Origin of the sequence: Pseudomonas sp. CP-1 (assembly GCF_021213715.1) — a bacterium.
GTDB classification, from domain to species: domain Bacteria; phylum Pseudomonadota; class Gammaproteobacteria; order Pseudomonadales; family Pseudomonadaceae; genus Pseudomonas; species Pseudomonas aeruginosa.
The window spans coordinates 55,096-110,680 of record NZ_JAJQKY010000008.1 but is presented as its reverse complement, the minus strand read 5'-3'; the positions used below and the strand labels follow the sequence as shown (position 1 = coordinate 110,680).

Here is a 55,585-nt window from a genome sequence, read left to right as displayed (position 1 = left end):
CTCGGTCAGCCGACGGATGCCATCGAGGCCTTGCTCGGCTACGTGGATGGGCCGGAGCTGGTGCATCGCGACAATCTGGTTCTGGTCTGAGGAGAGGGCGAATGCGCAAGCTCGCGGGGTTGCTGGGTGGTCTGCTGCTGTTGCCGGCGCTTGCCGGGGCGGAGGAGATCGGCGAGGTTTCCACGGTGTTCAAGTGGGTCGGGCCGAACGACAAGATTGTCGTCGAGGCTTTCGACGATCCCAAGGTGCAGGGTGTGACCTGCTATCTGTCGCGCGCCAAGACCGGTGGGGTCAAGGGCGGCCTGGGGCTGGCGGAGGATCGCGCCGAGGCGTCGATCGCCTGTCGCCAGGTGGGGCCGATCCAGTTCAGTGGCGAACTCAAGGATGGCGAAGAGGTGTTCAAGCAGCGCACTTCGCTGGTGTTCAAAAGCATGCAGGTGGTGCGCTTCTTCGATCGCAAGCGCAATGCCTTGGTCTATCTGGTCTACAGCGACCGGGTGATCGAAGGTAGTCCGCAGAACGCGGTGACGGCGATTCCCCTCATGCCCTGGCCGACCGCTCGCTGAGGCGAGCGAGTCGCGGGCAATAAAAAACCGGCCATTGGCCGGTTTTTTATTCGAGCAAGGCGTGCCTTAGGCGGCAGCGGTGCTGAGGGCCTTGATGTGGCCGCTCAGACGGCTCTTGTGACGAGCAGCCTTGTTCTTGTGGATGATGCCTTTGTCAGCCATGCGGTCGATCACCGGTACAGCGGCGGTGAAGGCGGCCTGGGCTTTTTCCAGGTCCTTGGCGTCGATGGCTTTCACGACGTTCTTGATGTAGGTGCGCACCATGGAGCGCAGGCTGGCGTTGTGGCTGCGACGCTTCTCAGCCTGTTTGGCGCGTTTTTTGGCGGAAGGTGTGTTGGCCACCGTCGAGCTCCTCGAAAAAAACTGGGTAAATAGCGAACAAATTAAGGCCGCGAATAATGCCGTCGCCTCCAGGGGTTGTCAAGGGGCTGCGCATGCGGCCGGAAAGATCGGCGACGGATGTCGCCTGCTTTCTTGCGGGTGATTTATTCCGGCGCGCATTCTACACTCGGCGCGCCCTTGCGGACCGCCGTTCGGCGGCGAGGGCGCACTCGCGCGATGAACCGGCCCGGCCGGTCGCGGTCTTGGACAGGATCAATTTCGACATGCCGGCAGCCCGACATCCATGAATCTTCTCAAATCATTGGCGGCGGTGAGTTCCATCACCATGCTGTCGCGGGTCCTCGGCTTCGTCCGCGATACCATCCTGGCGCGGATCTTCGGTGCCGGCCTCGCCACCGACGCCTTTTTCGTCGCCTTCAAGCTGCCTAACCTGTTGCGGCGGATCTTCGCCGAGGGGGCGTTTTCCCAGGCTTTCGTGCCGATCCTGGCAGAGTACAAGAACCAGCAGGGCGAGGAGGCGACGCGGACCTTCATCGCCTACGTTTCCGGCTTGCTCACGCTGGTGCTGGCGCTGGTCACGGCGCTCGGCATCCTCGCCGCACCCTGGGTTATCTGGGTCACCGCGCCGGGCTTCGCCGATACCCCGGAAAAGTTCGCCCTGACCACCGACCTGCTGCGGGTGACCTTTCCTTATATATTGCTGATCTCGCTGTCGTCCCTCGCCGGCGCGATCCTCAACACCTGGAACCGCTTCTCGGTGCCGGCCTTCGTGCCGACCCTGCTGAACGTCGCAATGATCGGCTTCGCGCTGTTCCTCACGCCTTATTTCGATCCGCCGGTCATGGTGCTGGGCTGGGCGGTGCTGGCCGGCGGCCTGTTGCAGCTCCTCTATCAACTGCCGCACCTGAGGAAGATCGGCATGCTCGTGCTGCCGCGCCTGAACCTCAGGGACAGCGGCGTCTGGCGGGTGATGAAGCTGATGCTGCCGGCGATCCTGGGGGTCTCGGTGAGCCAGATCTCGCTGATCATCAACACCATCTTCGCCTCGTTCCTGGCAGCCGGTTCGGTGTCCTGGATGTACTACGCCGACCGCCTGATGGAGCTGCCTTCCGGCGTATTGGGCGTGGCGCTGGGGACGATCCTCCTGCCGATGCTGGCGAAGACCTATTCGAACAAGGATCGCCATGAGTACTCGCGCCTGCTCGACTGGGGCCTGCGCCTGTGCTTCCTGCTGGTGCTGCCCTGTTCGCTGGCCCTGGCGATCCTCGCCGAACCTCTGACCGTCTCGCTGTTCCAGTACGGCAAGTTCACCACGGTGGACGCGGCGATGACCCAGCGCGCGCTGGTGGCCTACTCCGTCGGCCTGCTCGGCATCATCCTGGTCAAGGTTCTGGCGCCGGGCTTCTATGCCCAGCAGAACATCCGTACGCCTGTGAAGATCGCGCTCTTCACCCTGGTTTCCACCCAACTGATGAACCTGGCCTTCATCGGCCCGCTTCAGCATGCCGGCCTGGCCCTGTCCATCGGCCTGGCCGCCTGCCTGAATGCCGGGCTGCTCTACTGGCAACTGCGCAAGCAGCGTCTGTACCTGCCGCAACCGGGCTGGGCGAAGTTCCTGGTCAAGCTGGTGGTCGCGGTGCTGGCGATGTCGGCGGTGCTGCTGGCCACGATGCACTGGCTGCCGGCCTGGGAGCAGGGCGCCATGCTGGAGCGATTCCTGCGCCTCGGCCTGCTGGTGGTTGCCGGTCTCCTGGCCTATTTCGGTATGCTCGCGCTGCTGGGTTTCCGCCTGCGCGACTTTTCCCGTCGGGCGGTGCTGTGAAGCGCGTCCGGGCTGGCGGCGGGATCATGCCGTTTTGCCTGTTGTCCGGCGCCCGGTACGCGTATAATCGACCACTTTCTGAGCAATAAGCGTGCTATGCAGCTGCTTCGCGGACTACACAACCTGCAGCCCCTGGCCGGGGGCTGCGTCGCCACCATCGGTAACTTCGACGGCGTCCACCTCGGGCACCAGGCTATCCTGGCGCGTCTGCGCGAGCGCTCGCTGGAGCTGGGCGTACCCAGCTGCGTGGTGATTTTCGAGCCGCAGCCGCGCGAGTTCTTCTCCCCCGATTCGGCGCCGGTGCGTCTGACCCGCCTGCGCGAGAAACTCGAGTTGCTGCGTGGGCAGGGCGTCGACGTGGTGCTCTGCCTGGCCTTCAACCGCCGCTTGCGCGAGCTGTCGGCAGCCGAGTTCGTCCGCCAGGTCCTGGTCGATGGACTGGCGGTGCGGCACCTGGAAGTGGGCGACGATTTCCGTTTCGGCTGCGACCGCTCCGGTGACTTCGCCTTCCTGGTGAACGCCAGTCGCGAGCAGGGGTTCACCGTCGAGGCGGCCGCCACCGTCGAACTGGACGGCGTGCGGGTGAGCAGCACGCGGGTCCGCCAGGCCCTGGCCGAGGGCGACCTGCATCTCGCCGAGCGCCTTCTGGGGCGTCCCTTCAGCCTGAGCGGACGGGTCCTGCATGGACAGAAACTCGGCCGGCAACTGGGCTCGCCCACGGCCAACATTCAACTGAAACGGCGCAAGGCGCCGTTGAACGGGGTCTACCTGGTCAGTACGCTGGTCGATGGCCAGCGTTGCCAGGGGGTGGCGAACATCGGCACCCGCCCTTCGGTGAACGGCGACGGCCGTCCCCATCTGGAAGTGCACCTGTTCGATTTCGCCGGCGATCTATACGGCCGGCATCTGCAGGTGACCTTCCACCAGAAGCTGCGCGACGAGCAGCGTTTTGCCTCCCTGGAGGCACTCAAGGCGGCGATTCTCGCGGATATCGCCGCCGCCCGGGCCTACTGGCTGGGCCAACCGCTTGATTGAAGAGATCCTGAACAGGCCCTGAGATGACCGACTACAAAGCGACGCTAAACCTTCCGGAAACCGCCTTCCCAATGAAAGCCGGCCTGCCCCAGCGCGAGCCGGAAACCCTGAAGTTCTGGAACGACATCGGTCTGTACCAGAAGCTGCGGGCCATTGGCGGCGACCGTCCGAAGTTCGTCCTGCACGATGGCCCTCCGTACGCCAACGGCAGCATTCACATCGGTCACGCGGTCAACAAGATTCTCAAGGACATCATTGTCCGCTCCAAGACCCTGGCGGGCTACGACGCGCCCTATGTGCCGGGCTGGGATTGCCACGGCCTGCCCATCGAGCACAAGGTCGAGACCACCCACGGCAAGAATCTTCCGGCGGACAAGACCCGCGAACTGTGCCGCGAATACGCGGCCGAGCAGATCGAAGGGCAGAGGGCCGACTTCATCCGCCTGGGCGTGCTCGGCGAGTGGGACAACCCCTACAAGACCATGAATTTCGCCAACGAGGCGAACGAAATCCGCGCCCTCGCGGAAATGGTCAAGCAGGACTTCGTGTTCAAGGGCCTGAAGCCGGTCAACTGGTGCTTCGACTGTGGTTCGGCGCTGGCCGAGGCCGAGGTCGAGTACGCCGACAAGAAGTCGCCGACCATCGACGTCGGCTTCCCGGTGGCGGATGCCGACAAGCTGGCCGCGGCCTTCGGCCTGGCGGCCCTGGACAAGCCGGCGCAGATCGTCATCTGGACCACCACGCCCTGGACCATCCCGGCCAACCAGGCGCTGAACGTGCATCCGGAGATCGACTACGCGCTGGTCGATGCCGGCGATCGCTACCTGGTGCTGGCCGAGGCCCTGGTCGAGTCCTGCCTGGCGCGCTACCAGCGCGAGGGCAAGGTGGTCGCCACCGCCAAGGGCGAGGCGCTGGAACTGATCAACTTCCGCCATCCGTTCTACGAGCGCCTGTCGCCGGTCTACCTGGCCGACTACGTGGCCCTCGATGCCGGCACCGGTATCGTCCACTCGTCGCCGGCCTACGGCGAAGACGACTTCTATACCTGCAAGCGCTACGGGATGAGCAACGACGACATCCTCAGCCCGGTGCAGAGCAACGGCGTCTACGTCGACTCGTTGCCGTTCTTCGGCGGCCAGTTCATCTGGAAGGCCAACCCCAACGTGGTGGCCAAGCTGGAAGAGGTCGGTAGCCTGCTGGCCCACGAAACCATCAATCACAGCTACATGCACTGCTGGCGGCACAAGACGCCGCTGATCTATCGCGCCACCGCGCAGTGGTTCGTCGGCATGGACAAGCAGCCCAGGCAGGGTGCTTCCCTGCGCGAGCGAGCGCTGGAAGCCATCACCCAGACCGAATTTGTCCCGGGCTGGGGCCAGGCGCGCCTGCACGGAATGATCGCCGGGCGTCCCGACTGGTGCATCTCGCGCCAGCGCAACTGGGGCGTACCGATCCCGTTCTTCCTGCACAAGGCCAGCGGCGAACTGCATCCACGCACCGTCGAGCTGATGGAAGAGGTCGCGCAGCGAGTCGAGAAGGAAGGCATCGAAGCCTGGTTCAAGCTCGACGCCGCCGAGTTGCTCGGCGAGGAGGCCGCGCAGTACGACAAGATCAACGACACCCTGGACGTCTGGTTCGACTCCGGCACCACCCACTGGCACGTGCTGCGTGGTTCCCACCGGATCGGCCATGCCAGCGGCCCGGTCGCCGATCTCTACCTGGAAGGTTCCGACCAGCACCGCGGCTGGTTCCACTCCTCGCTGCTGACCGGCTGCGCGATCGACAACCATGCGCCGTACCGCCAGTTGCTGACCCACGGTTTCACCGTCGACGAGTCCGGCCGCAAGATGTCCAAGTCACTGGGCAATACCGTGGTGCCGCAGACCGTCATCGATACCCTGGGCGCCGACATCCTGCGCCTGTGGGTAGCCTCGACCGATTACTCGGGCGAGATCGCGGTATCCCAGCAGATTCTCCAGCGCAGCGCCGATGCCTACCGGCGGATCCGCAATACCACGCGCTTCCTGCTGTCCAACCTGAACGGTTTCGATCCGGCCACGGATCTGCTGCCGCCCCAGGAAATGCTGGCCCTGGATCGCTGGGCGGTCGATCGCGCCCTGCTCTTGCAGCGCGAGATCGAAGAGGCGTACCGCGAGTACCGCTTCTGGAACGTCTATTCCAAGGTGCACAACTTCTGCGTACAGGAGCTGGGCGGGTTCTACCTGGACATCATCAAGGATCGCCAGTACACCACCGGCGCCAACAGCGTCGCCCGGCGCTCCTGCCAGACCGCACTGTTCCACATCGCCGAGGCCCTCGTACGCTGGATCGCCCCGATCCTGGCGTTCACCGCCGAGGAAGTCTGGAAGTTCCTGCCCGGCGAGCGCGCCGAGTCGGTAATGCTCGCCACCTGGTACGACGGCCTCAGCGAACTGCCGGCCGACGTGACGCTGAATCGCCAGTACTGGGAGCAGGTCATGGCGGTGAAGGCCGCGGTCAACAAGGAGCTGGAGAACCAGCGCGCGGCCAAGGCCGTGGGCGGCAACCTGCAGGCCGAGGTCACCCTGTATGCGGAAGACGCGCTGCAGGCCCAATTGGCCAAGCTGGGCAACGAGCTACGCTTCGTCCTGATCACCTCGACCGCGACCCTGGCGCCGCTGTCGGCGGCTCCGGCCGACGCGGTGGACAGCGAAGTCGCCGGCCTCAAGCTGAAAGTGGTCAAGTCGACCCACGCCAAGTGCGGTCGTTGCTGGCACCATCGCGAGGACGTCGGTCAGCACGCTGCGCATCCTGACCTGTGTGGTCGCTGCATCGAGAACATCGAAGGCAGCGGCGAGGTTCGCCACTATGCCTGAGGTCGATCGTTTCGGGCGCTTGCCCTGGCTGTGGATCACCGTGCTGGTGTTCGTCCTCGACCAGCTCAGCAAGGCGTTCTTCCAGGCCGAACTGAGCATGTACCAGCAGATCGTGGTGATCCCCGATTTGTTCAGTTGGACCCTGGCCTACAACACCGGTGCTGCCTTCAGCTTCCTGGCCGACAGCTCGGGCTGGCAGCGCTGGCTGTTCGCCCTGATCGCCATCGTCGTCAGCGCGATCCTGGTGGTCTGGCTGAAACGCCTGAAGAAAGGCGAGACCTGGTTGGCCATCGCCCTGGCGCTGGTGCTCGGTGGCGCCCTGGGCAACCTCTACGACCGCATGGTTCTTGGCCACGTGGTGGACTTCATCCTGGTGCACTGGCAGAACCGCTGGTACTTCCCGGCGTTCAACCTGGCCGATAGCGCCATCACCGTCGGCGCCGTCATGCTGGCGCTCGACATGTTCAGATCGAAGAAATCCGGAGAAGCCGCCCATGGCTGAGTCGACCCGCATTGGCCAGGAGAGCCGCGTCACCCTGCATTTCGCCCTCAAGCTGGAGGACGGCAACGTCGTCGACAGCACCTTCGACAAGCAGCCGGCCTCGTTCAAGGTCGGCGACGGCAACCTGCTGCCGGGCTTCGAACAGGCGCTGTTCGGCTTGAAGACCGGCGACAAGCGGACCCTGACCATTCTTCCCGAGCAGGGTTTCGGCCAGCCGAATCCGCAGAACGTGCAGATCATGCCGCGCGACCAGTTCCAGGACATGGAGCTGGCCGAGGGCCTGCTGGTGATCTTCAACGACGCGGCCAAGACCGAACTGCCGGGCGTGGTCAAGGCGTTCGATGAGCAGCAGGTGACCGTCGACTTCAATCATCCGCTGGCCGGCAAGACCCTGGCCTTCGAAGTCGAGATCATTGACGTCCAGCCGGCCTGAACCGTCGGTCGCTGCGCCCTTCCCAAGCGGGGAGGGCGGTAGCAAGGTTCATTCGTCCAATCACCGCGTCGCCCACGAGACCGCCATGCAAATCAAACTCGCCAATCCCCGCGGCTTCTGCGCCGGCGTGGATCGCGCCATCGAGATCGTCAACCGTGCCCTCGATGTCTTCGGCCCGCCGATCTACGTGCGTCACGAGGTGGTGCACAACAAGTTCGTCGTGGACAACCTGCGCCAGCGCGGCGCCATCTTCGTCGAGGAACTCGATCAGGTGCCGGACAACGTCATCGTCATCTTCAGCGCCCACGGCGTTTCCCAGGCGGTCCGCAAGGAAGCCGAGGGGCGCGGCCTGAAGGTTTTCGACGCGACCTGCCCGCTGGTGACCAAGGTGCACATGGAAGTGGTGCGCTACAGCCGCGACGGCCACGAATGCGTGCTGATCGGGCATGAAGGGCACCCCGAGGTGGAAGGCACCATGGGCCAGTACGATGCCAGCAACGGCGGTGCCATCTACCTGGTGGAGGACGAGGCCGACGTCGCCGCGCTGGAGGTGCGCAAGCCCGAAGCCCTGCACTACGTGACCCAGACCACCCTGTCGATGGACGACACCTCGAAGGTCATCGATGCCCTGCGCGCCAAGTTCCCGCAGATCCAGGGGCCGCGCAAGAACGACATCTGCTATGCCACCCAGAACCGCCAGGATGCCGTGAAGGAACTGGCCGACCAGTGCGACATGGTCCTGGTGGTGGGCAGCCCCAACAGTTCCAACTCCAACCGCCTGCGCGAACTCGCCGAGCGGATGGGCACGCCGGCCTACCTGATCGACGGTGCCGAGGACATGCAACGCGGCTGGTTCGACGGTGTGCGTCGCATCGGAATCACCGCAGGCGCTTCCGCGCCGGAAGTGCTGGTGCGCGGAGTGATCGCCCAGCTACGTGAGTGGGGGGCGTCGGAAGAGCAGGAACTGGAGGGACGGGAGGAGAACATTACCTTCTCGATGCCCAAGGAACTGCGGGTCAAGGCTTTGTGAACCGTGCGCAATGAAAGAGCCCCTCTCGTAGAGGGGCTCTTTCGTTTCAGCGCCAGCAGTCGTTGACGGTGCTGTTGTTGCCGGTCTTGCCGGCTGCGCCGCGTTCGCCGAGCTGATTGAGCGTCAGCTTGCCGCAGGTCTTGTCGCGGGTCTGCGAGTTGATCGGCGTGGCGGTCAGGGTATAGGTGGTGCTGGTGGGCGTCGCTATGGTGAGGTTGTACAGGTTGTTCGGCGAGTTGGCCGAACTCATGCCCAGTTTGGCCACGTCCTTGGTGTAGCCGACCCCAGGGTTCTGCGAGTAGTAGCGTTCCTGGCGCGCGGCCGCGTCCGAGAGCAGGGCCTGGCCCTCGGTGCGGTTGGAGCGGATCACGTAGTTCTGGTAACTGGGAATGGCGATGCCGAGGAGGATGCCGATCACCGCCACTACCACCACCATTTCCAGCAGCGTGAAGCCCTTCTGTCTTGTCCTCATCGGGGCTGTTCCTCCTCGTCCTGGCGGGGCTGTTCTTTCTCGATCATCTCGGCCAGCTCCTGTTCGCTCATCTGTTTGTGAATGTAGATATCGGTGATGGTGGACCACGGCTGGCTGACGGTGCCAGAGTAGGACACCACGGAGCCCGGCTTGACCTGGAACAGGCTGGGCATGCCGTTCCTGACGGTGCTGTTGGGCAGGCGATAGAGCCGGTGGTCGATGTCCACCAGGTTCTTCTCGACCTGGACTTCGAAGACCACGCCAGCGCCTTCGAAGGTCTGGGGCTCTTCGGCCCAGCAGAGTCCGGGAACGGCCAGGGCCAGCAGCATAGGCAGCACTTTCATATCAGTTCTTTCCTTCGATGGGTCGCCAGTTCTGGCGGCCACGGGTGTTCGGACCGGGGTTCACGGTCAGGCATTCGCCCGAGGAGCAGACTTCCGGATTGCCCTGTTCGTTGGTGCTCAGCGTCAAGCCTCCCAGGCCTTTCTGCTCGGTACCGGATACCGCGACGTTCTGCTTGTTGTAGCTGTAGTCGGATTTCGAGTCCACGACGCCCTGGCGTGCCAGGTCGAACACGGTGAAGCTGGTGCGACCGCCGGTATAGGGATCGAGGCCATAGGTCCAGTTGCTGGCGCCGTCGGCACAGGGGTCATCGTTCGGGGTGATGGTTTGCAGCAGCACCACCTGGCCGATGGCGATCATGTCCTCGATCAGCATCTCGCCCTTCAGGGTGCCGTTGACCATGAAGTCCAGATACCAGCCGGACTGCTTGGTGCTGCCGTCATTGTTCAGCCAGTTGACCGGGTTCTGACTGGCGATGCGAATGGTGCGAGCGGTCGAGGCGAAGGTCGAGTCGGCCTGCAGGTCCAGGGTCTGCTGCTGCAGGTTGCCGCGCGTCAGTCGGGGTGTGCTGCCCGCGGCTTCGCCCTTGGTCTGCTGGTCCCAGATGCCGTAGAGCGTCTGGGCGCGGCTGGTATCGGCCCGGGCGTCGGCGTTCTCGAAATACTTGCCGGTGCCGAAGATCACGATGTAGCCCTTGCGTGTCGGATGGCGAACCAGCGAGGGCGCGGCGGTGATCGCCTGCGCCGCGCCGGCGGAGTCGACCGCCGAATAGAGCGGTTGGCCACCGAAAGACACCCTGAAGCTCGAGGCTACCGCCGGGCCGTCGTTGGCTCGGCTGAACGGATCGTCCTGGTTGACCTTGCCGGCGATCAGGTCGAAGCGCCAGAGATTGCCTTGCAGGTCGCCGGCGTAGGCGTAGTCGGCTACGCCGTCGCTGTTGTTGTCTGCCAGGCGAGGGCTGGATAGACCGTTGGGTACGCCGGTCCTGCCGGTGACTTCCAGTTTGCGGGTGATGGCCCCGGTTTCCAGGTCGATGATCAGCAGCGCGGCCTTGTCGTTCAGGCTGGAATAACCGTTTCCGGTAACCACGGCCCACTTGCCGTTGTGCAGCCGGGCGACCGTGGGTTTGGGGAAGCTGTAGCCCAGGTCGGGCTCCTGGTCCACGCCGATTTCCCAGAGCAGCTTGATGTTGGCGGGGTCGGTCACGTCGAGGGCGAACAGGCCCTTGCCGCCGGCACGCAGGCTGCCGATCAGCACGGTGTGCCAGGCGCCGCCGAAGAAGGCGTCGGCGACCACCGGCGAGCCGTCGACGTAGAACTGGTGGGCGCCGCCCTGGTAGCCGCGGGCGGTCAACTTGTGGAGTTTCTCGAAGACCGCGCTTGGGATGAAGGCGAAGGTCTCGTTACCGTCGGTATCGAAACCGTGCAGCATGCCGTCGTTGGCGCCGACGTATACCCGCGGGGCACGGGTTTTCTGTGCTTCTGCGAACGTGGAGTAGTTGCCGCTGGGCTCGATCGGCTGGGCCAGGTAGGTCAGGTACTGGGCCTTGCCGACCGTCGCCGGCGAGGAGTTGATGATATCGCCGAGGATCGAGTTGCGGGTGCGGAAGTTGTCGCTGTTCTCCTTGCTGCGATCGCCACGCAGGAAGGCCACGCGATCCTGGCCCTTGGTGTCGGCGACATCGTTGCGGTCCGGATCGCGGTTCAACTGCCGCTTCTGGTCGGCGCTGAGGCTGCCCCAGGTGAACTCCTTGAGGCCCGAGGTACCGGATCCGGCCATCATGATCTTGCGGCCAGCTCCACCGTTGGGCATCGCGTCGAGGATGCTCTGCGCGCTCCACAGCTTGGTCTGCACGGTGGCCTTGTCCTGGGTGGTCAGGCTGTAGCGGGTCAGGTCGCCAGCCCAGTTCTTGTCGCTGGCGAAGCTGGTCTGGTAGGCGAAGCGGGTCAGCTTGTCGCCAGTGTCGTCTTCCTGCAGGGACGAGCTGATGGCGGGGCGGGATGCCGGCAGGTCCTTGCCCGAAATTCGGTTGAGGATGTCCTGGAAGGCCGCGACCAGTTGGTCCGGCGAGTCGGCGCTGAAGAACTCGCCCCGGGAGTTCACTGCGGCGTGCCACAGATCGTAGACGTTGTTGGGGTCGTTGTTCGACGCGCGGGGCCAGCTCAGGTTGCCAGCCACGATATCGTTGTAGCCACCGGAAAAGGTGGAGCCTTCCCATCTCGGACTGGTGAGGCTGGTGGTCAGGCCCAGGCCCAGGGTGTAGGTCACCATGTGTTGCCAGGTCGCCGGATCGTTGCGCGGATTCCAGTACTCCGCCGAGGGATTGGCCTGGTCCGGGTAGGGAATGTACGGCTTGATGTTGTCGTCGATATCCGGCCGGGCATCGGTGGCCCAGTAATGGAAGGCCTGGTCGGCCAGGGTATTGGACGTACCGTCCCTGTAGGGTGTCTGGCTGCTATAGCTCTTCCCATCGGGGAGGTTACGAGCGGTGCTGTCGGCATTGCCTACGCTGGCCGAGTCGTTGTTCCAGAGACCGTCGGTCATCAGGATATGATAGCTGCCCCGGCAGCTGTACTCGGGCGCGGTCTGAGTCCCTGGGCGATAAGCATAGGGACCGTTGACGCCAGTCTTCTTGAGAAACTCGCCTGCCCGGGTCATCGCCTGGCGCAGTGGCGTACCACCATTGACCGAAAGATTTTCCAGCCAGTTGAAGAAGTTCACCCGATGTTGACCAGTGAAGTCTCTCAGGTAGTTGTTGTAGCAGTTGCTGGAACCGCTGCCGATCTGGCAGTAGGAGTTGTTCAGCAACTGCCAACTGATCCGCGCATTTTCCGGCAGACTATAAAAGGCTAGGTTGGCGGCGGTCTGGGTAGCCAGGGCGCGGGTACGGTAGAAGGAATACCAGTTGGCAAAGTTCTGTTGCTGGTCTGCTCCGACAATATCTACACGCTTGTAACAGGATTCGTTGGTCGAGGAGCAACCGGAGCCCGAGTATTGGTAGTAGAATGCGAGTCGAGAGCTGTGCATGCTGGACTCGCTGCCCGCACTCGAGCCGCCACTGTAGGAAATAGTTGGCCGGTAGTAGCGGGACAGATCCACTTGGCCCTGTTGGGTGAATCCATTGCGCCACGCTGCGGTGAAACTCGGCTTCGGATAGTCTTGGACCTGAATCTGGCCGTTGGAGAGGGTTACTTTCTTCGGCAGTTTGTACCGCGTATTCGGGTCGTAGTACATCGGGTTGAAGCTGTTCGACGCGAAGAACGTATCGTTCCCATATCTGGAAATGCTGTCTGGCGCATAGGCGAACGCCATACTGCCCGAGTCGTCGAGAGTCACCAGCATGTTCGGGGCGACGCCCTGAATCAGCATCAGCGGCTGCTGGCTGACCGACAGGGCGGCGGCGTGGGTGGTCTGGGCGGAGAGCAGGACGGCGCCGCTGAGCGCGGCTGCCAGCGAGGTCTTGCCGATCTGGTGGAGTGCCGATTTCATGCGAGGCTCGATCAGTTGGTATAGAGACGGGCGAGAACGGTCTGCAGGACGGTTTCGCTGTTGGTCTGGTTGCGCGCGACGCTATTGGTCTCGTAGTAGAAGGTGCCGATGCCGCGCATCAGGTTGCCGTATTCGGGGCTTTCCGCTTCGTTGACCTGGCCGCCCGAGGGAATGGGCAGGTTGTTCCACTGCACGCTGTAGAGCGTGCCCGCGGTGGTCGCGCTGGTGATGTCGCTGCCGCGGTAACTCATCCAGGTATTGGCGATGCCCTTCAGCACGCCGACCGGATTCTGGTGGGTGTCCGCCAGCTTCAGGTTCAGCGCGGCGAGGTCCAGCAGGCAGGGACGGGCCACGTTGTCGGCCCTACAACCGGTGCCGGGCTCCGGCGGACGCAGGGTGTTGACGAAGCGCCGCTCGCCTTCGCGGAGTCCGGACTCGGCGGCATTCTGCAAGCGAGTCTGTTCGATGACGTTGCCGGTGATGCGGCTTTCCAGTACCACTTCGCGCATGCTCGAGACCGCCAGCAGGGTGACGATCACCAGGATCGCCAGGGCGATGACCAGCGTGGCGCCGCGCTGTTGTGCAGGGAAGTTGTTCATGGCACGAGATTCCTGAGTGTCTGGCTGCCCTTGGCGATCTGGTAGAGGCGGTCCTTGTCGTTGCCTTGCAGGCTGGTCTTGGACGAGGGGTAGAGCGTGATCCAGTCGTCCAGGGTCTTGCTGTCACCCTGGCGCAGGTTCTTGTCGCTGGCCATCAGCGCGGAGTAGCGCAGGGCACGCACCGGACGGTCGGCGATGTTGGCCTGTTCGACGAAGCTTTCCACTTCGCGTTTGCCGGCCATGGTCGGGCCGACGCCGTACTCAAGCTTGAAGTCGACCAGGCCGCTGACGATCTCCTGGCCTTTTTCCTTGATTGTCTGCGCGGAGCAGGCGAGGCTGCCGGGGACATCGGCGGTCGCGGGAACGAACAGAACGCGTGCGGTGATGGCCTGGGCGGTAGCGAATGGATCGCTGGGGGTGGTGATCGAATTGCCTTCGCAGTCGTAGGCTTCGCCTGGCGCCGGTTGATAGCGGTAGCAGAATCCGCTCTGGCCGGCCTTGACCACGGCGGGCACCAGGGTCGAGCCGGCTTTGAATGCCTCGCAATAGGCGGTTTTCTGCTGCGCCGGGAAGGCAAACTCGTTGGGGTCGTCCGCACGTCGACGGAAACCCACCTTGGCCAGTTGCTGGTCCAGGAACATCATGGCGAAGCGTCCGTTTTCCTGGTTGCCTGCCTGGCCTTGCTGGAACAGGTAGTTGCGCTTGTTGTCCAGGTAGATCTGGGTAATCCCGAGAATCAGGAAGCTGCTGATGGCGAGGGCCACCAGTAGTTCGATCATGGACAGACCCGATTGCCGTCGGGAGCGGTTGTTCATGCTCATGGCTCAACCCTGAGGGTGTAGTAGCAGAGGGAGGTGTCGGCGCTGCTGTCGGCGGCGTTGACGCAGGCGCCTTGCTTGCCGCGCCAGGCCAGGCGGATTTCCAGCATGGAGCCCTTGCCGTCGCAGTCGCCCGGCTTCGAGCTGCGGCAGATGTAGTAGTCGCTCATCAGCAGGTCGCCAGCGCCTGGCAGTTCGTTCTTCACCTGTTCCGCCCAGCATCCCAGGCGGTCCTTGATCGCGTCGGGCAATGGCGTGCAGGAGGACGGCGCGGTGGGGAACGCCGACCCCTTGGCCTTGAAGAAGTCGGATTGCGTGGCCATCTGGTCCTTGACGTCGTACAGCGCCTTCGGGCTCGCCCGCATGCTTTCCAGCAGGTTGCTGCCGAGCATGGCTGCCTTGTTGCGCTCGACCGAGTCGGCGGTGTACTGGATGGTCTTGCCCTGCATGGCGATCATGCCCAGCACGCCGATGCTGATCAGCAGCAGGGCGACCAGCACTTCGATCATGCTGAAGCCGGATTGGTACAGCGGCTTGTGCCGCGATTTCAATAGCATGACTGGGGCGCCTTGGAGGAAGGTTCGAGTTGGATCCGGCCGGCCTGGCTGATGCTCAGCACGCGGCCGCCGTCGGTCTTGCCGTTCTGGCAGATGGCGAAGGTTCGTTCCGTTGGCGGTACGAGGGTACCGTTGGCCGTGAAGGTCAGATGTTCCACGGCGCTCTTTTCCTTCGCTGTCAGCGTGGTGGCACGGAAGCCGTCGTGTTTGCGCAGGGGCGCGGCGATCGAGCCGGAGGCCAGGACACCTATGCTCAGGCCCTTGCCCCAGTCCTTGTCCTTCAGCGCCTGGATGCTGATCGCGCGCCTCTGGGACACGGCTTCGCTGCGAGCGTACTGCAGCATCGCATTGAGTTCCTCGGCGGCGCTCTGCAGTTCGTTGCGTTCTGTCAGCTGCTTGAAGCTCGGAATGGCGAAGCTCGCCATGATGGCCAGCAGGACGACGATGATCAGCAACTCGATCAGGGTGAAGCCGGTCGAGTTGGAACGATATGACATGCGGTTGCTCCAGGGGGTCTACGCCTGGAAAGCATGCCAAACGGGCCTGGGAGCGTCTTGCGGTCGTTGACGGTCGGCCCGTGGGGCAGGACAACTGGTCCATGATCATCCGGAAGTGCTGCATAGCTCACGTTTCTCCCGGTTCTCCCTGGCGCTCGCGGTACGGAGCCGGCCCTGCCGGTTGAGGATCAGTTGCCAGGCAACGGTATGCCTTCCGCAGAGCAGAAACCGCCCGTTGTGAATGTTGAGCTGGCCGCTGGGGAGGAACCTGAGGCGGTTCGAACGGTTCCAGCGGAGCCTTTCCTTCTTTGCAAGCGCGCGTCCCACGAGAAGCCGTTCCCCACCGTCTTCCGCAAGCAGCCAGCCCTCTCCCCAGTCGTTGCCGCAGTGACGGCCATCGGTCGACGGACAGAGCGTCACCGGGCGCTGGTAGGCGACGGCATGGGTTCTACCCAGCTGGATGCTCGCGCTCAGCTCGTGCAACACACTTCGCTGGCGATTGCCGTCCAGCCAGGCTGCCATCCCGGGCAGCGCCAGGCTTCCCAGTATCCCCAGCAGAACCAGCGCAAACAGCAGCTCGGTGAGCGTCAACGCTCTCTGCGACCTTTCGACCATGGCAGGCGGCCCTTTTGCTCGTATCATTCCGCGACGGTCGTATCTCGCCGGATTTTCCCCGTTGCCTCAATCAGCAGCGGGATGAGGCGTATGACCGACTTTTCTGCAACCCCTGTGTGATCGTGGAGGCCCTGGTGTCGGAAAGAGTTGTGGTAGTGGGCGCTGGTGTCATCGGCCTGTTGACCGCCCGGGAGCTGGCGCTCGCCGGGCTGCGGGTGACCCTGGTGGAGCGGGGCGAGAGTGGGCGTGAGGCATCCTGGGCGGGAGGCGGGATCGTCTCGCCGCTCTATCCGTGGCGCTACAGCCCGGCGGTGACCGCCCTGGCGCACTGGTCGCAGGACTTCTACCCGGCCCTGGGGCAGCGTTTGCTCGACGAGACCGGGCTCGATCCCGAGGTCCATACCGTTGGCCTGTACTGGCTGGACCTGGACGACCAGACCGAGGCACTGCAGTGGGCACGCAACCACACCCGGCCGTTGAAGGAAGTGCCGATCGAGGAGGCCTGCGCGGCGGTGCCCGGGCTGGGCGCAGGCTTCCAGCGGGCGGTCTACATGTCGGGCGTGGCCAATGTGCGCAATCCTCGCCTGGCGCGCTCATTGCGGGCATCCCTGCAACAATTTGCCAATCTCGAGTTGCATGAACAGACGGAGGTGCGCGGCTGGTTGCGCGACGGCGATCGAGTGGTCGGCGTGGCGACCTCGCGTGGCGAGATCCGTGGCGACAAGGTGCTGCTGGCGGCAGGCGCCTGGAGCGGCGAGTTGTTGAAGCCGCTTGGCCTCGAACTGCCCGTGGTACCGGTGAAAGGGCAGATGATCCTCTACAAGTGCGCGGCGGATTTCCTGCCGCGCATGGTGCTGGCCAAGGGGCGCTACGCGATTCCGCGGCGCGACGGCCACATCCTGATCGGCAGCACCTTGGAACATTCGGGCTTCGACAAGACGCCGACCGACGAGGCGCTGGAAAGCCTCAGGGCGTCTGCGGCAGAACTGTTGCCGGAACTGGCGGACATGCAGCCGGTGGCCCACTGGGCAGGGTTGCGCCCGGGCTCTCCCGAAGGCATCCCCTATATCGGTCCGGTGCCTGGCTTCGACGGGCTCTGGCTGAATACCGGGCACTACCGCAACGGGCTGGTCCTGGCACCGGCGTCGTGCCGTCTGCTGGCGGATCTCATGAGCGGGCGGGAAGCGATCATCGACCCGGCCCCCTACGCCCCGGCTGGTCGCCTCTGAGGAGCGAAAACCAAAAGGCCTGTCTTCGGACAGGCCTTTTCACTTTCAGTCGATGCCCAGCTTTTTCAGGCGGTAGCGCATCGAGCGGAACGTCAGGCCCAGGCGCTGGGCCGCGGCGGTTCGGTTCCAGCGGGTCTCCTCGAGCGCCTGCATGATCAGCTTGCGCTCGATGTCTTCCAGGTAGTCCTCGAGGTTGTCGATTTCGCTCAGGCTCGCCGCGCCTTCCTGGCTGGCACCCGGCGCATCGGCCAGGCGCAGGTCGTGAGGCTGGATCTGGTCGTCTTCGCACAGGGTGTAGGCGCGCTCCAGCATATTCTCCAGCTCGCGGACGTTGCCTGGGAAGCGGTAGTTCTTCAGCTTCTCCTGTGCGTCGCCGGTCAGCCTGGCGGCCGGCAGGCCGGTGTCGCCGGCCAGGCGCTTGAGGATGCGATCGGCGAGCAGCGGGATGTCCTCGCGGCGTTCGCGCAGCGGCGGTACGCGCAGCTCGATGACGTTGAGGCGGTAGTAGAGGTCCTGGCGGAAGCGCCCGGCGCCGACTTCGGCGGCGAGGTCCTTGTGGGTGGCGCAGAGGATGCGCACGTCGACGGCGACCTCCTGCTGGCCGCCGACCGCGCGCACGGCCTTTTCCTGGATCGCCCGGAGCAGTTTGACCTGCATGGCCATCGGCAGGTCGGCGACTTCGTCGAGGAACAGGGTGCCACCGCTGGCGGCCTGGAACAGGCCCTGCTTGTCTTCGATAGCGCCAGTGAAGCTGCCTTTCTTGTGGCCGAAGAACTCGCTTTCCATCAGCTCGGAGGGAATCGCGCCGCAGTTCACCGGCACGAACGGCCGCTCGATACGTGGGCCCTGCTCGTGGATCAGGCGCGCCACCAGTTCCTTGCCGCTGCCGGACTCGCCACTGATGTAGACCGGCGCCTGGCTGCGCGCCAGCTTGCCGATCTGGTTGCGCAGGGCGCGCATCGGCGGCGACTCGCCGAGCAGGCGGTTGTCCACCGGCGCTTCCTCGGCTTCCGGGTTGCGCAAGCGCAGGGCGGTTGCCACCAGCTCCCGCAAGCGACCGAGGTCGACCGGTTTGGTGAGGAAGTCGAAGGCACCGGCCTTGAGCGCCTGGATCGCGGTGTCCAGGCTGCCGTACGCGGTGATCATGGCCACCGGGGTCTGTGGATGGCGCTGCTGGATGTACTGGACCAGATCGAGGCCGCTGCCGTCCGGCAGGCGCATGTCGGTGAGGCACAGGTCGAACGGCTCGCGGGCCAGCAACTCGCGGGCTTCCTTGACGTTGCGGGCGCTGCGGGTGTCCAGCTTCATGCGGCCGAGAGTGATTTCCAGCAGTTCGCGGATATCCGGTTCATCGTCGACGATCAGGGCTTTTTGTCGGCTCATGCGTGCGGCTTCCGTCAGCTGAGTTTGCGCGGGTGGGCGAAGGTGATGCGGAAGCAGCCGCCGCCTTCCTCGCGATTGCGGTAGTCGATCCGTGCCTGGTTGCTCTCGCAGAGTTCGCGGGAGAGATAGAGGCCCAGGCCGGTGCCTTTGCTTTCTGTAGTAAAGAAGGGTTCGAACAGGTTGTTCAGTTTGTCCGCCGGTACGCCGGGACCGTCGTCGATGACTTCCAGCACCGGCAGGTCGCTCTCCGGGTCGCGCGCGAGGCTCAGCCAGACCTGGCCGCGCCCGTGCGCCTGGGCGCTGTAGCGAAGACCGTTCTGCACCAGGTTGCTCAGCACCTGGTTCAACTGGTGTGGGTCCATGCGGGTCTGGATGTCGCCGGCACCGAGCTGCAGGTGCAGTTGGCTGTCGTTGCGCAGCCTGCCGGGATATTCGTCGACGAACCGCTGAAGCCACTCCTTCAGGTCGAGCTGCTGCGGTTCGGCCTGGCGGCGACGGGAGAGCTGCAGGACGTTCTCGATGACCAGGTTCATCCGCTTCGACTGGTCCTGGATGATCTGCGTCAGGCGTCGGTCCGGGGCATCCAGTTCCTCTGACTCCTGCAGCAGTTGGGCGGCGTGGCTGATCGCGCCCAGCGGGTTGCGGATCTCATGGGCGATGCCGGCGGTCAGGCGGCCGAGACCGGCCAGCTTCATCTGCTGCGCCTGCTGGGCGATCTGCGAAATGTCTTCGAGGAAGATCAGCACGTGCTGGTCGTCTTCGCGGTTGAGGCTGATAAAGCTGGGTTGCACCGTCGGGCCATCCGGCACCACCTTGAGCGTCGGCGGACGGAGGCTGGGATTCAGGCGCCATTGCTTCATGCAGTGCATCAGCATCGGGCTGTGGCGGCCCAGGCTGGCGCCCTGCACGTCGTCCTGCCTGAGCAGGCCGAGGGCGGCCTGGTTGGCGAGGAGGATGGCCTGACGGCTATCGACCACGAGGATGCCGGTGCGCATGCGCTGCAGGATCAATGCGTTGAGTTCCTCCAGGTTGGCGACCGTCTCGGCGCGTTCTTCGGCCAGCGTTTCGGTCTGCTCCTGGCGCCGCACCAGAGCCTGGATCACCAGCGCGGCGGCGAAGCACAGGGTGCCGAGGCCGCCGGCCTGGACGTAGTGGTTGGTGGCGTCCGGACTGCTCAGGCTGAGGAAGAAGGTCAGGTAGAGCAGGCCGAGGCTGGCCGCCGCCGCGATGACCAGGCCGATGCGCCCGCGCAGCAGGATGTTGGCAATGGCCACCGCCACCACCAGCAGGCTGCCGATGCCGCTGGGTACGCCGCCACCTGCGTAGAACAGGCCGCAAAGCATCAGCACGTCGGTGAGCGCGAGGATGAAGATCGGCAGCAATTGCCGCGACGGTGGCAGGAACAGCGCGACCAGGATGTTGAAGACCAGGTAGCACCAACTGCCGACATGGAACAGTTCAGGGTGGACGAGCTTGAGGACCTGATCTTCCAGTTCGCTGGAGATCAGCAGGACCAGTACCAGGCCGATGGTCAGGCGGTACAGGTGGTACAGACGGAGGATGCGTTGCCCCTGCTCCTCGCTCAGCCGTAGCCGTTCAGCGCGCACGGTCGCCCTGGTCCTGGCGCAGGTGCGCCTGGCTGCAATACCAGCGTTGTTCGTGGGCGAGGGCGTTGGTCTGCGGCACGTGGACGCCGCAATGGGCGCAGCGGACCATCGGCGATGCGCTCGGCTCGTCCTGCGGACGTTGCTGCTGGCGCGGAGTGGGACGGGTAAAGCGACGCCAGAGCCAGAACGCGATGGCGATCAGGGCGATCCAGAACAGGAGGCGGAAAAGGCCCATGGTGATCTCGGAGGCTGGAGAAAGCTGCAGTTTAGCCAAGCCGCCGGCTCGATCCCAGCCGGGAAGGTCCAGGCTGTGCGGCGTTTGGCGCTGGGAGAGGCATGGCGGCGGGCAAAAAGAAGGGAGGCCTGCGCCTCCCTTCGGTGTTTCGTGCGATCAGTCGAAGAGACCGAAGGTCATGTAGCTCCACCAGGAGCGGCCGGAGTCTTCGTCGTCATCGCTCTCCGGCTTCTCGTCGTCGGCGCTGTGATCCTGGTTTTCCGGCTTCAGTTCGGCGGGGATCTCCCGCTCGGCATCCTCGTACTGCTTGATCACGTCCTTGGCGGCCTGGGTTTCCATGTGCGGCGGCGGCTCGCCGCCCTCGATCAGGCCCAGGGTGGCCTTGGCCAGCCAGGAGCGGGTGTCGGCCTCGCTTTCGCGGGCGACGAACTCGCCATCCTTGAGGCTGGCGTTATCCGGATAGTTGAGCTTGAGGGTTTCCAGGCTGGTGCTGGCCAGGTCGTCGAGACCCAGGCGACGGTAGGCTTCGACCATGATCGCCAGGCCATCGCCGACGGCCGGGGTTTCCTGGAAGTTCTCCACCACGTAGCGACCGCGGTTGGCGGCGGCGACATAGGCCTGGCGCTTCAGGTAGTAGTGGCCGACGTGCACTTCGTAGGCCGCCAGCAGGTTGCGCAGGTACACCATGCGCGCCTTGGCGTCCGGGGCGTAGCGGCTGTTGGGGAAGCGGCTGGTGAGCTGGGCGAACTCGTTGAAGGAGTCGCGGGCGGCGCCCGGGTCGCGCTTGGTCATGTCCAGCGGCAGGAAGCGCGCCAGCAGGCCGCGGTCCTGGTCGAAGGAGGACAGGCCCTTGAGGTAGTAGGCGTAGTCGACGTTGGGGTGCTGCGGATGCAGGCGGATGAAGCGTTCGGCGGCGGCGCGGGCGGCTTCGGGCTCCATGTTCTTGTAGTTGGCGTAGATCAGCTCGAGCTGGGCCTGCTCGGCGTAGCGGCCGAAGGGATAGCGCGATTCGAGGGCTTTCAGCTTGGTGACGGCGCTGTTGTAGCTCTTGTTGTTGAGGTCGTCCTGCGCCTGCTGGTACAGCTGGCTCTCGCTCAGGTTCTCGTCGACAGTCTCCTTGTTCGAGGAGCAGGCTGCGGTGAGGGCGAGGATGGCGATCAGCAGCAGGTGTTTCACTTGCATGGCGGCTTGCGTCCCTGGGACGGTCGGCTTGGCCTCAACCGTCTGTTATGATTGGCGCCCCAGGCACCCCCTGGGACAAAGACCCCGTATTTAACCACAGCGCGTAGCCGATTCCAAAAGCCGCGCTGAGCATCGTCTCCTACTCATGTCCGATATGATTCAACGCGCGGCCGAGGTGCCGTTCGAGCTGGGTGGCCAGCGTCTCGACCAGATCGCCGCCCAGCTTTTTCCCGAACACTCCCGCTCCCGTCTGGCCGGCTGGATCAAGGACGGTCGCCTGACCGTCGACGGCGCCGTGCTGCGCCCGCGCGACATCGTCCACAGCGGCGCGCAACTGGTCCTGGAGGCCGAGCAGGAAGCCCAGGGCGAGTGGCTCGCACAGGACATCGAGCTGGAAATCGTCTACGAGGACGAGCACATCCTGGTGATCGACAAGCCCGCCGGCCTGGTGGTCCATCCGGCTGCCGGCCATCAGGACGGCACCCTGCTGAATGCCTTGCTCTACCATGTCCCGGACATCGCCAATGTGCCGCGCGCCGGGATCGTCCACCGCCTGGACAAGGACACGACCGGCCTGATGGTAGTGGCCAAGACGCTGGAGGCCCACACCAAGCTGGTGGCGCAACTGCAGGCACGGTCGGTCAGCCGCATCTACGAGGCGATCGTGATCGGCGTGATCACCTCCGGCGGCACCATCGATGCGCCGATCGGACGGCATGGCGTGCAGCGGCAGAAGATGGCGGTGGTCGACGCCGGCAAGGTGGCGGTCAGCCATTACCGCGTGCTGGAACGCTTCCGTGCGCACACCCATACCCGGGTCAAGCTGGAGACCGGGCGTACCCACCAGATCCGCGTGCACATGAGCCATATTGGCTATCCCCTGGTCGGCGATCCGGTCTACGGTGGGCGCTTCAGGATTCCCCCGGTGGCCAGCCAGACCCTGGTCCAGACTCTTCGCGAATTCCCCCGGCAGGCGCTGCACGCGCGCTTCCTCGAACTGGATCACCCGGCCACCGGCGTGCGCATGAAGTGGGAGTCGCCGCTGCCGGAAGACTTCCTCTGGCTGCTCAGCCTGTTGCGCCAGGATCGCGAGGCGTTCGTCGGATGAACGCCTGGCTGACCCCCGACTGGCCGGCGCCGGCCCGTGTGCGGGCCTGCGTGACCACGCGCAGTGGCGGGGTCAGCCAGGCACCCTTCGACAGTCTGAACCTTGGCGCCCACGTCGACGACGATCCGCGCGCCGTGGAAGAAAACCGCCGACGCCTGACCGAGCGTCTGGAATGCCGGCCGAGCTGGTTGGAACAGGTGCACGGAGTGACGGTGGTGGAGGCCGACCCGAACCGGGTGCTCAGGGCCGACGCCAGCTGGAGCGCGACGCCGGGCGTCGCCTGTACGATCATGACCGCCGACTGCCTGCCGGCGTTGTTCTGCGACCGCTCGGGCACCCGCGTGGCCGCGGCCCATGCCGGCTGGCGCGGGCTGGCGGCGGGCGTGCTGGAGGCGACGGTGGACAGCCTGGGCGTGCCCGGCGACGAACTGCTGGTCTGGCTGGGGCCGGCGATCGGCCCGCAGGCCTTCGAGGTCGGCGGCGAGGTCCGCGATGCATTCGTCGCTGCGCACGCCGAGGCGCGCTCGGCTTTCGTACCTAGCGCCAATCCGGGCCGCTTCATGGCCGACATCTACCGACTCGCGCGGATCCGCCTGGGCGCCCATGGCGTCACCGCCGTGCATGGCGGCGGCTTCTGCACCTTCAGCGATACCGCGCGCTTCTATTCCTACCGCCGCTCGTCGCGTACCGGCCGTTTTGCCAGCCTGGTCTGGCTCCAGGACTAGGCCCGCGCAGGTTATCCGGCGGCAACTGACCGATGTCACGGTCCGGTCGCTTGAACCGCGGAAAATCGCCCTTATCTACTGAGTCATCTCGGCGGGCTTTTCTTCATCAGGGACACCCATCGTTCCGGCCCGCTCTATAGAAGGAAGGACGACCCATGCGAATAGACCGTTTGACCAGCAAGCTGCAACTGGCGCTCTCCGACGCCCAGTCCCTGGCCGTTGGCCATGACCATCCGGCCATCGAGCCGGTGCACCTGCTTTCCGCCCTGCTCGAGCAGCAAGGCGGCTCGATCAAGCCCCTGCTGATGCAGGTCGGCTTCGATATCGCCGCCCTGCGCAGCGGCCTCAACAAAGAACTCGACGCGCTGCCGAAGATCCAGAGCCCGACCGGCGACGTGAACCTGTCCCAGGATCTCGCACGCCTGCTCAACCAGGCTGACCGCCTGGCCCAGCAGAAGGGCGACCAGTTCATCTCCAGCGAGCTGGTATTGCTGGCCGCGATGGACGAGAACACCAGGCTCGGCAAGCTGCTGCTCGGCCAGGGCGTGTCGCGCAAGGCGCTGGAGAATGCCGTGGCCAACCTGCGCGGCGGCGAAGCGGTGAACGACCCGAACGTCGAGGAGTCGCGCCAGGCGCTGGACAAGTACACCGTCGACATGACCAAGCGCGCCGAGGAAGGCAAGCTCGACCCGGTGATCGGTCGCGACGACGAGATCCGCCGGACCATCCAGGTCCTGCAGCGGCGGACCAAGAACAACCCGGTGTTGATCGGCGAACCCGGCGTCGGCAAGACCGCCATCGTCGAGGGCCTGGCCCAGCGCATCATCAACGGCGAAGTGCCGGACGGCCTCAAGGACAAGCGCCTGCTGGCCCTGGACATGGGGGCGCTGATCGCCGGTGCCAAGTTCCGCGGCGAGTTCGAGGAACGCCTGAAGGCGGTCCTGAACGAACTGGGCAAGCAGGAAGGCCGGGTCATCCTGTTCATCGACGAACTGCACACCATGGTCGGCGCCGGCAAGGCGGAAGGCGCCATGGACGCCGGCAACATGCTCAAGCCGGCTCTGGCGCGCGGCGAGCTGCACTGCGTCGGTGCTACTACCCTCGACGAGTATCGCCAGTACATCGAGAAGGATGCTGCGCTGGAGCGCCGCTTCCAGAAGGTGCTGGTGGACGAGCCGAGCGAGGAAGACACCATCGCCATCCTCCGTGGCCTCAAGGAACGCTATGAAGTGCACCACGGGGTGAGCATCACCGACGGCGCGATCATCGCCGCGGCCAAGCTGTCGCACCGCTACATCACCGATCGGCAACTGCCGGACAAGGCCATCGACCTGATCGACGAGGCCGCCAGCCGCATCCGCATGGAGATCGACTCCAAGCCGGAGGAACTGGATCGTCTCGACCGTCGGCTGATCCAGCTGAAGATCGAGCGCGAGGCGCTGAAGAAGGAAGACGACGAAGCCACCAGGAAGCGCCTGGCCAAGCTGGAGGAGGATATCGTCAAGCTCGAGCGCGAATACGCCGACCTCGAGGAGATCTGGAAGTCCGAGAAGGCCGAGGTGCAGGGCTCGGCGCAGATCCAGCAGAAGATCGAGCAGGCCAAGCAGGAGATGGAGGCGGCGCGGCGCAAGGGCGACCTCGAGAGCATGGCGCGCATCCAGTACCAGACCATCCCGGACCTGGAACGCAGCCTGCAGATGGTCGACCAGCACGGCAAGACCGAGAACCAGTTGCTGCGCAACAAGGTGACCGACGAGGAAATCGCCGAAGTGGTTTCCAAGTGGACCGGTATCCCGGTGTCGAAGATGCTCGAGGGCGAGCGCGAGAAGCTGCTGCGCATGGAGCAGGAGCTGCATCGGCGAGTGATCGGCCAGGACGAGGCGGTAGTCGCCGTGTCCAACGCCGTGCGCCGTTCGCGCGCCGGCCTCGCCGATCCGAACCGGCCGAGCGGCTCGTTCCTCTTCCTCGGCCCGACCGGGGTGGGCAAGACCGAGTTGTGCAAGGCGCTGGCCGAGTTCCTCTTCGATACCGAGGAGGCGCTGGTGCGGATAGATATGTCCGAGTTCATGGAGAAACACTCGGTGGCCCGCCTGATCGGCGCGCCTCCGGGCTACGTCGGCTTCGAGGAAGGCGGCTACCTGACCGAGGCGATCCGCCGCAAGCCCTACTCGGTGGTGCTGCTGGACGAGGTGGAGAAGGCCCATCCGGATGTATTCAACATTCTCCTCCAGGTGCTCGAGGACGGACGCCTGACCGACAGTCACGGGCGTACGGTGGACTTCCGCAACACCGTGGTGGTGATGACCTCCAACCTCGGTTCGGCGCAGATCCAGGAGCTGGCCGGCGACCGCGAGGCGCAACGTGCCGCAGTGATGGACGCGGTCAATGCGCACTTCCGTCCGGAATTCATCAACCGGATCGACGAAGTGGTGGTGTTCGAGCCGCTGGCTCGCGAGCAGATCGCCGGCATCGCCGAGATCCAGCTCGGTCGCCTGCGCAAGCGCCTGGCCGAGCGCGAGCTGAGCCTGGAACTGAGCCAGGAGGCGCTGGACAAGCTGATTGCCGTCGGCTTCGACCCGGTCTATGGCGCACGCCCGCTGAAGCGGGCCATCCAGCGCTGGATCGAGAACCCGCTGGCGCAACTGATCCTGGCCGGCAAATTCGCGCCGGGTGCCAGTATCTCGGCGAAGGTGGAAGGCGACGAGATCGTCTTCGCCTGACCTCTTCGTGGACGGACAGGGAAAGCCCCGCTTCGGCGGGGCTTTTTCATGGGCGTCCGGTAGGAGCGAGAGCGCTGCCGCATGCAGTGGAAGGGCCGTTTTGCCGCTCGTGGAAAAAGAAGAAAAACTTTTTGGATCAGAGGGTTGACATGCCCGCGCGCATCCGTAAAATGGCGCGCCTCTGAGACGCGAATCCAGCAACACCGGAAGCGTCCAGGGTTGGAAGAAAGACGTTCCGCGATAGCTCAGTCGGTAGAGCAAATGACTGTTAATCATTGGGTCCCTGGTTCGAGTCCAGGTCGCGGAGCCAACTTCCAATCGGGGTATAGCGCAGTCCGGTAGCGCGCCTGCTTTGGGAGCAGGATGTCGGGAGTTCGAATCTCTCTACCCCGACCACCTCATACTTGGGTCGTTAGCTCAGTCGGTAGAGCAGTTGGCTTTTAACCAATTGGTCGTAGGTTCGAATCCTACACGACCCACCATTTTCGAAGGGGCGAGTTGCACAGGCCTAGGAAGGGGTGTTGCACCTTTTACTTGTCCAGCAGCCGTCTGGGCCGAACATTAGGCCCGCATTGACGTGATGTCAATATGGAATAGCCCGCCTATTTAGGTGGGCTTTTCTGTTTCTAAGGCCCTGAAACCATTCTGCAGGCGTAGCAATGCGCCCTCGACGTAATCAGCGATTACAGCGGGTACTGCGGTGTTGGCCTTGAAATTGCGCGGCTCTGCCAGCACGCCGGCGCTGGAACCCAGGCGCTCTCGGTAATTCCAGATTTTTCCTACAGGCCTAGCGATCTGCTGGGAGGCGCGGCTACCTTTCGTCCGGTAGCCGGCCTCTCAGTACCGGTATCGCTAGGCGAGACTGCATCGGGCGGCAGATCCACATCCACCAGATCCGCTTATTGCAGCGGGAGCCGCGGATGCCGAGGCGGCACGGTTCGATAAGTGTTGAGCCATCAGAGTGAACAGCACGCTTTGCTCGAAGGTGTCAGGTGGCTGTGGTAGCGCTTCTTCCCACACGGTTGGACCTCCCTGAATGCCTGTCCCTGGTGTGTGCTCCCTTGGTTCTGCAGGCGCTGTCCTGGCCTCCGGCGGCGGTACTTCACCCATTCGAGCGAGAGGTTGCCCGCATGGCTTCGGTTTGGCAGAGGCCTGCGGGGAGCCGCTGTAATCCACCTTTCTGACGTTCTCTAGCGCGCCTTGGGCCAGGCTCCTAGCATGCAGCACGGCACGCATGTGGTCGTAGTCGGCCTCGATGTAGCTCATCGTGGTCTGGATATTCGAGTGGTTGAGTAGGCACTTCGTCAGGTGGATGTTCCGCTCGGGTGCCTTCATCAAGTCGGTGGCCAGGGTGTGCCGGAAACGGTGCGGGGTCATCCGCACCCCGACCTGTTCGGTCAGCTTCCGGTACATGGCTTCGACCTGGTCGGAGTTCATCACCTTGCTCTTGTAGTGCGGTGAGAACCGGTTGACGTTGAACAACTGATCATCATCGGCGAATCCGGCTTTATCGGCCTCCTTCAGGAGCCGCGATAGGTGAGGCACAAGCCCCTCCGTTATTGGCACTACGAACTCTTTATGAGTTTTCTCTGTCTCGCCGCGGATGAGGATCAGTTGATTATCCCAGTCGATGTCGCGCTTGCGGATGCACAGCAGCGCGTTCAACCGGATGCCGGTGTAGTAGAAGACCTCAAACGTGCAAAGCCAGAACCAGGCGGGAGTGATGCGTGCGCGATCGCCGGTGCAGCGCTCTGCGCCGACCTGCATGTTGAGCCAATTGCGGGCGCGCAGGATGGCTTCGGCTGCGACGGTTTTGCTTGCTCGCCTGGGGGGGATGACGGTGGTCTTTCTGAACGGGTTGACTTGGGAGTGCGTCACCAGCTCGTGCTCGATGGCATAGCCCCAGATCGTTCGCAGATGATTCGAATACGTGTTCCAGCTCCGCTTGGACAGGCCTTGTTCCAGTACCTTGCGCCGCCATCCCAGGACAGCCCTGTGGTCCACGTCCTGTACGGTTGCCGTAGGACCGAAGTGCTTGAGCAGCGCCTTGGTCGCGGCGCGGTAGATCTTCGCGCTGGCTTCCCGGAGATCGTGCGCGAAGATGTACTCCTCGGTGAGCTGCTGCGGCGTCATTCCACACCTCCTTCGGCATCGGTGATGACCGTGAGGCTTGGGTTGTCCAGAGGCTGCTCAGGGAACAGCAATTTGGGGTCCTGGAGCAGGTAAGCCTTGAGCTCTTTCGTCTTGCGAGGACCAGAAACCTTGATGGTCCAGATGTTCAGGTTTTTACTGGTCTTCCGGTGTAGACCCTGTTTCTCGAACGCGCGCTGCACCAGCTTCCAGCCGGTCGTATCCTTGGCCTGGGCCAGCTTTTCGAGCTCTGGATGCTCCTGGACATAACGCTTGAAGATTCCTGGCGTGACCAGCATGGCGGTCCCGTCGACGGTATGCACCAAGGCTTTGGTGTCGTTGATGAACAGGCGACGGGTCGCGATACCAGATTTCATCCAGCCAACGAATCCCTGTCCCAGATCAGTGCTTCTGCTAGGCATAAATACATCTTCAACTGCTTCAGGAGCGCAATCTGTTGGCTCCTTGTTCCCTAGTGGCTGCTGTAGGTTCTCCTCCCCGCGAGTGTTCGTAGAAGAAGCAGCCGGTGAGTCGTGGCTAGTGTCTAGCTCTTCTGATGGCGAATTGATATTATCAAGAAGTGCGTACAAATCGTCTGTTTCTTCTTGATCATCAGTTGAGGGCTTCGCAATCGCCCGCATCTCGTTTGACGGCTTCGCAACGCTCGGTGCAGGTTGGCGGAGCGTCATCTTGGCTTCTGGTACCTCTGGCTGTTCAACCGGTTCGTTGGGGGTTTCGCAGGTCGTTTCCGACTTTTCCGTGGAGGTGGTTCCATCTTCAACGACGAGTGATCCGCCGTAGGGCGTGGGACGCTCGGCAGGGTCTGTCCAGACCAAGGCTGGAGCGACCTTGAGCAACGTGAGCTTGTTTCTCCACCCGGCGCCACTGTCTATCGTGGCCGTCCAAATGGCTTTGTCCGCGGAGTTGGTCTGAATGATGGCTTGGTCCTGAAGCATGTTGAAGAGCGTGCTGTTGGAGGAGGGGACCCCTTCGATTCCCTGAGCCAGCAGGTAGGCTCTCAACTGATCGGCCGCGGGCTTGCTCACCAGCCAGAGTGCGTCCTGAGTCAGCCACCCGTCGGACGGGCCGCCCGGCTGATTCAGCTTGAATTTGTCCTTCACCAGGAAGCGCAGCCCGTCTGCCAACTGCCGCTGCAGCGACTGCTTCGGTGCAGCCAGCGCTCGATCCGGATTACCCCCCAGCTCCTGCGCGACTGAGGCCTGGTCTGCCTTCATGACAATCTCACCGAGGATCCCGGCGTGCTCGTACTGCCCTGCGAACAGATAAATCAATTGAGCCCACAGCTCTGGAAAGCGACTGAGCCAGTCGAGTGCAGTGCGCGGTAGCAGTTGGTGGATGAGTAGCGCTGAGGCTGCGGCGTGGAGCTGGTATTCGCGGGACTTCACATACTTGAAGCGGTAGGGCTGGTTGATAGGTCCGTTCCAAGGGTGCCAGGTGCTGCCGTCCTGCAGCTCAACCTGCAGGTCGACGACGATCTTGCCTATGTCATGTGCCAGGGCACCATAAGCCGCGGCGGCCGACCAGGCTTCAGCCTGGGCTGACTGTGACTCTGGTGCCGCGCCCACAGGGAGCAGGTAGGTCTGCCGCACCTTCAGTGCGTAGGCCACGATCTCCAAGCCGTGATCGATCATCCCGCCTGGATGGGCATGGTGATGGTTTTCCGAAGCAGGGAGTTGCTGGACCAGCTCGGCATAGTTGGCCAATGGCCGTTGGTAGATCTCCTCGAATTGCTGCTTGGATAGCGAGGCACGCTGCCAGATGTTCTCCAGTAGCTGGCGGCGGCGAGGTGTGTCGAGCAGTTCCGTACTGCTCAGCGGAAGGAGGAATACCCCTGGGGCAGCTTTGGTTTGTGGGGTGGGGGACGGCTTCCTAGATATCCAGGAAAAGGAAAGGAGTTGAAACATGGGAGGCTCCATGACGATTCATGGAGCGGGCTTTTCCGCTAGATCAGGGGCTGGCGACAACGATAAAACAACGGCAGCGGGATTGGTATTTTTTTGGCAATGTGCCATCTTCAGGCAGTGCTTCCCACCGGGTTCGGTATTGAACAGCACACAGCATGGTGATTTCGAGTGCTTGGGGTTCCCGAAGATCCAGTGAAGACTGGCAGCAAGCGGCCAAAAGCAGTCGGTCGTCTCAGGCTGCTTAAGCCCCAAAGCAGCAGGTCGCAGCAGGCAAAAACTGCTGGCCAGAAGTAAAAGAACCTAACGCCACACTGTGAAGTGTTCAAAGTGGGGTTTTGGACTGCCTAGAAATCGAATCCTTCATCCAGTAGGCTCGCAGCAATGCTGGCCTAAGGCCGGCAACCCATAAATGAGGGAGCTTTACATATGCATGAAGCACGTGGGTCGATGCCGGCGGTACTTGATCGGCAAATTGCCAGCGAAAAGCAGGATGCATTTGGCCACCGGCATTTTTCTCAAGCCTTGCGAAGCCTCATCGAGTCTGGCCGCCATGCCCCTCCATTCAGCATCGGGTTGTTAGGCGGATGGGGTACCGGTAAAAGCTCAATCAAGGAGCTGTACACCCGAGGTTTGGAAGACGATGCGTCAGCCTCATCAAGTGGCGTGCCTAGAAAGGATCGATTCAAGAGCATCACATTTAACGCTTGGCGCTTCGGGGGCAAAGACCAGGACATCAAGCGTGCTCTTCTTCGGCACGTATTCCTCGAGTTAGGGGGAGATGAACAGGCACTACACGACAAACTCTTCCGAAACGTGACCCGCACAGAGGAGCAATGGAAAGGCTGGAGAGAATACGCGAGTCAGTTGTGGCGAGCCTGGTCGATGCCCTTGCCGGCGTTTCTGGTTGCCATGCTGGCCCTCTTCGGCTTGATATGGCTTGGGCTCAAATACCTCCCTTGGGATGACTCGCTCGTACAGTCGGCTTTTGTTGTCGCAATCTCCGGTGCATACAGTTACCTGTTGAAGAACCTCAAACCTTCGAAGATTGATAGCTACAGATCTATCACCAAGGTTTCGTTACCCAGCGCAAGCGCCGAGCAATACGAGGAGATGTTGCTGGAACAGTTGAAGGAGTTCAAACAACCAACATCGGGATTGTTCAATAAGGCGGTTCGCTGTGAGCGGCTCGTTATCTTCGTCGACGATCTGGATCGGCTCTCTGCAGAGGAGATGGTTTTGGGCCTGGATGCCGTCCGAGCGTTCATGGAGATCCCGTCCGAGAAGCTTCCTCCGGGTCTCGGGCTCGTCTTCGTGATTTCGTGTGATGAGGCTAAAGTCGCAGACGCCCTGGCGCGCGGCCGCGGAAATCCTGAGCAGCCCGGTACCGTCTTTACCCACACTGATGCGCGGCGCTATCTAGATCGAATCTTTCAGTTCCGCTTGGAGATTCCACCACCACCTCGCAGCGACATGCGTCATTTCGCGCTCACACATCTTTCGTCATTCGAGGAAATCGTTACCGACCTCAAGGCCCGTGGCTCGAGCCCTGAACAGGTGATCGATCGAATGATCCACGTGAATGTGATTGATCCCCGTAACGCCCTACAGATTGTGAATGCTTTCGCGCAGTCGTGGTGGTTGGCCAAACGACGCGAATTGGAAGGGAGCTCAGGTGATTTGCCAGGCGGATTGCACGAACATGCAGTGACCGGGCATCCGATCTCACTAGGTGCTTTAAGCGCAGCGCGAGTGAGCTTCCCAGATTTCTATCGTGACCTGCAGGAAGATCCTCAGCTACTCGGCAGGCTGACAGCCGTTCTGGTGAATGGTGATTCGGTGCAGGAACAACCTGTTGAAGCTCGACCGCTGCTACTCAAGCGTTATGTCACGCACGATGATGATCATGGAACGAAAGTAAGAGATGGCTGCAGGGATCTAAGACAGTTCTTAGCCAGCCTTGTGGGCGTTCGTTGGCCGGACTCGCTACAGAGCCTACTACTGCTTTCCGAAGATCCAATCAGCCGTAAGTTTGGTGCGGGAGCCAGCGCCCTTTATGGGTTGTTGATGTCAGGAGATACGAAGGGAGTCATTGAGCAGCTTTCGCCGCGTGCAGATAAGGTTGTGCTCAGTGAGGATCAAGCGCTCTTGCTGCACCAAATGATTAGCGACTTGCATCTCGAGACATTGAGTCGTCGACACAACGCTATGCGCGTCGTAGCTAATCTTCTGGAACATCTACCAGAACGAACCCGGCGCTTGATTCTGGGGCCATTGTGCACCGAGCTGGCGGGATCCATCGATCTGAGATCTATGGTGGGACTGTCCAAGATCGGTACGATCTTGGAGGATGCCAATAGCCAGGAGCAGCGCCAGATTGCGGCGGAACTCATCGAGGACCTGCTCACCAGCAATCATAAATTTGAGTTTAATCTGGAGACTCTGCAGAGCCCAAGCTTAGGTGAGGCCAAAGAAATGGTGCTCCAGGCTTGTTCGATTGTGTTGAGGGTTCGCCAAGGGCACGGCTTGCCTCCCAAGCAAGATCGAGCGTTCATAGAGTGGCTCAAAGTTCGTGATGTCAATTTCGGTGCCACCCCGTATCACTTCAGCTTTAGCCAGCTTGAGGACTGGCTGGTAATTCATGAAGAAATGCTCCTCGACATGTTGGGTGCTGATTACGCTTCGCTCCTTGCTGCTGAGGTTGAGGCAGGCAGGAGTACGGACATTGACTTGGTTCTCGCTGCGCACCGCGTAGATGGTTTGTTCGCTGGCCTCGCACAGGCTGGTGAGGAGAGCCGGGCTGTCCTATGGAGGTTGGTGAGCCAGTATCTACCTCTACCGTCAAGCGAGCTACAAGGTAGCGCGCTGACAGTATTGGAGCAGTCTCAGAAATTGGCCGGTTCTAAACCCTTGTCTGATTGCCTGATTGGTGTCGCCGATCTCCTAATCATGCATCCAGAACCGGAAACTCAATACGACCGCGGCTATAGCTGGCTGCTGCATGTCGCTTCCTCCCGCTTTGAAGATTTAACTAACGAAGCGAAATCGAAACTTGCCCATCTCGCGGCGAATCTGGCAACTGGTGAAGCCTACGAAAAGGATGCCGTGGCACTCTTCGAGGGAGTCATTCGGCGCGACGAGACACTGGTCGCGAGCGTAAGCGCGCAGTGGATCCAAGCGCTTGCTGATTCTCTTCCTTTGTCTTGCTGTGCGACGCTTTTCCGAAGCTATACACAGCTACCAGAAACCGTGCGCAGCCAAATCGCTGCTTATTTTGATAGCGGGTTTACTTTGGCCTCCCCACCGGATTCCTTTGACGAGCTGTACCAAATTGCAGCCCAGGAGATTCCGACAGATTGCTGGAATTCGGGCGAACTCAAGGCACATCTAGTTCAGGCTCTGAGTAAGCTTCCGTCCAAGGTCAGCAGTGCTGTGTCGGACCTCGAAGCCCTGCTACCAGGGTTTTCGAAGATATACCTTCATGCTGAGCCGGCGACGGTGGCGGCTTGTCTGCACAACACCTTCACTGGGGCTAGTAGCTATCCTGCCCAACTCAATTTGTTACATCAGTATTTCGCTGGCACCTGGCCCACCACAGTAGCGGTCCATCCGGGCTACAGCCCGCAAATCATCTTTGATAGTGCTATCCAGGTTGCAAGGAAATTCCCCCAGGAAGCGAAGCGCGGACTGCTCCATTCGCTTGATTCAATGCTTCATGATGGCATCGTTGGAGCCGAGCATGAGAATGCGCTTATGGAGGTCGCAAATCTCATCTGGAGAACCAACCCTGCAGAGGCAGAGCAATTCTTGGCACGCACTACCGGAGCTCTTCCAGCAGACCAGATCGCAGCGATGCCCGATGTGATCAATTGGGAGGCGACGAGCGAAGTGGAGTGGCTGGAAAGAGTCTGGATGAACGCCGCGCAAAATCTGGCCCCGACTGAGCAGGTGGCAGCAACAATTCAAATAGTTGCGAAGGGTCAGATCGGTACAAGTGAACTCCCCGATCATGGCCTTACCTTGTGGAGAAAATCCTTAGGTGAGGATGCCTATGCTGTACTCAAGCAAGCGGTACTCAGCCCAGAGATTGCCGATCAAGGGCGACGTCGTTTGTGGCGGCAGATTTCATCGCTCAGTAGCAAGCCGGGAATTCGAGAACTTATTAATCTGGCTGTCGGCCTCACCATACTACCCTCCGCGCCAGAAACTACTGCCGCTGCCAACGAGGAACTGGAAAAGCTTTGCCTACAGCTGGCGGATCAAAGCAGTCGCTTTGATATTGCATTACTTCTTCTGAATAACCTGCCCAAATGTTCATCTATAACGATAAAGGCGAACCTCGCGCGATTGGCGCATCAGTTGGGTACGCATGCGGTTCTTCGAGAGGTTGATGCCTCCACCTTGACCCATGACGACCTACAAGTCATTGCAGAAATTTTTGGCAAAGGCCGTGAGCTAACAAATCTTCAGAGGCGATTCGGTGATCGATAGCTGTCTTTACGAGGGATAGCGAACAAGGCAGTGTGAATTGGTACATGAAGTAGAGAGTGGTGTCGCTGAATGTCAGCTCTTGGCCGATTGCTGCTGCTGGCGAAAGGCAGTTACAAGCCCCATAGCAGACGCTCAGACGCAATTCACTCGCCCTACCGCCCACGACTGATAGAGCTGTAGTCTGTTTGGCAAATCTCAATAATGTTTTAACTTGATTTCAAGGATTTCATCACCGTACTCATCCTTTTCTCCTGTCGGGCTCCATCCTAGGCGTCGGTAGAAGCCATAAGAACGAACGTTGGGATCACTGGAGCAAGACAAAAATAGGCGATGAAACTCATGTTTTTTTAGTTCCTCGATCACCATCGCGAGCAGCCTTTTGCCGACTCCTTGACCTTCGTATTCAGGTAATAGGGCCAAAACGACAATTTCACCAGTGTCTCGATCTCCAAAACAATAGCCAATCATCTGCCCTTCCACAGAGGCAATGAAACCAGGGCAACTGCCATCTTGGATACCCTTGCTCCAAGATTCGACAGTAATACCGAGTTCACGCAGCTCTTCTTCTGAAAATGCATTTTCTCGCGTTAAGCCTCGGATATTTATACACAAGGCAGCGTCATCGGGCTTGGCAGGGCGATAGGTCAGGAGTGTCATAGGGTAGCACCGTAGTGAGAGTGTATTTATTATTCAGAGGGTAGGAAATATACGATGGAAGTATCCGATCCGATGTTCATTTTCTTCAAATTTTTTCGCAATGTCCATCAATTCAATATTTTTGAATGTAGTTTTGCTCCCCTTCTAATCGACACGGCCATTAGCGGGTGACCGCTTTTGGCCGGCTGCTGCCTCTCTTAATATGGCAGTTTTAATTGTTCTTGATCTTAAGCTATCAGGTCACCATGGGATGACCTGTTCGTGGGAGTAAAGCCGTAGCCTTTTCGTGTTCGCTGATGCGAACGCAGCCATTTCTGCCTTGCGGCAGGCCCTTTCGGGTAGGGCTTTTACCCTTGTGAACCATTCCCTTCGCCCTTCAAGCCCATTTCCCCTTTGGGCCATTTGCTCCTGCTACAGTCGCTCATCGCTGGGGCAGGTGTTGATCCAGATCCATGGAGTCGTGAAGCACGCGAACCACCTCGAGCACCTGGTCTGTCGCCACCCGGTAGAAGACGAAGTGCCTGGGCCGAACAACCTTACCGACGTTGGGCATCGAGCGGCAGTAAATGAGGTGGATACTGCGCAGGCCAGCTCCCACTTCTTCACGGCTGATGCTGCCTACCTGTTGTGAGTCTGTCGCAACTGTCTCCAGCGCTGCGCCGATGAGCGCCTGGTAACGTCGGCGCGCGGCATCGCCGAAGCGGTTGTGGGTGAAGCGCAGGATATCGACGATGTCCGCTTGGGCATCATGGGAGATGCGGTACTTGGCCATGCTTCAGTGGCTCGCCTGGTTGCCGAGCTCGTCGAGGTATTGGGCCAGGTCGTCGCTGGTGATCTCGTCGTACTCGCCGCGCTCCAACTGCATCAGGCCACTGGATGTTGCGTTGCGGAGGGCTTCGAGCTTGGCGCTATTCTGGGCTTCCTGTTGCAGCAGCAGGCGCAAGCCTGCCCGGATGACTTCGCTGCGATTCTGATAGCGGCCGGTCTCCACCAGCTCGTTGATATCCTGCTCCAGCGGATCGGGAAGGACGACGTTTCGAGTTGCCATGAGGTGCTCCAGTCGGCAGATAGCTAGTGGCATAATATGCCATAAGGCTTGCCAGATCATCTTTTTTGGCGTATAGGTGATAGCAGGATGCCTCCCTTTGGGAGCCAGGAGATTGATGATGAACGCGCACACCAACAAAGGTTTTGCCTCCCGGATCGGTTTTGGTCTGGGTATGCTTGTGCGTTCCTGCCTGCATGACCGCCGTCCAGCTCTACGTTGGGTTAAGCGAGTTAGCCTATTCTTGTTAGCGGCTCTTGTAGTGTCACAGAATTTTATGTGGCTTGCTGGGATATCAATGACTCTACTATGTGTCTTTCTGGTGGGATTTGCCTTGGTTAAAGGGGACATCCCCGTCTCTAAAGGGTCTCCAAGTCGAGATGTCTCAACTATGACTTCACAAGCTGAAACTGAATCTGTAGCAGAGCTGTTTGACTATCAGGCAGCACACCATTACCGGGACTAGAACCCGGTAATGGATTTATAATTTCTCAAACTGCGTTTTTAACTCTATTTCCTGCTTCCTTGCCGGCGGCTTGAACTCCTTCAGTCCCTCTGCTCAATCCGTTCAGAACAGACCCTGTTTGAATTCCGGACCAGCCGATCGCGGTCATCCACAGTAGTGGTAAAACAATGAACATAGAACCCATAACGAAGTTCAAGATCGCATCTTGAGTAGCCGTATTTAGCCCCATGACCGGGTCGAACGAAAGATGCGGTGATCCCGAACCATAGAAGGCATCAAGTATCGTACTGTCGATATATCTGGCCAACTGAAACCAGAAGTCGACGAACATCATCGCAAAGAAGACAACCGTCATCGTCATGGCAACTTTCAGTTGATAGGTGCCGATGACCAGGACCATCGGAATGCAGATGACCATTGCCATCTTCAGGAACGACATCACCATCGGCAGTGCCTGGCGGACCATGTCCATCGCCGGGAAGTAGGCCAGGCTGCCCAGCGCAACGCCGAAGGTTCCTGCGGTTCTCGCGATGCCGTTCCAGACGGTGCCGCCCACCTGCCCGCCGTAATCGGTGTAGACGTTACCCTTGACCTGGCTGGAGGGTGAGATCACCTGGCGAATGACAGCCTCGGTCACCTCGTCCTGGTTCAACCATTTCGCCCACTTGAAGAAGCTGGTCATCAGGTCCGGATCCACCTGGTCCTTGATCCGATCACGCAAGCCGATCCCTGAGTCAGCCCACCACTGCTTGCAGGTTGGGTAGCCGCCACCACCGCCCACCTGAGGCAGGCCGGCATCGCGGGTGGCGTTGTAGGGCCACGACTGACGGGGACTCTTCGAGTAGTCGGTGTCGTAGTACCCCGGGGTGTTCAACAGGAATCGGGAGCCGATCCAGTTCAGGTCTTGCAACGCCTTGTTGTCCTCGGCGACGGAGCCCAGGTCGGGTTGCCGCATGAACAGCCGCGCACGGGAAGGCCCGTAGCAGTCCCTGGAAAAATCAGCGATTTCTTGTGCCAGCAGCGGATTGTTCACGCGCGTGTTGTCCACTTCCATTCGCATCTGCCGCAGATCCGTGCCGCACGGAATGGCCGCGATGGCGCCGCTGGTGAAGCCCTTGGACAGGGCGTGCATCATCGCCCACCAGAGCGGCATCTGCGCACTCTTGCCCGCCAGGCTGCTGAAGGAGCTCGACCAGCCGGTGTCCGCCGGTGCCGGCAGATTGTATTGGCACTGCTGGGCGCGAGTCTGGTCGAACTCGATGGTGTCGAAGCTCACGTTGACGACCGGGATCCCCGCCAGGGCGACCACGATGTAGCCGACGTAGATGTGCGTCTCGATGCGGGCCAGAGACAGCACGCCCTTGTTGCCCTCGTCGGCGCCTTCCCCGCGAACTTTCAGCCATTCGCGCATCACGATGGCAGCGAAGGGCACCGCGAACAGGCCAGTATCCGAGATCATGTTCCAGATCCCGTTGTTGATGATCCAGCCGAGGAGGGTGAGGTAATACTCCAGGTAGTCATTGGTCATGAAGGTCATGCTGCGCCTCCCGTGCGGAAGTAGGCTTTGCTGAATTCGATGAGCAGCACCAGCAACAGCACCAGGATCTCGATCCGCCGAATGCGCTGCCGCTCATGCGCGCTCAGTTCCTTGCGCTGCTTGAGCCGGAACCAGGCGATGGCCAGGGCGCAGTACAGCAGCGTCCGCCAGGCGAACAAGCTCCAGTAGTTGCTTTGCCGCCAGGCCTCCAGGCCTTGGATGCCACCGAAGTGGTTCAGGGCGAAGAGGCTGAGCAGCGTACCGACCACTGCTAGTCCGATGACGATCAGCACTCCGACCAGTAGCTGGCCGAGAAGCTTTCGGGTGGTGAGCGTATCTGCCATCACGGTCTCCCTCCCGACTTGCCGCCGGCGGCAGAGGGGGCCTGCAGGCGATCGAGGCGATCAGCATCGGGCGCCGACTCGAACACGCCACTGGACCCTGAGGCGCGTTGTTGCCCGCGCTCGATGACCCGCATGGGGGAATTGCTGGCCAACTCGCGACGGAGCTCCAGTTCGGTCTTGAGATTGGAGATCTCCTGCTGCAGGAGGCTGGTCTGCTGATCGACGGCTTGGGTGGCCAGGCCGTTGGCGGCGACGTTGGGCTCCTTGGCGCCGGCGAACATCAGGCGCTGCAGTAGCAGTGCCTTGCTGAGCACGTCCATCAGGGAGACATCGGACGCCAGGCGGCGCGCCAGGACGTCCTGGTCACGCTCGTCGCGCAGCGCCTCGATGACGCCGCGGGTAATTGGCAGAGCATCGGTGCCGGCCGCAGCCAGATTCTCTGCAGTCGGTGGTTTGCTCTTCGACAGCAGTTCCTGCAGCGACTGGAGTTTCTTGTCGTAGGTCTCCTGGATCAGCGGGATGAGGCCGACGCCAGCAGCCGTCACCGTCTTCTGGCAGCCTTCGCAGGTCTGTTGCTGTTGCTCCCCCAGTACCCGGGTGGCGAATGCGGCGGCCTCCTGGGGGGAGGACCAAGTGTTGCAGACCAGGCCGTTGTTGCAAGTGGCGGAAGGCACGCTCGACGAATCATTCACCGAGCGGCTGGTCAACAGGTTGTAGCCCGCCCGGGTCACGTCGTTGACGATGCGAATGGGCTTCTGGCCGGAGCCGCCGGCCTTGTCTCCACCGACCCAGGTTACGCCATCGTTGCCGCCCTTCTTCTCCACCGCTTCGAGGGCGGATACGGCGTCTTTCCCGCCAGAGGCCAGCGTGGCTCCCAGGGCCTGGCCTTCGGCGATTTTCCCCCAGCCGGTCTGCTCGCCAGCGATGTCGGCCATCTTCTCGGCGATCGCTCTGCAAGTCCCTTTCGAGCGGTCGTAGTCAATCCGCGCCTGTAGGATGCCATTGGTGATCAGGTTGTAGAGCTGAGGGTTCGCGCGCTGGATGATCAACGCCGGCAGCGACATGACCGCGCCGGTCGCGTTCTGGATGACTGAGCCCATGATGTTCTGGAAACCCTGTGTGGCACCGTTGAGCTGGTTCTCCAAGGTGGTGCTCAGGTTCATGTTTCCGCACATCATGTCGTTGTTCCAGCCGAAGCCGACGCCGATTGAGTCCATCTGGCCGGCGCTGCCCATGCTCACCGCACTGCCGCCGCCAATGCTGTAGAGGACCTCGTCGCTGAGCACCGTGCCGGTCTTGGACACGTTGATCGGGTCGTCGGCCTGGGCAAGTTGCGCTGCGAGCAGCCACGTCAGTGCGACCGAGGTGATGTTCATTCGCATGATTCGTCTCCGTGTCCTTATTGGAAGTCGGTACTGCCGAGGAAGATCTGCCCCTTGCGCTGGCAGCAGGAGTAGGGTCGCCAGAGCGCCCAGGCGTAATCGCCGTCGACGGCTTGCGTCTTCGGCCCTGAGTTGGGAAACACCGCGCAGTTGAGGCTCAGGGATGGGGTCAGCTCCTGCCATTTCCCGGTCGAGGCATCGCCTTCTTTCAGCTCGCCCGCCGGCCAGTAGCCGTCCTTGGGGGCTGCGCGCATGGGGAGGTAGACGTGGAGTTGGCCGATTCGCGTGGTGATGTCGCCGGCGCGCTGGGCGATGACGGCTGCCGTCTTGTAGTCGTCGGTCTGGTGCAGGAATCCGCTGCGCGGATAGAGGTTCCCCCACATGTCGCCGGAGAAGATTCCACCCACCTCGCGCAGCCCTGGGACCAACGCTTCGGGGTACACCTGCTCGGGAATTCCATGCCGCCAGCCAATGGCGTCCAGTGTGCTGAGGAAGTACGGCACCAGCGGGAAGGTGGCGCCAGGGCAAACGTACCCAGAGGCGCTGGCGAACCGGCTGAACGTGGCCCCGCCAGGATGGCCGATCACATCCGCTTCCTTGAAGCGGCCGATGCTGTTCTCGGCCTTGTAGTTGGTGGTCGCGTCATTGCCGGCCTGAGCGAGTGGACTCGGTGTGCCTAGCGCCGACACCTCGGTCCAGGGGTTGCTCCCGGTATTCGCGTAGCTGGAGACGACTGCGTCAGGCACGTAGTGGCGGACCTTGACCGACGTCTTCACCTTGCAGCCATGTGGGCCGCAGAGCAGCCAGTAGCAGATCCCGACGACCTTGTATTCGAGGCACTGAGGGGAAAGGGTGGAGGAGACGATGGCGGCGCTGTTGATCGCGGCCGAGGCCGTGAACGAGAGGCTGAAGGTGGCGACCGCCGCTGCCAGGCGGCGGAGGTTGTGGCTGGTCATCAGCGCGACCTCCTGGCCTTGGCGATCAGCTCAAGCGCGCGCGAAAAATCCGGTTCGCCGTAGACCACGTACTGCCTGTCGACTACTACGGCAGGGATCTTCTCGACACCGAGACTCCACGCATCGGCGACGTCTTGTTGTGCCTTGACCAGCTCTGCCTGCAGGCGGCGCCCATCGGGGCTTTGTAGCAATCGCTTAAACGCCGCTTGAGCATGCTGTGGATCCTGGGGCAAGGCGGCAGTCAGTTGCTCCTCGAGGTGTTCCTGGGCATCCAGAAACAGAACGCGCGACGATCCGGTGGCAGAGACCGGATGAGCCTTGTCGGTGATGACCCAGGTTTCGGCCTGGCTCGCGCCGCTCAGCAGTACCAGTAGTAAGCCAACGGCCAGCGTTTGTGGCCGCCAGCCAGGGGGAGAGTGATGAAGGGGCATGGGTCTGTACCGGTTCGAGGAAGGTACAGACAGGAGACAGGATCGCTTCCGATGGGGCAGCAGGAAATCATCAGTGCGACGACGGAGTATTTTTCTAGCGGATTTTCGGTTGTTTGCTTAGTTCTGTACGCCAGGGGTTAAGCTTCATCCTTAGGGCGGAAGTTTGCCCGAGTCTTCAGTGGCGCAAGGCTGGCGACGATGAACACGCGACGAAACGGGAACAGCGTTCGTCCATCTAGCTCCCGTGGGTAGTAACGGTGCAGCAGTTCCAGGTAACGGTCGAGGAAACGCCGCCGGGCCTCCTCGTCCAACTCGCCGAGCACCGGACGCAGGGCTGACACCTTCACCCAGTCGAAGATCGGGTCGTTACCATCCACCACCTGCAGGTGCTCGGTCTCCCAGATATCTACCTCTGCGCAGAGCGGTGCCAGCAGGCGGTAGTAGTTGTCTAAGGACAGCACATTGCGTTGTTGCATCAGGTAGCGCAGCGCTGGGCTGCCGAGTGGAGAGCCAGCGGGACCGGCGCTGTCCAGCGCGTCGAGCATCAGGCGATACCAGGATGCATCGCGCCAGTTCGGCATGTGCGCCGCCAGGCAGCCGCTGGGGCTCAACTGCCCGAGCAGGCGCGGAAGCAGGCTTCCGTGGCGTTCGATGAAATGTAGCACCGCCGCTGCGAATATCAGGCTGCCCGGACTCTCGGCACACCAGTGCTGCAGGTTTGCACGTTCCCAGGATGCCTTGATCGGCAAACGCGCCGCCTCTGCGAGCATCTCCGCGGAACTGTCCACGCCGTGCAACTCGGCATCCGGCCAGCGGCGGGCGAGCAATTCGGTGGCGATGCCGGTGCCACAGCCGAGGTCATAAATCCGCTGGGGGGCGTGCATCTCGATATGATCGAGCAGCTCGACCACCGGCCGCTGGCGTAGCCGGGCAAACTGCATGTAGGCGGAAGGATCCCAGTGTGTCTCGGTGTTCGCACGGCTGAGCTGGTCGTCACGCACCATGGGTGATCTCCTGCTCGGCGGCAAGCTGGCGCCCCAGGCTGCGCAAGGTCCCCAGGGCTAGCGCCAGGCCGCGTCGGGTATCGGCATCGCGCAACAGCCGCAATAGGTCTTTAAGGTTCGGCGCTTGCTCACGCAGCACCTCGGCCTTGGCCACGCGCACTGCGTTGCCGACGGACCAGCCGACATTGGTGGCCTGCTCGAAGAGCGATGCCAGCCTGTCCACCATGGCCGGGTCGAGCAGGTCGATGAGATCCGAAAGTAGCGAGAGCAGGTCGACCAGGTTGTCCAGGCGGTGGCCCTCGATTAGTGGCTGCAGCTTGTCGAGCAGGGCCTGCAGGCCCTCCCGGGTCTGCTGGGGGAACAGGGGAATATCGGCCTGCGCCGCGTCGCGAGGCTGCTGATGGCTATCCATGTCGGCTCCTCCCCGTGTGGGGTCAAAGCATTCCGCGAGCGACCGCCCAGTACAGCCCGCGATTGAAACCCTGGCGCAACAGACCGCCAAGCTTGGTTGGCGGGGTCGGCTGGACGTCGTGCCTGTAGTCGTACCATAGCGGCATGCCGGTGTTCAGGCCCATCTGTGCGACGGCCTGAACCCGTCCGTCGTAGGTTGCGCAAGGGCTGCCGAGGCGGATCTCAGCGGCGATGTTGCTGGCGATCACCGGCGCCTGGTTGTGGCAGGCGCCTCCGGCCTTGCTCACCGGTAGATCGACGGTATCGCCCAGGGTATACACCCGCTCGGTACCATACACCTGCAAGGTTTCATGGTTCGTCGGCAACCAGCCTTCGTCGGCGGCGGATTGCGACAGGCCACACTCCCTGACGACATCCACTGCGCGAATCGGCGGCGTCGCCATGAGCAGGTCGAAGGGCTGCTCATCGCCCTCTTCGGAATAGGCGATGCGCCGCTCGGGGTCGACCCTGGCCAAGGTGAAACCACGCTGGAAACGAATGCCACGCTGCTCGAATAGACTCGGCAGGATCTCGCAGGTTGGCCGTTGCAGGAACAGGCAGTTGCGTAGCAGCTGGGCAGTGGTGGGATAGGTGTAGACGATCTCCACACGTTCGCGGACGCCCCGACGGCGCAGATAGTCATCGAGCATCAGGGTGGTCTCCACAGGCGCGATCCCGCACTGGTGGGGCACGTTCGGTGTTTTCGGGAAACTCACCGTGATGAAAATCCGGCCCGATTCCAGGTTGGCAAGGCGCTCCGCCAGCCGGCGCGCCGGCTGGTACTGGTAGAAGTGCTCGCCGGCTTCCTTCAGGCCTTCAATCCGCTCGGGAGCCGGCACGCAGCCAGTGGCAATGACCAGATAGTCGTAGCCGTGCCGCTTGCCACTGCGGGTATGCAGTTCTTGGCGAGCGAAATCGAAGCGGACCACCTGGTCGACTCGGAACTCCACTTCGGGGCGCAACAGCGAACGTTCCGGTCGCTTCAGATCTTCCAGGAAGAACTGCTGAAAGGCGACGTACATGAACGCCGGCTTGTAGTAGTGATCGGGCGAATCCGATAGCAGCATCACCTGCACTCTGCCGCTGAGGACCTCAGCGTAGAGCCTGGCCACGAGAAGGTTGGCGAGCATGGTGCCACCTACTCCGCCGCCGACGATGATAACTCGGTCCATGATCCCCTGCTCTTGTGTGATTACTGCAAATACCTATAGCCCAGAGCCAGGAGTTGATGAGGAGGATTTACTGTGAAACTTAGTAGGTATGGCGGAAAAATCTGCGCTGTGTTGGAAGGTTACCGCTGAAATGCCGGGGATCCTGGGACAAGGCCGCAGTCAGTTGTTTCTCGAGGTGTTCCAGGGGCGTCCCGAAGCGGAACGCGCGATGATCCGGTGGCAGAGACCGGATGAGCCTTGTCGGTGATGACCCAGGTTTCGGCCTGGCTCGCACCGCTCAGCAGTACCAGTAGTACGCCAACGGCCAGCGTTTGTGGCCGCCGGCCAGGGGGGGAGTGATGAAGAGGCATGGGTCTGTACCGGTTCTAGAAAGGTACAGACAGCAGACAGGATCACTTCCGATAGGGCAGCAGGAAATCATCAACTCGTAGGTGGTGTATTTTTTCGAGCCGTGATCGAGCGCTGCCACGTACATAAGTAGGGGTGACGCCTGCATGTCCTGGGTAGCATAATTCCTGTATGTAGCTGGCTAATTGATATTAAGGAGTGGTCGAAGTCATGGAGCGCTTGCTCGAGAGCATTTACATCAATGCTCGGCCGGCAATGGAGTTGAGGCTTAGCCTCACCAGCTCCGGCCGCAAGAGAATGGTAAAGATTGTGGATGGGGAGGAGGTCGAGGTTCTGCCAGGTGAAGTGCAGGGCATCCTGGAGGCCCAAAAGAGGGATGTTGGAATCCTCGCCGATTTCTTAGCCAAGAGTCTCTTGGCGCGACGCTAGAGATCCTTGGCTAGCCAGTCTATCGCCGACAGCAACGTGGTCTCGTCGGCCATGCCTTCAAGCTTCACGCTTCGTCCCGTCTGGTTGTCCCGGATGACGAGGGTCGGGGTCGCTGTAATGCCCTTCGACCGTGCAATGTCGATGTCCAACTTGATATCTGAGTCAATAAGTTCGTTGTCTTTCGCACATTTCTCCAGTCGAGCCTGGTTCAGTTCAGGAAAGTCCAATGTGCCGCCAGCCAGCCCGCCCCCGTTGCCGGCCGACTGAGCGAAGATCGCATCGATAGCGCTCCAGAAGGCTTTGGCGCCGCCTTGGATCCCCGCGCACTCCACCAGGCGAGCCTGATGGCGGGCCGCCTCGCCATGCATCTGCAGGGGAAGATGCCGCCAAACCAGGTTCACGTCCGGATGGCTGTCTACCCAGCGCTTAAGCCGCGGGGTGTAGACCTTGCAGAAGGGGCACTCCAGGTCGGCGTATTCATTGATCGTCCAGCGCGCTTTCGCATCGCCGTAGAGGCTGTGGTTGGCTGGCAGCCCCTTCACCAGAAGCTCGACCCCTATGGCGGATGCAGCCAGCAAGACCAGCAGCAGCCCCGCCCAGGGCAGGGCGGGACCTTGAAATCGTTTCGCTGCCCAGCCGCCCTTCAACAGTCTCACGCTTGCCTCCGCTGTAGGATTTCCGCACGGTCCACGGCCTCGATGAGCGCCTGTTGGGCCGTATCAGGCTGTGGATGCTGTTGCAGCCATTCATCCAGGAGCTGCTTTATCTGCGGGACTATGTCCCGGCGATCGACCGCCCTCAGTTGAATCTGCTGCAGCTCCTCGATCAGTACAGGAGCGCATATCCTGAGCGTCTGCAGGGCATCTTCTTCGGGGTTCTGCAGGATCTGGGTCAGGTTGTCGATCAGGTTCTGGGTCAGCGAATTCAGAGCTCTCATTCGTCCTGGCACTCCACTGCCGGTTGGTCTGGGAAAACAATGGGGAAGGGTGGCAGGCCGCGCGCCTGGTCGAGATCCGCTGCGACCTGCAAGGCCGCCTCGAGCTCGTCGCAGCCGGTGGCTTGCATGATGTTGTAGCGCTGGTTCTTTTCTTCGTTTTCGGTCATGGCCAGAGCCAGGTAGAGACTCGGGGGAACCACGCGGAAGAGGTACTCCTTGCCCTTGGCCAGGAGCACGCCCTCGGTGAACTTGCCGCTTTCCTTGCGGGCCGAGAGCATCATCGACTTCTGCGCCGGCGACAGCTCGCGGAACCTGGAGATCTTCTCTACCTCGTCGGGGGGCATGTTCAGGCACAACCACCACTCGATCATGTTCAGCATCGGCGCCCCGGAGGCTGGGATGTCGTCGATGTTCTGGGTGGCGAGCCAGAACCAGGCGCCCAGTTTCCGCCACATCTTGGTGATCTTCATGGCGTAGGGCAGCAGCAGCGGGTGCTTGGTGATGATGTGCCCCTCATCGGTGATCTTGACGATGGGCCGGCCCTTGAATTGGTCGCGTTCGGCGATGTTGTTTACGGTGTTCAGCAGCGAGATGTAGGCGATCCCGAGCTGGGCGGCGTAGCCTTCGCGCGCGTAAGTCGCGAAATCCACCACGGTGAGATCGGCTTCAGGCCAGGGCGTGCCTTCGCGATTGAACATCTCGCCGTCGGCACCCATGCAGAACATCTGCATGGCTTCCGCCATTTCGGCCAGGCGCGCGCGCCGTTCTGGCGCGGTGCCATCGCTCCTGGAGGCCTCGTAGAGCGCATCGCGCACGTCCTGGGTCAGTACCGTGCGGTTCGCGGCGGCGCAGGTCCTGGCCGCCGCCAGGATCGCCTGGCGGACGGCGCTGCGATCGGCACGGGTCAGGCGCGCGTCTTCCTTCTCTTCGCCGCCGGTAATCATCAGGCGGGCGACGATCTCCATCTCGCCCAGGATGTCTCGCTGGTCGTCCTCGAGGTCGGCCTTGCTGCCCTGGACCGAGTCCGAGGCCTCGATGTCTTCGGCGTCCAGGACCTTCACTTGGTCGGGGCTCTCGACCAGCTTGATGGCGTCCGCGAACGGTGCCAGGCTGACGCCGGAGCCCGGGGCGAGGCGGACCCGGTGGACCGAGAGGCCAAACCGCTTGGCGAAGTCGGCCAGCAGGCCGAAGCTGTTGCCCGCTTCCGCGACGAACATCCGCGGCAGGTACATGGCGAGCATCTGGCAGATGAGGTTGGTCAGGGACGCCGACTTGCCGGAGCCAGTTGGCCCGAAGATGAAGCCGTGGGCATTCATCTGCCGGTCCAGCTTGTTGAACGGGTCGAAGGTCAAGGGTGCGCCGCCACGGTTGAACAGCGTGAAGCCAGGGTGTCCGGTACCGGTGGTACGCCCCCAGATGGGGGACAGGTTGGCGATGTGCTGCGCGAACATCATCTGGGTGTACCACTCCAGCGCTCGCTTCTCGTTCGGATCGAAATTGCAGGGCAGCCAGCGCAGGTAGCTGTTCAGCGGTCCCACTTCGTTCTGCGGTTCAACCGGCACCAGGCCGGCGCCGAGCAGCACGTTGCTCAGGGTGATGCAGCGCTCCTCCAACTGGGTATGGTCGCGGCCGCGCACGAACAGAGCGATCGAACCGCGATAGAGCTTGTGCTCCCGGCCGATCAGGCGGCGAACGGTGGCCACGTCCTCGCGGGTGTGGATCGAGGCCTGGGTGTCACCAACGGCCTTTTTCGAGAGCTGCTGCAGATGCCCTTCCAGCATGTCCTGCGGCGTCACCACCATGGTGATACACAGCAGCGTGTCCTCGGGCATGCGATCGAACAGGGCGTTGAGGCCATCGCCTTTGAGCGTCTCGCCGGTGAAGTGGCCTGTTAGCGGCGCCTTGTTCAACTGGTCGACCACGATCACACGGTGCGGCATGGCATCGAAGAGCCATACGCCCTGGGTGGCATCGGAAACAGGCTGCCGATAGAACAGGTTCTGGGAGAAGTCGGTGCCGTCGGCCAGTGGCAACTCGTCCTGCAGGATCGGTTCGTCCGGTCGGCACACCAACTCGTAGAAGCGACGTAGGTCCGCATCGGTCTTGCCGAGATGATCCGGGTGCGGGTTGAACCAGCGGATCAACCAGTTCCTGACGTCCTGGCCGCCCATGCGCGAAGCGACGATGCCGGCGTTCGCCAGGCCGCCTTGGATACGCTCGCAGATGGATTTCAGATATGCCGCCGGGTCCTGTCCGCGAATCTGCGCATCCGCCTTGCGGATCCGGCGGTAGACGACCATCCGCACGCGGCGCTGCTGTCCTCGCCAGGGAAGCTTGCTGACGGCGGTGTCGACGAACAGTCCGCCCGGCTTCGAAATTCCCTCCAGGTGATGCTTCATGAGCGCCAGGTACATCTCGCTGAAGGCCGATCCTCGCGCTCGTGGATGGACGTACTGCCTCAACTGCTCCTGGAAATTGTCCCAGCTGATCTCGTCCTGGGCGTAGAACTGGATGATCCAGGGCGAGGTTTCGTGCTCGTCGAAGGAGTTCTGCAGGGCTTCCTTTAGTGCGTCCCGGGCGTTCTGCATCCAATTGGGGTCGCGACCCTCGGTGCCCAAGGGCACCAGCTCGAAGAAGACGGCACGCGAACGTCCATCTTCCAGGAGCATCACCTGTTCGTCGGGCAGGTACTCGGCCCAGGGCAGCAGGTCGACGAACGATGGGTCGTGATCGTAGAGGCGTGACGCTTCAGCCTGCGTGGCGCCATTCTTGCTCCCGGTGTTGGGTAAAGGGATACCCATGGCGGCCAGTCGCGCCAGATAGCGCTCAGTCGCTTCTTCCACGGCCGCTACGTCCAGCGCTCCTGAATCTTCGGGAGCGTCTGCCGGTACCGACTGAGGCTGTGTGCGACCGCGCAGAAGGGTTTGAAAAAGGCCCATCAGTAGTCCTCCGTGCGCTCGCCCGGCATGGCGTACTGGACTCGCTGGTAGAAGGGGAGCACGGTGGTATAGCCCGGTACCGGGGCGGGATCGCTGCCGGCTAGGTGCGGGAACACATACATGACCAGGTCGGGATTGGGCAGTCGTTTGAACTGGCTGTGGATCTCGTTGCTGGCCGTGCGGGTGTAGTCGGCCTGGTCGTTCGCGGAGGCAACCTGCTGCGGATCGATCGGGCGCCGCAGCGTTTGCCTGGCATCGAGGAGTAGCCGGCCACGGCTGTTGCCTATCGAGCTGGTTGCACCTTGTTCCCAGACGTCGAGCATGTTGGCCTCGCCGTGGGGCAGCATCTCCTCCTTGCTGGTGGAGCACGCTGCCAGGGTTAGCGCGCAGGCCAGGCCGGCGCAGAGACGAAAAAGGGGGTTAGTCCAGGTCTGCTGTTGCATGAGCGGCTCCAGAGCTGTAGTCGACCTTGCGGCCCTTGAGTTCGTAGTCGATCGCCAGTTGCTGATCGAGATGCACGGCGACCCGTGCGCCAGGTTGCACGTAGACGGCGGCGAAGGCCTCGCCGTACAGCTTGTTCATCCACTGCCGGATGTCGCTGACGCCGCCGGAGAGGATGCTGTTGAGGGCCGAGTTGCTGTTGGTTCCGGTCGTCCCGAAGCTGGTGCCGTTGCCGCTGAAGACGGTACTGGTGTTGTTCTCGTCGGCGTCCAGGAGCTTGGCGATGCCGGCCCCGGCAGCCGTGAGTAGGCTCTGATTGCCCAGGTACTCCTTGGCATTGGATCGGCGATCACCGGCGATGCATGGGATGCCGTAGGGGTCGCTGATCCAGCCGAGGCCGCCCTGGATGGTTTTCTGGTCGGCGCTGGCGGTCTGGTTGTTGTTGCTCTGGTTGTCATTCACCTCCTCGGCCGGCGCCGGGAAGGTGCGCACGGTCCCGTCGTTGAACACGAACGTGAGGCTGCGGATCTGCCCACGCACGCAGGAGAGTGTCCAGTCGCCCGAGGCGGTCCCGCTGGCTACCGCGCCGGCGACGTCCGGCAGCTCGATGCCGTTGGCGGTGAGGTTGTCCGGGCCGATGAGGATTTTGAACGGGTAAGGATCATTGACCGTCCCGTCGACCGGCACACGACCGATCAGCGCAGACATGGCCACCGAGCCCATGAGCGTCGAGTTCTGCGGCAGCGTGTAGGTCTTGCGGACGAGCTTGCGGTTTTCCAGGTCGGATCGCTGTTGGCCGACGGGGTGCAGCCCGTCATCGATCCGCTCCAGCGCGTTCTGGCCGCGATCGACCGCGTTGCCGAAGGAGGTCGGGAAGCTGAATCCGCTCGGTTGGGTGGTGGAGCCGGCGGCCAGCGGCTGGCCATTGGCATCGACCGCGCGGGCGTCCTGGGGCTCGATCCAGACGATGTCCGATGACGACGAGCCCGCTCCCTGAAAGTGCTGGCCATCCTCTGGTCGCACGCCGAATCCTACGGGCAGGTCGGTGTCGCCGGCCTCGGGAATGTGGGTTAAGTTCTCGAGCCGTTTCTGTACCTGGTCCAGGATCGTCTGGCTACGGTTCTCCTGCTGTTGCTGCAGCTCCTGGGCGGTGTTGTTGAGCTTCTGCTCTATGTTCTGATCGATGTTGCGCAGGCGGCCCTGCAGGTTCTCATTGGCGGCTTTGAGCGAGTCATTCTCCTGGATCACCTTGCTGATCTGGTCCTTGAGCTGCCGGCTTTCTGCCACGATGGTGCGTAGTGTGTCGGCGGGCGTGTCGCCGTCGATGCCCAGGGTTGCCGCTTCTTCCGACGTTACCGTCGGGGTTGCGGCGCCTTGTGACTGCGCACTTTCCTTCTTGCCCATCATGCTCACGCCGATCAGGATGGCGCCGATCACGACGGGGACGACCAGCAATTTCAGGAGGGGATTACCGGTCAGCGCCACGACGGCCTCCTTTGGGATCGATCTGGCTGATGGAGGAGGGCAGGAGCGCGTCAGCAAGGCCGCGGCCGCGCGTCACCAGATACACGGTAGTGGTGTCGGAAGCGTCGCCCCGGGCCCCCAAGTACGGGTGCTGGAAGGTTGCGGCGATGAAATTGCCCATCAGGTCCCTGGGATCCAGGGCCAGGTGCTGGGCGCTGGCGTTCTGCAGCTTCACCGCCGTGACGTAGTAGTCGTCCAGCCGCCAGGCGCCCAAGGCGGTAGCCGTGATGGGCAGACTGGGGAGCAGGGTGGTCAGGTCGAGCTGTCGCTTGACGCGCACCTGACCGACACCATCCACCGGTTCCACCGTGCGAAGCGGGGCATAGAGCATCTGCGCCGCATAGCGCGTCAGAACCACGGGGACGGGCGTTTCGCGCGGCACGGCCTTCGGTGCTTCTGCCTGCTCGGTCTGTTTCGCTGCTGCCGATGGCTGGGCTTCCCGGGACTGGCCATAGTGCGGAGCCACGGGCTCGCCGGCGACGATCCTGACCGGCTCGCGCGGCTGTTGGTCGGCCGCTGCCTCGGTGGCGGCGATATCGATGAGCATCTGCTCGCCATTGGTCGCGTCTTGCAGACGCAGTCGCGCCGGAGGAATCGGCTCGTTGGCGAGCAGGTAGAGCGCGCCGCCGGTACTCTGGACGCGCAACTTGCCCTGCAGGTCCCGAGGAACGCCGACTCGCACGTTCCTGTCGACAAAGACAATGCGTTCCTGGCCGACCGTCAACGGAATGGCCAGCGGAATGCGCTCCCAGCGCAGAATCTCCACCGCTTGTGCCAGTGCGGGTAGGGCAAGCATCAGCAAGAGCGTGGCTGTCGACTTCCGGATCATAGACCTCCCTCCCGCTTGGTGGGGGCGGCCGGCTCCTCGAGTTCGATACGTTGAGGCGTGTCGGAGTAGCAGTCCCACTGCAGGCCGAAGGGATTGGTCTCCGGGTCGACATCGGCGCGGATGACGTGCAATGGGTAGCGGGCCAGCGCCCGCTTGATCTTCTCGCCGGCGTAATACTCCGTGCTGTCCATGTCCAGGTTGACGGTCCAGTCATTGATCGAGTGTTGGATCACGCGGCCATCGTTCTCGCCAATGCCCCGACCGGGGATTTCCGAGGTGGTGCGCTCGCGCCCCCTGAGCTCGCCGGCGTTACGACGAAACTCGAAGTCCTTCTCCAGGAAGACTTTGCAGGAAGGCGTCAGGTAGGCGGCGTAGCGGAACAGGTTGCTCTTGTAGTCCACCTCGCCGTCCTTGGGCCAACGCTGTACCTGCTGGAAGATGTAGAGGCCGAACGCATAGACACTCTCCGGCGGAATGTCCCACCACAACCGGGTGCTCCCTGAACGCAAGTCGGGCGGAATGTGGATCCAGAGGTCCTTGCGGGCTTCCCAGAGGCAGTAGGCCAGCACCACGATGACCATGCACAGGAAGCCGGTGATGAACCGGAACGTGTTGATGTGAGCCTGCTGTTGCGCGGTGTGTTTTCTGAAACTCATGGGGACTCCGTGCGTCGACTGGTCCAGGCGCCGGAGCGTGTCACCAGGCGACGGTTGCCGAAGGCGGGAAAGCGCAGCGAGAGGGCCATCTCCACCTGGCGGTAGAACCAGGTATCGGGCCGCCCCCGCTTCATCCGCCGCAGGACGCGGCTGCCGATACCCAGGCCGAGGGCGCCTACCAGTAGCGCGCCCAGTGGAATGCAGGCAGCGTTACCTGCGACCAAGGCAGCCGGGATGCCAAGAACGAACCCGGCTGCGCCGCTGGTGAAGACCGTGATCCACATTTCGTCTGCGGTCAGGCCGCCGATGACCACCGGTTGCCGGTTCAAACGGGTCGGCAGGAAGCTGAGGGTCCCATCCTGGAACAGATGTTCTTCGGGCATGGGAAGGCCCTTACATGATGGTGGTGGCTTTGGTGACGAGATAAATGATCAAGATCAGCAGGCCGATGCCTACGGCCACGCCTGCCCCGAGATCCGACCACTTCTTCTTCCCATCATGGATGGCGTGATAGGTGCCGTAGGTATGCCAGGAGACTCCCAGAAAGACGGCCACGCAGATGAGTAGCGCGAGGAGCATCGCTCCGTCATAGCCGAAGTTCTGAATGGTTTGCATGATCCCCGACCCTTCCCCACGGCTAGGGGCCTCGGGTTTGGGGAGTGCAGCCAAGGCGACACCTGGGAGTGCCAAAGAGATGGCAGCCAGGCGCAGGCAGAGGGCGGACAGTTTCTGGAAGGTGAATTTCAGCATGAGTGTCTCCGTATGGGTCAGCTGAGGAGGAAGAAAGAGGTGATGCCGAGGAGGACCAAGATCCGTATCGCGGAAGCGCCGGCAGTGGCGCTGTCGAGGTTGTTGGTGGCCCAGCCGCGCCAGGTGCTGTACATCGCCCAGGCGGACCACAGCAGAAGGAAGGTCATCGCTGCTCCAATGAACAGCCCCTCGCCGGCCGATGGAGGAAAGCCAGCGGCGGCCTGGAACGCTGATGTCTGGGCTCCGCTCATGCTCACGGCATCGGCCCTCCGCGCAGGGTGTAATTCCCAGATAGGTCTGAAGGGTCACGCGGTTGGGCGCGGCTGGGGGTCATGTAGTCCTGCAGGCCTTGGCGGATGCGCTGCAGGTCAGCGGCCAGGCGTGAGTAGTCGAAGTAGAAGCGCTGTCCGGGCTCATCGGCGCCCTGGGCACTGCGGCGGGCGGTGTCCTCGAGGGCGTTGAGCTGCCGGATCATCACCTCCAGGTTCGCCTGCTCGGAGGCGCTCGCTGCGAAAGCTCCCTGTGCGACCAGCGCACTGCAGGCCAAGACGGCCAGGCAGCTTCGGCGAAGGGATGGATGTGGAGTGTTCACGGCGAATCTCTTGCAGATCAGGGTGCGATCAGCTTGCCGATCGCCCTGATTCCATTCCGCAAGAAATACTCGGCGCGGGTCCGGGGTATTTTTTTATGAGGTTGCGCGCTTGAAAAACAGCAGGTAGCTGACGGGCAGAGCGACGCCCCAAGCCCAGCCTTGGGCGTTATGATTACCGATCTCGGTTACGCCCCGCATGAGTGGCTGAACGCTCACCAGCTCCCAGCCTTCCTGGCCCAGACGCACGACCTCGGCCCAGCGCAGAGGGTTGAGCAAGGCGTGGTCGTCGGGTTCCATGGTGTCTTCTTTGTGTTTGAACATCGCGACGCCCTTGGTGAGGGTTTTGTAGGGAATGACGATGTTCTCGACATGGTATTCGAAGGACTGTTTTATGCTCATGGTGTGCTCCTGGATCGGTTCGGGGAAAACCGCACAGTTTCAGGGGCAGGGGAGGGCTTCAATCGAAAATACCCGGCCTGGGTACCTTGGATTTTCTGGGGTAGGCTTCGGTTGAATGAACATATCCCATCGTTCAGTGTGACTATCGGCGAGGCTGACAGCCTGTGCAACGTGCGCTGTTGGAGTTCGTTCTATCTCGCGGCGTCATCCATGCCGTCCCGCACGACTGGCTAGTGTCGATAGCCGCCTACCGTCTGGGACTGCTTTCGACACTATGGGGCATGGCGATTAATAGTTTCTATAGTCGTATAGGCTGCATTTCTCACGTACAACGTATTCCACGACGTTCACTTATTTGGCGGCCATTTTTTTTAACAGTGTCCTGCATGGCAGTTGAGCCTCGGCCCTCTCCTGTACTTTCCGCGAACTGGTCCAGTGCAATCATCCTGGCGTACCTTCGGCTAGGGCATCGTCCCAGCGGAAACGGTATCTGCGCTCGCGCTCTAAGGAGGCTCGGTCACCACCCTCAAAAATATTGCACACAGCCTGCCAATATCGCGGTTCTCCAATGCCCTGCTTTTGAGAGCTGATACTGGCGAAACGCACTATGGTTCATCCGGAGACCGGAATCCGCATTCACTCCCGGTCAGGGTCCGTTGGATGAATGCCAGAATCGCCGCATTCATCTGTTCCAGGCCGGGCTCCTCCAATGGGTAGTGACCAGCGTTGTCAAGCAGGCACGTCGTTACTTCGACGTGGCGCAGGCGTTGCAGGAACGGCTGGCTAAGGGTAAGGGGAGTCCAGCGATCCGCGGCCGGTTGAGTCAGCAGCACGGGGCAGACCTTGAAGGCTTCTGGTTCGATGGTCGGCGCGTAGCTCAGGTAGGAGCTGAGGAAGCGCAAGCTGGCCCAGTTGCCAGCCGAGGTGCGGTCCTTCAGGCAGGCCTTGAGCGCGGCTTTGTCGTTGACAAGCGTGTGCATTTTACTGGCCAGCCACATGGGCATTTTCAGACCAGCAAGGGGCGTGTGCGCCGCCGCGTGGATCATGGGAATCCCCAAACGCCCCATCAGCGGAAACAGCGCTGTTTGTTCTCTGACGTGTGCCACGCGCTGATCGAGGAAGGTCATGCCAATGATGCCGGCGACGTGACCGTTCAGCGCTGCGACGTGGTAGGTGAGCATGCCCCCCGCGCTGAGCCCGTAGAGGAATATCGGCCGCCGATCTCTGCTGCGTTCGTGCTCGATGAAATCGCTGGCCAGCTCCACCCAAGTATCGTAGCGGACCTTCGCGCCAGCAGCGACCTTCGTCTCACCGTAGGTGGGCATGTCGATGGCGACGGTCTCCAATCCTTGGCGCGCCAGGGGCAGGCCGGCGATAGTGGACATTTGTCGTCCGTTGGTGCCGACGCCGTGGAAAAGAATCACCTTGGCCGGCGCCGCAGCGTTAGCATAACGATCCAGATGCACCTGGTGTCCGCGCCAAGACCAGTGCTCTTCCTTCGGTGCGTTGGTGGCATCGATGCGGTAAGCAGGTGGAAGGAAAGCCTGGATCGCTTGCCATTGGGTCTGTTCTACGTAGCTCATCGAGGTTC

General features: G+C 62.1%; 54 protein-coding genes and 3 tRNA genes (1 of these 57 cut by a window edge). 18 read left to right on the top strand and 39 right to left on the bottom strand.

What is annotated here, in order from left to right; translation table 11 throughout:
* Positions 1–90 carry the final stretch of a glutamate 5-kinase gene (gene proB / locus LT948_RS17585; protein WP_003094756.1) on the top strand. It extends 1,029 nt beyond the left edge of the window, so the window shows 90 of its 1,119 coding nt (coding positions 1,030–1,119); its start codon lies beyond the left edge, outside the window; it ends in the stop codon at positions 88–90.
* Between the two features lie 11 nt (positions 91–101).
* On the top strand, positions 102–566 hold the full coding sequence (locus LT948_RS17580; protein ID WP_003094746.1) for a CreA family protein: 465 nt from the start codon (positions 102–104) through the stop codon (positions 564–566).
* Positions 567–632: 66 nt separating this feature from the next.
* Here LT948_RS17580 and rpsT read toward each other — a convergent pair whose 3' ends face one another.
* Positions 633–908, bottom strand: coding sequence for a 30S ribosomal protein S20 (rpsT, locus tag LT948_RS17575; RefSeq protein WP_003094744.1), 276 nt, complete (start codon positions 906–908; stop codon positions 633–635).
* Between the two features lie 283 nt (positions 909–1,191).
* Here rpsT and murJ point away from each other — a divergent pair, with 283 nt between their 5' ends.
* The 6 genes from murJ (at position 1,192) to ispH (ending at position 8,585) form a co-directional block, all read left to right on the top strand.
* Positions 1,192–2,730 carry a murein biosynthesis integral membrane protein MurJ gene (murJ, locus tag LT948_RS17570; RefSeq protein ID WP_003102622.1) on the top strand — a complete coding sequence of 513 codons (1,539 nt, stop codon included), beginning with the start codon at positions 1,192–1,194 and terminating at the stop codon, positions 2,728–2,730.
* A gap of 96 nt (positions 2,731–2,826) precedes the next feature.
* Positions 2,827–3,765, top strand: coding sequence for a bifunctional riboflavin kinase/FAD synthetase (gene ribF, locus LT948_RS17565; RefSeq protein ID WP_023092937.1), 939 nt, complete (start codon positions 2,827–2,829; stop codon positions 3,763–3,765).
* 23 nt (positions 3,766–3,788) lie between these two features.
* Positions 3,789–6,620 carry an isoleucine--tRNA ligase gene (gene ileS, locus LT948_RS17560; protein ID WP_023092936.1) on the top strand — a complete coding sequence of 944 codons (2,832 nt, stop codon included), beginning with the start codon at positions 3,789–3,791 and terminating at the stop codon, positions 6,618–6,620.
* Entirely contained in the window at positions 6,613–7,122 is a 510-nt protein-coding gene (gene lspA / locus LT948_RS17555) for a signal peptidase II (protein WP_003094728.1), read from the top strand. The genes ileS and lspA overlap by 8 nt, the downstream gene beginning before the upstream one ends.
* Positions 7,115–7,555 carry an FKBP-type peptidyl-prolyl cis-trans isomerase gene (fkpB, locus tag LT948_RS17550; RefSeq protein WP_003094726.1) on the top strand — a complete coding sequence of 147 codons (441 nt, stop codon included), beginning with the start codon at positions 7,115–7,117 and terminating at the stop codon, positions 7,553–7,555. The genes lspA and fkpB overlap by 8 nt, the downstream gene beginning before the upstream one ends.
* A gap of 85 nt (positions 7,556–7,640) precedes the next feature.
* Positions 7,641–8,585 carry a 4-hydroxy-3-methylbut-2-enyl diphosphate reductase gene (gene ispH, locus LT948_RS17545; RefSeq protein ID WP_003094724.1) on the top strand — a complete coding sequence of 315 codons (945 nt, stop codon included), beginning with the start codon at positions 7,641–7,643 and terminating at the stop codon, positions 8,583–8,585.
* 46 nt (positions 8,586–8,631) lie between these two features.
* Here ispH and pilE read toward each other — a convergent pair whose 3' ends face one another.
* The 8 genes from pilE to LT948_RS17505 all read right to left on the bottom strand — a co-directional run bounded on the left by pilE (position 8,632) and on the right by LT948_RS17505 (position 15,974).
* A complete protein-coding gene (gene pilE / locus LT948_RS17540; protein ID WP_003094721.1) occupies positions 8,632–9,057 on the bottom strand; it encodes a type 4a pilus minor pilin PilE in 426 nt (141 codons plus the stop codon).
* The gene (gene pilY2 / locus LT948_RS17535; protein WP_023098087.1) at positions 9,054–9,401 is read right to left on the bottom strand and encodes a type 4a fimbrial biogenesis protein PilY2; all 348 of its coding nucleotides are present in this window, start codon (positions 9,399–9,401) and stop codon (positions 9,054–9,056) included. Before pilY2 ends, pilE begins: the two co-directional genes overlap by 4 nt.
* Before the next feature lies 1 nt (position 9,402).
* On the bottom strand, positions 9,403–12,888 hold the full coding sequence (gene pilY1 / locus LT948_RS17530; RefSeq protein WP_003134937.1) for a type 4a pilus biogenesis protein PilY1: 3,486 nt from the start codon (positions 12,886–12,888) through the stop codon (positions 9,403–9,405).
* A gap of 11 nt (positions 12,889–12,899) precedes the next feature.
* On the bottom strand, positions 12,900–13,487 hold the full coding sequence (gene pilX, locus LT948_RS17525; RefSeq protein ID WP_003094700.1) for a type 4a pilus minor pilin PilX: 588 nt from the start codon (positions 13,485–13,487) through the stop codon (positions 12,900–12,902).
* Entirely contained in the window at positions 13,484–14,308 is an 825-nt protein-coding gene (pilW, locus tag LT948_RS17520) for a type 4a pilus minor pilin PilW (RefSeq protein ID WP_003119422.1), read from the bottom strand. The genes pilX and pilW overlap by 4 nt, the downstream gene beginning before the upstream one ends.
* A complete protein-coding gene (pilV, locus tag LT948_RS17515; protein ID WP_003110422.1) occupies positions 14,305–14,862 on the bottom strand; it encodes a type 4a pilus minor pilin PilV in 558 nt (185 codons plus the stop codon). The genes pilW and pilV overlap by 4 nt, the downstream gene beginning before the upstream one ends.
* On the bottom strand, positions 14,853–15,359 hold the full coding sequence (locus tag LT948_RS17510; RefSeq protein WP_023098086.1) for a GspH/FimT family pseudopilin: 507 nt from the start codon (positions 15,357–15,359) through the stop codon (positions 14,853–14,855). Before LT948_RS17510 ends, pilV begins: the two co-directional genes overlap by 10 nt.
* A gap of 105 nt (positions 15,360–15,464) precedes the next feature.
* Positions 15,465–15,974: a GspH/FimT family pseudopilin gene (locus LT948_RS17505; protein WP_003134932.1), complete on the bottom strand. Its 510-nt coding sequence runs from the start codon at positions 15,972–15,974 to the stop codon at positions 15,465–15,467.
* A gap of 134 nt (positions 15,975–16,108) precedes the next feature.
* Between LT948_RS17505 and thiO the strand changes: the two genes are divergently transcribed.
* Positions 16,109–17,203, top strand: coding sequence for a glycine oxidase ThiO (gene thiO, locus LT948_RS17500; protein ID WP_033995405.1), 1,095 nt, complete (start codon positions 16,109–16,111; stop codon positions 17,201–17,203).
* 45 nt (positions 17,204–17,248) lie between these two features.
* On the opposite strand, the gene pilR is transcribed toward thiO, so the two are convergent.
* The 4 genes from pilR to LT948_RS17480 form a co-directional block, all read right to left on the bottom strand.
* A complete protein-coding gene (gene pilR / locus LT948_RS17495; RefSeq protein WP_003110427.1) occupies positions 17,249–18,586 on the bottom strand; it encodes a two-component system response regulator PilR in 1,338 nt (445 codons plus the stop codon).
* Between the two features lie 14 nt (positions 18,587–18,600).
* Complete coding sequence (pilS, locus tag LT948_RS17490; protein WP_003094692.1) at positions 18,601–20,193, bottom strand: two-component system sensor histidine kinase PilS; 1,593 nt, start codon at positions 20,191–20,193, stop codon at positions 18,601–18,603.
* A complete protein-coding gene (locus LT948_RS17485; RefSeq protein ID WP_009316269.1) occupies positions 20,183–20,428 on the bottom strand; it encodes a PP0621 family protein in 246 nt (81 codons plus the stop codon). The genes pilS and LT948_RS17485 overlap by 11 nt, the downstream gene beginning before the upstream one ends.
* 156 nt (positions 20,429–20,584) lie before the next feature.
* The gene (locus LT948_RS17480; protein WP_003102590.1) at positions 20,585–21,610 is read right to left on the bottom strand and encodes an outer membrane protein assembly factor BamD; all 1,026 of its coding nucleotides are present in this window, start codon (positions 21,608–21,610) and stop codon (positions 20,585–20,587) included.
* A gap of 145 nt (positions 21,611–21,755) precedes the next feature.
* Between LT948_RS17480 and rluD the strand changes: the two genes are divergently transcribed.
* The 6 genes from rluD to LT948_RS17450 all read left to right on the top strand — a co-directional run bounded on the left by rluD (position 21,756) and on the right by LT948_RS17450 (position 26,645).
* Entirely contained in the window at positions 21,756–22,718 is a 963-nt protein-coding gene (rluD, locus tag LT948_RS17475; RefSeq protein WP_003094686.1) for a 23S rRNA pseudouridine(1911/1915/1917) synthase RluD, read from the top strand.
* A complete protein-coding gene (gene pgeF / locus LT948_RS17470) occupies positions 22,715–23,443 on the top strand; it encodes a peptidoglycan editing factor PgeF (protein WP_009316270.1) in 729 nt (242 codons plus the stop codon). Before rluD ends, pgeF begins: the two co-directional genes overlap by 4 nt.
* A 155-nt stretch (positions 23,444–23,598) precedes the next feature.
* A complete protein-coding gene (gene clpB, locus LT948_RS17465) occupies positions 23,599–26,163 on the top strand; it encodes an ATP-dependent chaperone ClpB (protein ID WP_003094682.1) in 2,565 nt (854 codons plus the stop codon).
* A gap of 234 nt (positions 26,164–26,397) precedes the next feature.
* Positions 26,398–26,473 (top strand) — tRNA-Asn (locus LT948_RS17460).
* A 9-nt stretch (positions 26,474–26,482) separates the two neighbouring features.
* Positions 26,483–26,559, top strand: a tRNA-Pro gene (locus tag LT948_RS17455).
* Between the two features lie 10 nt (positions 26,560–26,569).
* Positions 26,570–26,645 (top strand) — tRNA-Lys (locus tag LT948_RS17450).
* A gap of 370 nt (positions 26,646–27,015) precedes the next feature.
* Here LT948_RS17450 and LT948_RS17445 read toward each other — a convergent pair.
* Together LT948_RS17445 and mobH are read right to left on the bottom strand one after the other, a co-directional pair.
* Entirely contained in the window at positions 27,016–28,296 is a 1,281-nt protein-coding gene (locus LT948_RS17445; RefSeq protein WP_124127867.1) for a site-specific integrase, read from the bottom strand.
* Entirely contained in the window at positions 28,293–30,218 is a 1,926-nt protein-coding gene (mobH, locus tag LT948_RS17440) for a MobH family relaxase (RefSeq protein WP_218816342.1), read from the bottom strand. Before mobH ends, LT948_RS17445 begins: the two co-directional genes overlap by 4 nt.
* 426 nt (positions 30,219–30,644) lie before the next feature.
* On the opposite strand from mobH, the gene LT948_RS17435 reads away from it, so the two are divergent.
* The gene (locus tag LT948_RS17435) at positions 30,645–34,706 is read left to right on the top strand and encodes a KAP family P-loop NTPase fold protein (RefSeq protein ID WP_023104930.1); all 4,062 of its coding nucleotides are present in this window, start codon (positions 30,645–30,647) and stop codon (positions 34,704–34,706) included.
* 195 nt (positions 34,707–34,901) lie between these two features.
* Here the strand turns inward: LT948_RS17435 and LT948_RS17430 are convergent, their stop codons facing one another.
* From LT948_RS17430 to LT948_RS17420, 3 genes are all read right to left on the bottom strand, one after another.
* A complete protein-coding gene (locus tag LT948_RS17430) occupies positions 34,902–35,363 on the bottom strand; it encodes a GNAT family N-acetyltransferase (RefSeq protein WP_079278485.1) in 462 nt (153 codons plus the stop codon).
* A gap of 421 nt (positions 35,364–35,784) precedes the next feature.
* Positions 35,785–36,135, bottom strand: coding sequence for a type II toxin-antitoxin system RelE/ParE family toxin (locus tag LT948_RS17425; RefSeq protein ID WP_209038469.1), 351 nt, complete (start codon positions 36,133–36,135; stop codon positions 35,785–35,787).
* Between the two features lie 3 nt (positions 36,136–36,138).
* Entirely contained in the window at positions 36,139–36,411 is a 273-nt protein-coding gene (locus LT948_RS17420; protein WP_003086148.1) for a type II toxin-antitoxin system ParD family antitoxin, read from the bottom strand.
* Between the two features lie 118 nt (positions 36,412–36,529).
* Here LT948_RS17420 and LT948_RS17415 point away from each other — a divergent pair, with 118 nt between their 5' ends.
* Entirely contained in the window at positions 36,530–36,874 is a 345-nt protein-coding gene (locus LT948_RS17415) for a hypothetical protein (RefSeq protein WP_079278484.1), read from the top strand.
* Between the two features lie 25 nt (positions 36,875–36,899).
* Here LT948_RS17415 and LT948_RS17410 read toward each other — a convergent pair whose 3' ends face one another.
* The 8 genes from LT948_RS17410 to LT948_RS17375 form a co-directional block, all read right to left on the bottom strand.
* Positions 36,900–38,411: a conjugal transfer protein TraG N-terminal domain-containing protein gene (locus LT948_RS17410; protein WP_023104928.1), complete on the bottom strand. Its 1,512-nt coding sequence runs from the start codon at positions 38,409–38,411 to the stop codon at positions 36,900–36,902.
* Complete coding sequence (locus LT948_RS17405) at positions 38,408–38,755, bottom strand: hypothetical protein (protein WP_119562175.1); 348 nt, start codon at positions 38,753–38,755, stop codon at positions 38,408–38,410. Before LT948_RS17405 ends, LT948_RS17410 begins: the two co-directional genes overlap by 4 nt.
* Positions 38,755–40,137, bottom strand: coding sequence for an integrating conjugative element protein (locus LT948_RS17400; RefSeq protein WP_023104926.1), 1,383 nt, complete (start codon positions 40,135–40,137; stop codon positions 38,755–38,757). Before LT948_RS17400 ends, LT948_RS17405 begins: the two co-directional genes overlap by 1 nt.
* Before the next feature lie 17 nt (positions 40,138–40,154).
* A complete protein-coding gene (locus LT948_RS17395; RefSeq protein ID WP_209038468.1) occupies positions 40,155–41,093 on the bottom strand; it encodes a TIGR03756 family integrating conjugative element protein in 939 nt (312 codons plus the stop codon).
* The gene (locus tag LT948_RS17390) at positions 41,093–41,524 is read right to left on the bottom strand and encodes a TIGR03757 family integrating conjugative element protein (RefSeq protein ID WP_209038467.1); all 432 of its coding nucleotides are present in this window, start codon (positions 41,522–41,524) and stop codon (positions 41,093–41,095) included. Before LT948_RS17390 ends, LT948_RS17395 begins: the two co-directional genes overlap by 1 nt.
* Before the next feature lie 137 nt (positions 41,525–41,661).
* A complete protein-coding gene (locus LT948_RS17385) occupies positions 41,662–42,528 on the bottom strand; it encodes a methyltransferase domain-containing protein (protein WP_023104923.1) in 867 nt (288 codons plus the stop codon).
* A complete protein-coding gene (locus LT948_RS17380) occupies positions 42,518–42,940 on the bottom strand; it encodes a DUF1641 domain-containing protein (RefSeq protein WP_023104922.1) in 423 nt (140 codons plus the stop codon). The genes LT948_RS17385 and LT948_RS17380 overlap by 11 nt, the downstream gene beginning before the upstream one ends.
* A gap of 22 nt (positions 42,941–42,962) precedes the next feature.
* Positions 42,963–44,150: an NAD(P)/FAD-dependent oxidoreductase gene (locus LT948_RS17375; RefSeq protein WP_023104921.1), complete on the bottom strand. Its 1,188-nt coding sequence runs from the start codon at positions 44,148–44,150 to the stop codon at positions 42,963–42,965.
* A gap of 558 nt (positions 44,151–44,708) precedes the next feature.
* Here LT948_RS17375 and LT948_RS17370 point away from each other — a divergent pair.
* On the top strand, positions 44,709–44,927 hold the full coding sequence (locus tag LT948_RS17370) for a hypothetical protein (RefSeq protein ID WP_003108468.1): 219 nt from the start codon (positions 44,709–44,711) through the stop codon (positions 44,925–44,927).
* On the opposite strand, the gene LT948_RS17365 is transcribed toward LT948_RS17370, so the two are convergent.
* From LT948_RS17365 to LT948_RS17305, 13 genes are all read right to left on the bottom strand, one after another.
* Positions 44,924–45,583: a DsbA family protein gene (locus LT948_RS17365; protein WP_023104920.1), complete on the bottom strand. Its 660-nt coding sequence runs from the start codon at positions 45,581–45,583 to the stop codon at positions 44,924–44,926. The two genes, LT948_RS17370 and LT948_RS17365, sit on opposite strands and share 4 nt — an antisense overlap.
* Positions 45,580–45,864, bottom strand: a complete 285-nt coding sequence (locus LT948_RS17360; RefSeq protein WP_003086159.1) for a hypothetical protein — start codon at positions 45,862–45,864, stop codon at positions 45,580–45,582. Before LT948_RS17360 ends, LT948_RS17365 begins: the two co-directional genes overlap by 4 nt.
* Positions 45,861–48,803, bottom strand: coding sequence for a conjugative transfer ATPase (locus LT948_RS17355; protein ID WP_023104919.1), 2,943 nt, complete (start codon positions 48,801–48,803; stop codon positions 45,861–45,863). Before LT948_RS17355 ends, LT948_RS17360 begins: the two co-directional genes overlap by 4 nt.
* A complete protein-coding gene (locus LT948_RS17350) occupies positions 48,803–49,246 on the bottom strand; it encodes a TIGR03751 family conjugal transfer lipoprotein (RefSeq protein WP_023104918.1) in 444 nt (147 codons plus the stop codon). The genes LT948_RS17355 and LT948_RS17350 overlap by 1 nt, the downstream gene beginning before the upstream one ends.
* Complete coding sequence (locus LT948_RS17345; RefSeq protein WP_003121021.1) at positions 49,224–50,729, bottom strand: TIGR03752 family integrating conjugative element protein; 1,506 nt, start codon at positions 50,727–50,729, stop codon at positions 49,224–49,226. Before LT948_RS17345 ends, LT948_RS17350 begins: the two co-directional genes overlap by 23 nt.
* Entirely contained in the window at positions 50,713–51,597 is an 885-nt protein-coding gene (locus tag LT948_RS17340) for a TIGR03749 family integrating conjugative element protein (RefSeq protein ID WP_209038466.1), read from the bottom strand. Before LT948_RS17340 ends, LT948_RS17345 begins: the two co-directional genes overlap by 17 nt.
* On the bottom strand, positions 51,594–52,253 hold the full coding sequence (locus LT948_RS17335) for a PFL_4703 family integrating conjugative element protein (protein WP_023104915.1): 660 nt from the start codon (positions 52,251–52,253) through the stop codon (positions 51,594–51,596). Before LT948_RS17335 ends, LT948_RS17340 begins: the two co-directional genes overlap by 4 nt.
* Positions 52,250–52,636 (bottom strand): TIGR03750 family conjugal transfer protein, encoded by a 387-nt coding sequence (locus LT948_RS17330; RefSeq protein WP_023104914.1) that lies wholly within the window; start codon positions 52,634–52,636, stop codon positions 52,250–52,252. Before LT948_RS17330 ends, LT948_RS17335 begins: the two co-directional genes overlap by 4 nt.
* 10 nt (positions 52,637–52,646) lie before the next feature.
* Positions 52,647–53,003 carry a TIGR03745 family integrating conjugative element membrane protein gene (locus LT948_RS17325; RefSeq protein ID WP_023104913.1) on the bottom strand — a complete coding sequence of 119 codons (357 nt, stop codon included), beginning with the start codon at positions 53,001–53,003 and terminating at the stop codon, positions 52,647–52,649.
* A gap of 17 nt (positions 53,004–53,020) precedes the next feature.
* Entirely contained in the window at positions 53,021–53,260 is a 240-nt protein-coding gene (locus LT948_RS17320; protein WP_003125330.1) for a TIGR03758 family integrating conjugative element protein, read from the bottom strand.
* Complete coding sequence (locus tag LT948_RS17315) at positions 53,257–53,595, bottom strand: integrative conjugative element protein, RAQPRD family (protein WP_016561610.1); 339 nt, start codon at positions 53,593–53,595, stop codon at positions 53,257–53,259. The genes LT948_RS17320 and LT948_RS17315 overlap by 4 nt, the downstream gene beginning before the upstream one ends.
* 93 nt (positions 53,596–53,688) lie before the next feature.
* Entirely contained in the window at positions 53,689–53,994 is a 306-nt protein-coding gene (locus LT948_RS17310; protein ID WP_063305772.1) for a hypothetical protein, read from the bottom strand.
* Between the two features lie 605 nt (positions 53,995–54,599).
* Positions 54,600–55,577, bottom strand: coding sequence for an alpha/beta hydrolase (locus LT948_RS17305; protein WP_023104911.1), 978 nt, complete (start codon positions 55,575–55,577; stop codon positions 54,600–54,602).
* Positions 55,578–55,585: the final 8 nt, after the last annotated feature.

Bases quoted from the DNA above. Each gene is read 5' to 3' on its own strand.
- pilX (WP_003094700.1), bottom strand. From the start codon at position 13,487: ATGAACAACTTCCCTGCACAACAGCGCGGCGCCACGCTGGTCATCGCC.
- ispH (WP_003094724.1), top strand. From the start codon at position 7,641: ATGCAAATCAAACTCGCCAATCCCCGCGGCTTCTGCGCCGGCGTGGAT.
- LT948_RS17375 (WP_023104921.1), bottom strand. From the start codon at position 44,150: ATGGACCGAGTTATCATCGTCGGCGGCGGAGTAGGTGGCACCATGCTC.
- LT948_RS17390 (WP_209038467.1), bottom strand. From the start codon at position 41,524: ATGCCCCTTCATCACTCTCCCCCTGGCTGGCGGCCACAAACGCTGGCC.
- LT948_RS17370 (WP_003108468.1), top strand. From the start codon at position 44,709: ATGGAGCGCTTGCTCGAGAGCATTTACATCAATGCTCGGCCGGCAATG.
- LT948_RS17355 (WP_023104919.1), bottom strand. From the start codon at position 48,803: ATGGGCCTTTTTCAAACCCTTCTGCGCGGTCGCACACAGCCTCAGTCG.
- clpB (WP_003094682.1), top strand. From the start codon at position 23,599: ATGCGAATAGACCGTTTGACCAGCAAGCTGCAACTGGCGCTCTCCGAC.
- pilE (WP_003094721.1), bottom strand. From the start codon at position 9,057: ATGAGGACAAGACAGAAGGGCTTCACGCTGCTGGAAATGGTGGTGGTA.
- LT948_RS17325 (WP_023104913.1), bottom strand. From the start codon at position 53,003: ATGCTGAAATTCACCTTCCAGAAACTGTCCGCCCTCTGCCTGCGCCTG.
- LT948_RS17410 (WP_023104928.1), bottom strand. From the start codon at position 38,411: ATGACCTTCATGACCAATGACTACCTGGAGTATTACCTCACCCTCCTC.
- LT948_RS17505 (WP_003134932.1), bottom strand. From the start codon at position 15,974: ATGGTCGAAAGGTCGCAGAGAGCGTTGACGCTCACCGAGCTGCTGTTT.
- rluD (WP_003094686.1), top strand. From the start codon at position 21,756: ATGTCCGATATGATTCAACGCGCGGCCGAGGTGCCGTTCGAGCTGGGT.
- lspA (WP_003094728.1), top strand. From the start codon at position 6,613: ATGCCTGAGGTCGATCGTTTCGGGCGCTTGCCCTGGCTGTGGATCACC.
- pgeF (WP_009316270.1), top strand. From the start codon at position 22,715: ATGAACGCCTGGCTGACCCCCGACTGGCCGGCGCCGGCCCGTGTGCGG.
- LT948_RS17580 (WP_003094746.1), top strand. From the start codon at position 102: ATGCGCAAGCTCGCGGGGTTGCTGGGTGGTCTGCTGCTGTTGCCGGCG.
- murJ (WP_003102622.1), top strand. From the start codon at position 1,192: ATGAATCTTCTCAAATCATTGGCGGCGGTGAGTTCCATCACCATGCTG.
- LT948_RS17380 (WP_023104922.1), bottom strand. From the start codon at position 42,940: ATGGATAGCCATCAGCAGCCTCGCGACGCGGCGCAGGCCGATATTCCC.
- LT948_RS17510 (WP_023098086.1), bottom strand. From the start codon at position 15,359: ATGTCATATCGTTCCAACTCGACCGGCTTCACCCTGATCGAGTTGCTG.
- LT948_RS17305 (WP_023104911.1), bottom strand. From the start codon at position 55,577: ATGAGCTACGTAGAACAGACCCAATGGCAAGCGATCCAGGCTTTCCTT.
- ribF (WP_023092937.1), top strand. From the start codon at position 2,827: ATGCAGCTGCTTCGCGGACTACACAACCTGCAGCCCCTGGCCGGGGGC.
- LT948_RS17360 (WP_003086159.1), bottom strand. From the start codon at position 45,864: ATGAGAGCTCTGAATTCGCTGACCCAGAACCTGATCGACAACCTGACC.
- LT948_RS17340 (WP_209038466.1), bottom strand. From the start codon at position 51,597: ATGATCCGGAAGTCGACAGCCACGCTCTTGCTGATGCTTGCCCTACCC.
- fkpB (WP_003094726.1), top strand. From the start codon at position 7,115: ATGGCTGAGTCGACCCGCATTGGCCAGGAGAGCCGCGTCACCCTGCAT.
- LT948_RS17485 (WP_009316269.1), bottom strand. From the start codon at position 20,428: ATGGGCCTTTTCCGCCTCCTGTTCTGGATCGCCCTGATCGCCATCGCG.
- LT948_RS17405 (WP_119562175.1), bottom strand. From the start codon at position 38,755: ATGGCAGATACGCTCACCACCCGAAAGCTTCTCGGCCAGCTACTGGTC.
- mobH (WP_218816342.1), bottom strand. From the start codon at position 30,218: ATGTTTCAACTCCTTTCCTTTTCCTGGATATCTAGGAAGCCGTCCCCC.
- LT948_RS17415 (WP_079278484.1), top strand. From the start codon at position 36,530: ATGAACGCGCACACCAACAAAGGTTTTGCCTCCCGGATCGGTTTTGGT.
- pilR (WP_003110427.1), bottom strand. From the start codon at position 18,586: ATGAGCCGACAAAAAGCCCTGATCGTCGACGATGAACCGGATATCCGC.
- LT948_RS17430 (WP_079278485.1), bottom strand. From the start codon at position 35,363: ATGACACTCCTGACCTATCGCCCTGCCAAGCCCGATGACGCTGCCTTG.
- LT948_RS17425 (WP_209038469.1), bottom strand. From the start codon at position 36,135: ATGGCCAAGTACCGCATCTCCCATGATGCCCAAGCGGACATCGTCGAT.
- LT948_RS17480 (WP_003102590.1), bottom strand. From the start codon at position 21,610: ATGCAAGTGAAACACCTGCTGCTGATCGCCATCCTCGCCCTCACCGCA.
- LT948_RS17330 (WP_023104914.1), bottom strand. From the start codon at position 52,636: ATGCCCGAAGAACATCTGTTCCAGGATGGGACCCTCAGCTTCCTGCCG.
- pilY1 (WP_003134937.1), bottom strand. From the start codon at position 12,888: ATGAAATCGGCACTCCACCAGATCGGCAAGACCTCGCTGGCAGCCGCG.
- LT948_RS17400 (WP_023104926.1), bottom strand. From the start codon at position 40,137: ATGCGAATGAACATCACCTCGGTCGCACTGACGTGGCTGCTCGCAGCG.
- LT948_RS17435 (WP_023104930.1), top strand. From the start codon at position 30,645: ATGCATGAAGCACGTGGGTCGATGCCGGCGGTACTTGATCGGCAAATT.
- ileS (WP_023092936.1), top strand. From the start codon at position 3,789: ATGACCGACTACAAAGCGACGCTAAACCTTCCGGAAACCGCCTTCCCA.
- LT948_RS17445 (WP_124127867.1), bottom strand. From the start codon at position 28,296: ATGACGCCGCAGCAGCTCACCGAGGAGTACATCTTCGCGCACGATCTC.
- pilV (WP_003110422.1), bottom strand. From the start codon at position 14,862: ATGCTATTGAAATCGCGGCACAAGCCGCTGTACCAATCCGGCTTCAGC.
- LT948_RS17350 (WP_023104918.1), bottom strand. From the start codon at position 49,246: ATGCAACAGCAGACCTGGACTAACCCCCTTTTTCGTCTCTGCGCCGGC.
- pilW (WP_003119422.1), bottom strand. From the start codon at position 14,308: ATGAGCATGAACAACCGCTCCCGACGGCAATCGGGTCTGTCCATGATC.
- pilY2 (WP_023098087.1), bottom strand. From the start codon at position 9,401: ATGAAAGTGCTGCCTATGCTGCTGGCCCTGGCCGTTCCCGGACTCTGC.
- LT948_RS17310 (WP_063305772.1), bottom strand. From the start codon at position 53,994: ATGAGCATAAAACAGTCCTTCGAATACCATGTCGAGAACATCGTCATT.
- LT948_RS17395 (WP_209038468.1), bottom strand. From the start codon at position 41,093: ATGACCAGCCACAACCTCCGCCGCCTGGCAGCGGCGGTCGCCACCTTC.
- LT948_RS17420 (WP_003086148.1), bottom strand. From the start codon at position 36,411: ATGGCAACTCGAAACGTCGTCCTTCCCGATCCGCTGGAGCAGGATATC.
- LT948_RS17385 (WP_023104923.1), bottom strand. From the start codon at position 42,528: ATGGTGCGTGACGACCAGCTCAGCCGTGCGAACACCGAGACACACTGG.
- LT948_RS17335 (WP_023104915.1), bottom strand. From the start codon at position 52,253: ATGAGTTTCAGAAAACACACCGCGCAACAGCAGGCTCACATCAACACG.